This is a genomic window from Streptomyces sp. NPDC006140, assembly GCF_040628815.1.
Taxonomy (GTDB): Bacteria; Actinomycetota; Actinomycetes; order Streptomycetales; family Streptomycetaceae; genus Streptomyces.
In genome coordinates this window covers 56,616-114,286 of sequence record NZ_JBEXTS010000017.1, presented here as the reverse complement: position 1 = coordinate 114,286, position 57,671 = coordinate 56,616, and the positions used below count along the sequence as shown (strand labels likewise).

The following is a 57,671-nucleotide window of genomic DNA, read 5'->3' as shown; positions in this document are numbered from 1 at the left end:
CGAACGCCGGGTTCAGCAGGCCCACGATGTTGACCGTGTTGCCGCAGAGGTTGATCGGCACGTGGACCGGGACCTGCAGGACGTTGCCCGACAGGACGCCCGGCGACCCGACGGCCTTGCCCTGGGCGCCCGCGTCGGCCAGGGCCAGACCGGCTCCGCTGACCACCACGGCACCCGTGCCGAGCGCGACACCGGCTGCCTTCGCGATGCGAGACATCACGTTCTCCTTCTGACTCGGTGAGCACGGCGGCAGGAGGCGCGCCGCACTCCCCGTTCAACGCGCCCGTTCACCGAGGGTCACGGCGATCATGGCCGGATCACCCGTCCTGGAGGCGGTCGGCGGAGCCGGTCAGGGGAGCCGTCGTACCGGAGCGCCGTCGAGGAAGGCGCGGATGTCCTCCACGACCTGCCCGTAGTAGGTCGCGTAATTGGCGCGGGAGACGTAACCGAGGTGCGGGGTGGCGAGGAGGCGGGGAGCCGTGCGCATCGGGTGCCCGGCGGGCAGGGGCTCGATGTCGAAGACGTCCACGCCGGCGCCGGCGATACGGCCCGCGTGCAGGGCGTCGAGCAGGGCGTCCTGGTCGACGATCTCCGCGCGCGAGGTGTTGACCAGGTAGGCGGTGGGCTTGAGCAGGGCGAGTTCCGCGGGCCCGAGCAGGCCGCGGGTGCGATCGCTGAGCGCGAGGTGGATGGAGACGAAGTCGCTGTCGGCGAGCAGCTGCTCCTTGGAATCGGCGAGTTCCACGCCGACCTCCTCTGCCCGCTCCCGGGTGAGGTTCTGGCTCCAGGCGCCGACCCGCATGCCGAAGGCGAGGCCGACCTGGGCGACCCGGCTGCCGATCTTCCCCAGACCGAGGAGCCCGAGACGACGGCCGTGCAGGTCGGCGCCGACCGTGCTCTGCCAGGGGCCGCCGGCGCGCAGGGCGGTGTTCTCCTCGACGATGCCGCGGGCGAGGCCGAGCAGCAGCGCCCAGGTCAGTTCGACCGGCGGGGTGGGGGAGCTGGCCGTGCCGCAGACCGTCACGCCGTGCGCCTCGGCGGCCGCGTAGTCGATGACCGAGTTGCGCATGCCGGAGGCGACGAGCAGTTTCAGCCGGGGCAGCCGGGCGATCAGCGAGCCGGGGAACGGCACGCGCTCGCGCAGGGTCACCACGATGTCGAAGTCGGCGAGGGCGGCGGCCAGGGCGTCCTCGCCGTCGAAGTGCCGGTCGAACGAGACGACCTCCACGTCGTCCGCGACCACCGACCAGTCGGCGACCTCGGTCGCCACCTTCTGAAAGTCGTTCAGCACAGCACAGCGCAGCCGCACGTCGTTCCCCTCTCACGGACCGAGCCTCGGGACACCGACTCTACGACGGGCTTCCGAATCCCCCGCGGGCTGCCTACCGTGGCTGTCACCGGGCAAGGAAGCACCAGCGCAGGGGGGCGCAGTGGAGGCTGAGCTTGCGGCACTGGCCGCGTCCGGGGCCACGACCCTGGTCGGGCTCATGGTGTCGGACAGCTGGACAGCGGCGCGGGACCGCGTGGCGCGGTTCTTCGCGCGGCGCGGTGACGACGGCGCTGTGGAGGAGGAACTGCAGTCCGCGCAGGCTGAGTTGGCGGCGGCCCGGGACGCGCGGGACGACGACGCCGCGGCCGGTGTCGAGGCGGAGTGGCGGACCCGGCTGCGGCGTGCGCTGGAAGCCGACCCCCGGGCCGCCGAGGAACTCAGGTCGCTGCTCGCGGAGCTGGAGCCGCGGGAGGGCGGGGAGCCGTCGGTCTCGGTGCACAACAGCATCAGCGGCGGCGTGCAGCACGGGCCGGTCGTGCAGGGGCAGAGCTTCTCCGGGCTGACGTTCCACAGCTCCGGTACGGCTTCGCACGAACGAGACTGAAAACGTCAACTCACCTTTACCGCATGGGCGTTCCTTTATCAAACGCGCACGCGTGTCCCTCCGGTCTCGGCTACGGTTCGATGCGCCGATGACGGGTGATGATCACCCGCACACTTCCCATCCGAACCAACAGCCCCCGAGGAACGAGTGAAGACGTCAGCGCGGCTTTTGTTCGCATCCGTCCATGTCCTGAGCGTCACCTACGGAGTGCTGGTCGTGTCCCGCTGGATGTGGTGACACCAGCACCCGGAGCAGATTCTCCGCATCCCTGACGGCGCCGAGGCGCCGGTAGAGAGCCACCGCCCGCTCGCCGTACGCGCGGGCCTTCCGGGCGCCGCGCGGGTGCAGGGCCGCCGTCCGGGCGAGGCCCGCCAGCGCGTGGGCGCGGCCCAGCGGGAAGTCGGTGCTCCCGGCCGCCTCGAGCGCGCGCTCGTACCCCCGGCGCGCGATGTCGAGGCGGCCCGACTCCCGTTGCACGTCCGCCGCGCCGATCAGCGCGCGCAGCTTCTCGTACGGGTTGTCGATGCTGGTGGCGACCTGTTCCGCCAGGGTGAAGTGCCGCAGCGCCTCGCCCCCGCGGCCCGACCGGGCGTGGGCCATCCCCATGCTGATCAGCACGTCGGCCTCGCCCAGGGCGTCGCCGCCGGCCCGGTGGGCGGCCAGGGCCCGCTGGTAGCAGGCCAGTGCCCGGTCCGTCCGCCCGGCCGCCTGGTGGACGGCGCCGAGATTGGTGTCGAGGATCGCGAGCTCCTGCCGGCCGCCGTGCTGCCGCATCAGGGCCAGCGACCGTTCGTAGCAGTCGCGGGCGTCGTCGTAGCGGCCCTGGAGGTAGTGGAGTTCGCCGCGGTTGTTGAGCGCCTGGGCCAGGCCGTAGGGGTCGGGCAGCGCCTCGTAGATGCCCTGCATGAGCTGGACCCGGTGGAGGGCCTCCTCGTACTGCCCCGCGTAGTGCAGCGCGGCCCCCTGCACATTGAGGCAGTCGGCCTCTCCCGAGCGGTCGCCGACCTCCCGGTACAGCGCCAGTGACTGTTCGAGGACGCGCAGGGCCGTCCCGCCGTGCCCGGCGGCGAGATGGGCGCGGCCCGACTGGAGGAGCGCGTCGGCCCGGCCGCCGGTGTCGCCCAAGTCCTCGTAGAGCGACAGGGCCTCGGTCGCGCAGCGCAGGGCCTCGGCGTGGTTCAGCTGCGCCAGCAGGTCCGCGCGGTCGGTCAGGGTGCGGGCGAGGGCGGCGCGGTCGCCCTGGGCGCGCAGGACGGGGACGGCCGCGTCGAAGAGCTCCGCCGCCACGTCCCACGTCCCCCACAGCTTGAGGGACCTCGCCAGGACACTCGGGAACAGCGCCGCGTACTCGGGATGCCCCGCCGCGGCCGTCCGCGCGGCCGCGAGGAGGTTGGCGCGCTCCACCGTGAGCCACACGGACGCCTCGTCCACACTGGAGAAGTCCGGTGCGTAGGGGGATTCCCGGTCCGGGCCCAGCCGCATCGCGCGGCGGTGGGGACGGGCCAGGCGGTCGGTGCGGTGGGCCGTGGTGAGGTGGTAGGAGAGGAGACGGCCGACCGCCGCGTGCCGGACCTCCTCCGGATCGGTGCGCGAGCCGAGCCCCGCGCTGAAGGCCCGGGTCAGGTCGTGCAGCCGGTAGCGGCCGCGGACCGGCTCCTCCAGGAGGCCGGCGTCCAGCAGCTCCTCGACGCAGCGCTCCAGCAGCTCCGTCCGTCTGCCGTAGGCCGGACCGGCCAGCGCGGCCGCCGCCGGGAGGGTGATGTCGGAGCCGGTGTGCAGGGCGAGGCGGCGCAGCAACCGCTGGGCGGGGCCGCTGAGTTCGTCGTACGAGAGCTGGAAGACCGCCGTGATCAGGCCGTCGAACTCCGTCAGCGGATCGGTCGCGTGGATCAGCCGGTCGAGCAGGTCCTGGACGGCCCACGCCTCCCGGTAGCGCAACCGGCTCGCCAGCAGTTGCACGGCCAGGGGGTGGCCGCCGCACGCCTCGACGACCTGCTCCAGGGCTTCCGGCTCCGCGGACACGCGGGAGGCACCGACGATCCGGGTGAACAGCGCGGCCGCCTCCGCCCGGGACAGCGCCTCCACCCGCAGGGACGAGGCGCCCTCGAGACGGGCCAGCCGGCTCCGGGTGGTCACGATGGCACGACAGGCCGGATTCCCCGGCAGCAGGGGCTCGACCTGGCCGGCGTCCCGGGCGTTGTCGAGCACCACGAGCGCGCGGTGCCGCGCCATCCACTCCCGCCACCTCGCCGCCCGCTCGGCCTCAGTGGCCGGCAGCTCACCGGACCAGCCCGCCGAGTGCAGCAGGACGGCCAGCGCCTCCGCCGGGTCGAGCGGCCGCTCGCTGCTGTACCCCCGCAGGTCCACGTAGAACCGGCCGTCCGGATACGACGGGCCCAGGAGGTGCCCCGCGTGCACGGCCAGCGCCGTCTTGCCGATGCCCGGCATGCCGTGGACGACCGTGACCGGCAGGGCGTTCACCGCGCCGTCGTCGGCGTCCGAGGCGTCGAGCAGGATGCGCAGTTCGGCGGCCCGGCCGGTGAAGTCCCGCGTGTCCCGGGGCAGGCAGTTGCGCGACTGCGACTGCGACTGCGACTGCGGCTGTGGCTGTGGCTGTGGCCGGGGTGGCGCCGCGACGGGGGCGGGCCGGGTGGTCAGCAGGGTGTGGTCCTGTTCGAGCATGCGGAGGTGGAGCTCCTGGAGCTCCGCGCCCGGCTCGATGCCCTGGCTCTCGTGCAGCTTCTCGCGGGTGTGCCGGAAGACGGCGAGCGCCTCGTCGTGGCGCCCCGAGCGGTACAGCGCCAGCATCAGCGAGCCGACCACCTGCTGCGCGAAGGGGTTCTGCGACGCGAGCTCCTGAAGCTCGCCGACGAGGTCCGCGTGCCGGCCCAACTCCAGTTCCAGGGCGATCCGTTCCTCGCGGACCCGGCGGTGCTCCTCGGTCAGCCGGGCCCGCGCCGACAGCGCCCAGGCGTTGCCCGCGAACTCGGTCAGCGGCTCGCCGCGCCACAGCGCCTCGGCGGTGCGCAGCAGCCCGATCGCCAGCTCCTGGTCACCCCGCGCCGCCGCGGCCGCCGCGTCCGTCCGCAGCCGCTGGAAGCGCAGCAGGTCGATGTCCTCCGGGTCGGCCCGCAGCTGGTACAGCCGGGGTGACGGGCGGACCACCTGGGCCAGGTCGTCACCCACGGTCCTGCGTAATCGGCTGCGCAGCCGGGACAGGTAACTGTGCAGGGTCTCCGTGGCGGTGGGCGGCGGATCGCCGTTCCACACCCGGTCCATCAGCGTGTCCACGGAGACCGGCTCGCCCCGGGCGTGCACCAACGCCGCCAGCAGGCAGCGCTCCTTCACGGATCCCAGCTCGTACTGCTGCGGACCCTGCCACAGTTCGAGAGGTCCCAGAGCAAGAAGTTCCACCATCACCCCCGCCGGGTGTGCTTCTTCCTGCCGTGTCGGCAGTGCCCGCCTGTTTGTGCGGCACCCGATCCACTGTTCTGCGGGGTGCCCCGGGGGAGACAGGGGCGCACTGGAGCGCGACGGGGCGCACGGAACCGGTGCACTGCACGGGTCCACAGGAGTGCAACATTCCTGCAAGCCGAGCATCCAACCCCCGGGGCACGCCTCTGTCATCGATCGCGCGGGGCCGCGGTCGTGAAGGCATGCACGAGAATCCGGGGGACAACAACGATGAGTGTGACAGTGCCCGAACCCCACTGGCGTCACGTGCCGGTGCGGCTGGACGTCGAGCGCTGGGCCACCCGACGGACCCGCAGGCGCGTCCTGGTCGTGGTGCACACGGTGATATCCGGCCAGCGGCTGCTCGACGCGATACGCCTGCTGGAAGGCGACATCAGGGTGCAGACCATCTTCACCCAGGCACCCGACGTCTTCGGCAACGGCGTGTCCGAGTTCCTGGAACAGCTGGGCGGCCTGGTGATGCCATGGAGCCAGGCCGTGCAGACCGGCTTCGACCTGGCGCTGGCCGCCAGCCACGGCAGCCTCCACGAACTGCAGAGTCCTGTGATCGTGCTGCCGCACGGGGCGGGACACAACAAGATCACCCCCGCCGGGCGCCCCGGCCGTCCGGCGGCGCAGCGCGGGGTGTACGGACTGAGCAGGCAGCGTCTGGTCCGGGACGGCGCGGTGGTGCCCGAGGTGATCGTCCTCGCCCACCACGAGGAGCTGACCAGGCTCGGGCGTGAGTGTCCCGAGGCCCTGCCCGCAGCGGAGGTGGTGGGCGACCCCTGCTTCGACCGCATCGCCGCCAGCCTGCCGTCCCGGGCGCTGTACCGGGACGCCCTGGGCGCGAAGGCCGGGCAGCGGCTGGTCCTGGTCTGCTCCACCTGGGGCCCGGACTCGCTCCTGGGACAGGGGTGGGAGGTACTGGAGCGACTGGTCGGAGAGCTGCCACGGGAGGAGTTCCGCGTCGTCGCCCTGCTGCACCCGCACGTGTGGAACGCACACGGCGACTGGCAGGTCCGCGCCTGGCTCGCCGGGCTGGCCCGCTCGGGCCTGACCCTGGTCAGCCCGTACGGTGACTGGACCGGGGCGGTCGTCGCCGCCGACTACATCGTGGGCGACCACGGTTCGGTGTCGCTGTACGGCGCGATGACCGGCGTGCCCGTCCTGATGGCGGGACGGGCCGACGCCGAGGTGGACCCGGGCTCGCCGCTGGCCGAGCTGATGTCCTTCGCGCCGCGCCTGCGCGAGAACCGTTCCCTGCGCGCCCAGCTCAAGCGCAGCTCGGCGGCCTGGCGTGCCCAGCGCTACGAGCGGGTCGCGGCCCGTATCTCCTCGGAACCGGGCCAGTTCTCCCGCAAGATGCGCGCGCTGCTCTACCGCAAGCTGCGCCTGCGGGCCCCCAGCGCACGGACGACGACGGAACCGGCCCGGCTCCCGCTCACGGTGCACTACGACGAACCGGGCAGCGTGGCCACGCCATGACGCTGCTCGCCGTGGTGTCCCGGACCGCGCTGACCCCGGGCAGGGTGTCAGGCGGTCGCGGCCCGGTGCACCGGGTCCGCACGGTGCTGCTGCGCCCGGGCTCATGTGCTCCGGCCGTCGAGGAGCACGTCAGCGTCCGGCTTCCGGCGGGCGAAGGCTGGTCACGGCTAGGGGACGTGCTGCTCGAGCCCGGCACGGGAGCGACGAGGGCGGCGGAAACGGCGGTGGCCCATCCGGGGGCCCTGGTGGTGGCGGTGCACGACGGCTCCCACTGCTGGATGCGGCTCGGCGCCGGCGGCCCGGCCGCCCTGGCCTTCGAGGCCGCGGGGCCGGGAGATCCCGGGGAACTGTGGGAAACCCTTGCCTCGTTGGCCCATGCCTGGCTGGTGGCCGGGCTGCCCGCCGAGTTGTTCGGACCGTCGATGCCGTACGCCTGGCGGGCTCAGGACCCGGGCTCGCGGGGGTCCAACGGCTGGAGCCGGTGCGGGGTGGTGCCGGCCTTGGCTTCGGCCACGGCCTTGGTCTCGGCCACGGTCTTCGTCTCGGCCACGGCCACGGCCTTGATCTCGGTCGATCGTGTCCGGTCGAGAGAGGTGTCGGCTCAGCTCCCCGACCCGCCGGGGTCCAACCGTCGCAGTCGGTGGCGGGCGGTCTCGGCTTCGGGTGATCCCGACCGGCCCGCGGAGGCGTAGAGCTCCAGCGCCTCTCGGTACCGCTGCTGGGCGGTATCGGTGTGCCCGCGCCGTTCGGAGACCTCCGCCAGGCCTCCGACGGCGTGGGCCATCTCGTAGTGCGCGGCCATGCCGCGCAGCGTCGACAGGGCGGACGACAGGTGCTCCTCGGCCTGGTCGAGCCGGTCCACGGCGAGGTGGGCGCGGCCCAGGACCCTGGTCGCGCGGGCGGCGTTGTAGAGGTCGCCCGCGTCGCGCAGCGAGGTGTGAGCGGCACGGGCGTGGCGGACCGCCTCCTCGGCGTCGCCCGTGGTGAGCGCGACATCGGCGAGGTTCAGCCGGGCCAGCGCGCCGGCGCGGCGGTCTCCGCGCGACGGCAGCTCCGCCGCGGCCCGCCGGAAGAGCGCGGCGGCTTCGTCGGGACGCCCGAGCCGCTGCAGGGCGAGGCCCCGGTAGTTGAGGGTGCGGGCGTGCCCGAGCCGGTCGTCGCGCTCCAGGAAGAGCCGCGCCGCGCGTTCGAACATCGCCAGGGCCCGGTCGTGGTCGCCGGAACCGAGCCGTCCCACGCCGCCGGAGGTGAGCATCCGGCACTCCGCCGCCGCGTCCCCCAACTCCACGGCGGCCGCCAGCCCTTCCTCATGCGCGGCGTGCCAGTCGTCGTAGAACTTGCGGCGCAGGAAGAGCGGCCACAGGGCGTCGGCCAGCTGCCAGCCGACGGTCGGGAACCCCGCGGGACGCGCCTGCCGTATCACGGCCATCAGATTGCGCAGCTCCCGTTCGAGCCAGTCCAGGGCCGCCTCGGCGTCGTCCCCGACGTCGGCGACGACCACCGGGCCGGCACCGTAGTCCCGGGCCATGGTGCGGTGCTGGGGGTCGATGATCTCCTCGGCTCTCGTGGCGCTCGCGAGATAGTGGTCGGCGATCCGGCGCACGGCCCGCTCCCGCTCCTGCGGCGACTCGTCCGCCACCGCCTTCCCGGCGGCGTGCAGCCGTACCAGGTCGTGGAAGCGGTGGCGCTCTTCACCACGGTCGAGGAGCAGGCTGGCGTCGTGCAGCTTCTCCAGCAGTTCCGTCGCCTCATGTTCCGTGGCGTCCGGTTCCGTCGCCTCCCCCTCGGGGGTGAGCACGGCCGCCGCCACCGCGCTGCCGAACTCCGGGCCGGGATGCAGCCCGAGCAGCCGGTACAGCCGGGCGGCCCGAGGGGGCAGCGTCCGGTACGACAGGTCCAGTGTGGCCCGCACATCGTGGTCGCCGTCGATGGCCAGCACCTCCAGCCGGTCACGCTCCTCGGTCAGCGCGCGCACCATCGTGGTGATACGGCGTTCCGGCCGGGCCGCGAGCCGGGCGCCGGCGACCCGGACGGCCAGCGGCAGCCCGGCGCACAACTCGACCAGGAGACGAGCGGCATCGGGCTGGGCCGCGACCCGGTCGTCGGGCAGGGTGTCGGCGAGCAGTTCCATCGCCGCGTCCGGGCCGAGCGGCTCCAGATGGACGGGGTAGCAGCCGTCGACCGTCAGCCCCGGCATCCGCCCGCGGCTGGTCACCGCGGTGACACTCCGGCCCGCCGGCAGCAGCGGCCGTACCTGGGCCGCCGTCGCGGCGTCGTCGAGCAGCACGACCAGGCGCCGCTCGGCGGTCAAGGACCGGTACAGCGCCGTCCGTTCGGCGAGCGTGACGGGTACGTCCTGCGCGGAGACGCCCAGGGCCCGCAGGAAGCGCCCGAGCACCTCGTCCGGGAGGACGCCGCCGGCGGGGTCCTGGGCGCCGAGGTCCGCGTACAGCTGGCCGTCCGGGAACTGCGGGCGCAGGGCGTGCAGCCACCGCAGCGCGAGCGTGGTCTTCCCGATCCCGCCCAGTCCGCTCACGGCGGCCAGCGCGGGGCGTTCCTCCCGCATCGCGCGCGTGCGGTGCTGCTCCAGCGCCTCCAGCTCCGATAATCGGTCGATCACGCGGACGGCGGGCGGCAGCTGCCAGGGAGTCCGGATGACGGCTCTCGGCTCGGCCCCGAAGTGGATACCGCCGTGCACCGCCCCCGCCTGGATGGTCGCGCCGTGCACCGTGCCGCTCAGTTCGTTCTGGACTCTGAGCTCGTGACTCCGCACTTGGGCCCCCCACCGCGTGTAAGTACCGACCGCTCGGATAGATCCTTTCCGTACATGCGATCGATATCCATGGGGTGGGGAAATGGTGCGGCTGGCGGCTAGTGGTGGGCGGCTGGCGGTGGGCGGCCGAAGGGCCTCAGGCGCCGGTCCGTCCGTCGACGAGCTCGCGCACGATGTCGAGGTGGCCGTTGTGCCTGGAGATCTCCTCGATGAGGTGGAGGATCACCCAGCGAAGGTCCACATGGCGGCCGTCGCGGATGGGGCGCTTGGCCTTCGACTCCAAGTCGTGTTCGGACAGCAGGCGACGATAGCGGTCGCTCTGCTCCTCGTATTCGGTGAGAAGCCGGGGCAACGGGATGTCGACCGCTGTGCGCATCTCGGGGTCGGGGTCGTCGTCGGTCGCCTGCGTGAGCGGACCCGCGGGTTCCTCTCCCAGGAACATCACTTCGACCCAGTGGTGCTCGACCCACCGCAGATGGCTGATCAGCCCGCACAGGGTCATCAGCGGTGAGTTCGGAAGCGGGGCGCTGCGGGCGTCCTCCGCGGACACGCCCTCGCACTTCGCTCGCGCCGTGTCGCGGGCGTAGTCCAGGAAAGTGATCAGCTGCGTGCGTTCGTCCCAGGCGGGAGGCGTATCGGTTCGTCGTGTCATCACGGGGAGTTTCTCCCAGGGCGGGTGGGCGGTCGAGCGATTAATCCCTGCGGAGGGCGAACTACTCACCCAGCCCCACGACGCACCACCCTCGCCTCGCCGCCTCGGTCAGCACGAGCCCCCACTGCGTCAGCAGGTCCACGAACGCGTCGAAGTCACGGACCCACCCGTCGGGGACCGCGGCATGCTCGGTGAAGGGCCCTCGCATCCCGTCGAGGTGGGGCAGCACTCGATCCCAGGTCGCGGCCAGTTCCCGCACGCTCTCTCGCGACAGCGCGAGCAGCACGCCGTAGGAGCCGCCCTCACCGAAGAACCCCGTGTCATAGCACTGCGCCTCGCCGTCCAGCCCACCCCATATGAGCCCGCTCAGCAATGCATCAAGTTCGGTCCGCAGCAAGGGGTCCACATGGTCGCGGACGCGTTCCCACCGGTGCCCGGCCCAGAAGTGCGCTTTGAACGAGCCGAGAGTGTGCAGGAAGTCGTACTCGGCGAAGACAGCACTGTTGGGTCCCTGCGGCCAGAGCCACCCGCCCTCGTCCATCGGCGCGTCGTGATCCCACAGCCCTGTCTCATCGGCGTACCAGGCATCCCTCAGCCGCGACACCCGCTCCCGCGACGGCACCTGCGCCAGCCAGGAAGGGTCGGCGATCAGCACCGTGATGTCGAGTCCCATGACGGTGACGGTACCGAGCGCGCGGACGGTATGCCGCAGTGCGGTCGATCACCAAAAAGCCCTCCCCAAAGGGAGGGCGGAGACTTGCGCCCCCGGCAGGACTCGAACCTGCGGCCAAGCGCTTAGAAGGCGCCTGCTCTATCCACTGAGCTACGGGGGCCGGGTGTGGTGGCCTCTGTCGTGGTGCCCTGGTGTGGGCTGATCCGTGACGTTGCCGGGGACAAGGATAGGGCTCCCGCGTCCTTGTCCCTGTTGCTTCGCCTCCGTGGCTCGATGTGGAGGTTCGGTGAAGCGGTCCTGATAATCGCAGGCAGGTACGAATCGTGCACCGCTTTTGGCGTCTGACGCATCGGGTGTTGTGCACTCGTTATGCCTGGAGTGTGCCCGTGTCCCAGACGTCCCTTCCGTCCCTTGTGTTCTGTCGGCGCGCAGACATGCTCATATGCTTCAGAATTCCCCTAAAATTGGGCATTCTTCGCATGTGGTGACCTTGGACGTACGGCCTCAGCTGCTCGACGCACTCTCCGCCCTGCGCGACCGTGTCGCCGCCGCACGCTTCCCGCTGCCCCTGGCGGGGGCCCCACGCGCGCGTGCCAACCGCGACGAACTGCTCGCGCAGCTCGACGACTACTTGGTGCCCCGGTTGCGGGAGCCCGAAGCGCCGCTTCTGGCCGTCGTGGGCGGCTCGACCGGAGCCGGGAAATCGACGCTCGTGAACTCCCTCGTCGGGCGGCGGGTCAGCGAGGCGGGCGTGCTGCGGCCGACGACACGGACGCCCGTGCTCGTCTGCCACCCGGAGGATCACCACTGGTTCAGCGGGATGAGGGTGCTGCCCGACCTCACCCGCGTGTGGGTCCCCCAGCAGGACGCCACCGACGACCTGCTGCTCCCCGGCGAGAACCCCGCGCGCGTGCTGCGCGTCGAGACCGCCGAGACGCTGCCGCCCGGCCTCGCCCTGCTCGACGCGCCCGACATCGACTCCCTGGTCGCCGACAACCGCGTCCTGGCCGCCGAACTCATCTGCGCCGCCGACATCTGGGTCATGGTCACCACCGCCGCCCGCTACGCCGACGCCGTCCCCTGGCACATGCTGCGCACCGCCAAGGAGTACGACGTCACCCTCGTCACCGTCCTCGACCGGGTGCCCCACCAGGTGGTCAACGAGGTGTCACGGCAGTACGGGGCCCTGCTCACCAAGGCGGGGCTCGGCGAGGTGCCGCGCTTCACCGTGCCGGAACTCCCCGAGTCGGCCTGGGGCGGCGGACTCCTGCCCGCCACCGCCGTGGCCCAGCTGCGCACCTGGCTCGTCCACCAGGCCCAGGACCCGGAGGCCCGGCAGCACGTCCTGGCCCGCACCGCGTACGGCGTCCTCGACTCCCTCAAGTCCCGGATGCCCGAGCTGGCCGGCGCCGCCGCCGCGCAGTACGCCGCTGCGCTGCGGCTCACCGCCGCCGTCGAGGGGGCGTACGACAGCGAGCACACGCGCGTGCGGGGCCGGTTGCAGTCCGGGGCCGTGCTCGCCGGGGACGCGCTCAAGCGGTGGCGCGCCTTCCCCCTGGACTGCACCGCCGGAGAACTGCTCGACGCGCTCGTGGAGAGCCTCAGCGCCCTGCTGCTGTGCGCCGTCACCGCAGCCGACGAACGCGTCGACGACGCCTGGCGGCGCGAACCGGCGGCGGCCGCACCGGAGCTCGCCGCGCGCGATTCCACGCCGGACAGCGCCGAGCACCGGATCGGGCTCGCCGTACGGCGCTGGCGGCGCGAGCTCGAGGAGTACGCCGAGGACGAGGTGCGCGAACTCGACCGGGCCCTCGCGCCCGACCCGGAGCTGGTCGCCGCTCTCGTCGCCACCTCCCTGCTGGGCGGCCGCCGGGGGCGGATGGCCGGGGAGAGCCTCGCCGAGCGGATCGGCGCACACGGGGCGCTGCGGCTGCGCGACCGGGCCGGACGGCTGCTCACCGAGCACGTGGACCGGGTCCTGCACGCCGAACGCGAGCGCCGGCTCGCCCCGCTCGACGCGCTCGACGTCCACCCGGAGCCCCAGGCCGAACTCATCGCCGCGCTGTCCGTACTGCAGAAGGAGAGGTGACCGGTGACCGCCGTCACTGACCAGGACCACACCGAGCACGCCGACCAGCCGGACGACGCGCACCAGCCGAACGACGCGGGCCAGGGGGACGACGCGGGCCGGGCGGAATCCGCACGCGGCTCCGGACGGGCTTCCGCAGGGGGCTCCGGACAGGCTTCCGCAGGGGCTTCTGCGGCCGAGGCTTCCCCCGACACCTCCGCGCGCGGGCGTTCCCAGGAGCGCGCCGAGCACGACGGCACCCACGCGCGCGGGAGGGACGGTCGTACGGACTCCGGCGGAGCCTGGGACGACGGGCTCATCGCGCGGCGGGTCGACGAGACCACCGGGGGAGAGCGGTACCACGCCTCGGACAGCCGGTCCGCCGCCCCGGCCGCGGTGACCCCGCTGGTGTACGACGGGGTGCTGCGCTCCCGGCTGGAGGCGCTGCGCGAACTCGTCGGGCTCTCCCGCACCCGGCTCGACAGCCGGACGCTCGCGGGCGCCGGCCGGGTGCTCGACGAGGCGTCCGCGCGCCGCAGGCTCTCCGGGCAGCACACCGTCGTCGCTATCGCGGGCGCCACCGGCAGCGGCAAGTCGCAGCTGTTCAACGCGCTCGCCGGGGTGACCATCTCGGAGACCGGAGTGCGCCGCCCCACCACCGCGGCGCCCATCGCGTGCAGCTGGAGCGACGGGGCGGCGAGCCTCATCGAACGGCTCGGCATCCCGCCCCGGCTGCGCCGCCGTCCGCTGCCGACCGGGGACGCGGATTCCCAGCTGCGCGGGCTCGTCCTGATCGACCTGCCGGACCACGACTCCGCGGCCGTGCAGCACCGCGAGCACGTCGACCGCATCCTGGGGCTCGTGGACGCCGTCATCTGGGTCGTCGACCCGGAGAAGTACGCCGACGCCGTCCTCCACGAGCGCTATCTGCGGCCCATGGCGGCCCACGCGGAGGTCATGTTCGTCGTCCTCAACCAGATCGACCGGCTGCCCGGGGAGGCCGCCGAGCAGGTCCTCGACGACCTGCGACGGCTCCTCGACGAGGACGGCATCGCCCTCGGGGAGTACGGCGAACCGGGGACGACCGTGCTCGCGCTGTCCGCGCTCACCGGGGACGGCGTCGGGGAACTGCGTGAGGCGCTCGGCCAGTTCGTCGCGGAGCGCGGGGCACCGGCCCGCCGTATCTCGGCCGACGTGGACATCGCGGCGGCGCGGCTGTGGCCCGTCTACGCCACGCAGCGGCGGACCGGCCTCAGCGAGCAGGCCCGGGAGGAGTTCTCGGACCGGCTCGCGGACGCGGTGGGCGCCACGGCGGCGGGCGAGGCGGCCGAACGCGCCTGGCTGCGCAACGCCAACCGCGCCTGCGGCACGCCCTGGCTGCGGCTGTGGCGCTGGTACCAGGACCGCGGCGAGCCCACCACGGGGCGGTTGCCCTCGCGTACACAGGCCGACGAGGAGGCCACCGCCCGGCAGCGGGTCGAGCAGGCCGTGCGGACGGTGGCCGACCGGGCCTCGGCCGGGCTGCCCGCGCCGTGGGCCCAGGCGGTGCGCGAGGCGGCCGTGCGCGGCTCGCAGGGGCTGCCCGAGGCGCTGGACGAGCTGTCCGTGCGCGCGGGCGTGCCGGCCGGGCGGCCGCCCCGGCCCGGGTGGTGGCCGGTGGCCGTGCTGTCACAGGCTTCCATGACGATCCTGCAGTTCCTGGGCGGGCTGTGGCTGCTGGGCCAGATCGTCGGCGTCATGGCGCCGAACCTGGGGGTGCCGGTGCTGCTGATGGTGATCGGCATCGTCGGCGGCCCGCTCATCGAGTGGAGCTGCCGGATGGCGGCCCGGGGCCCGGCCCGGCGCTACGGACTGGAGGCGGAACGCCGGCTGCGGGAGGCGGCGGCCGGGTGCGGGAGGGCGCGGGTGCTGGATCCGGTGGCGGCGGAGCTGCTGCGGTACCGGGAGGTGCGGGAGCAGTACGGGAGGGTGGTGGGGGCGTAGCTCCAAGGGGCGCCGAAGGTGGTGACGGACCGCCGGCGCCCCTCGCTGTCACCCGTTCCGGTGACGGCGTTGTCCACAGGCAGGCGGTGGTCCACAGCGCTCAGCGGGCCCGGCCCGGCGGCGGCAGTCTGGCAGACACAGCCGTACGGGACGGGCCCGTACGTGTGTCGGACCGGTGTCGGACTCCGGGCGAGGGAGGGGTTCGCGATGAACGAGACGATGGTCTGCGCGGTCGGTCGCGTGGCGACGCAGCCGGTGTACCGGGAGATGGCGTCCGGCCCGTCGGCGAGGTTCCGGCTGGCGGTCACCGCGCGCTACTGGGACCGCGAGAAGAGCACCTGGACGGACGGGCACACCAACTTCTTCACGGTCTGGGCCAACCGCCAGCTGGCCACGAACACGGCGGCGTCGCTGACGGTGGGTGAGCCCGTGATCGTGCAGGGCAGGCTGAAGGTGCGCACCGACGTGCGCGAGGGGCAGAACTGGACCTCGGCGGACATCGACGCGGTCGCCATCGGCCACGACCTCGCCTGGGGCACCTCGGCCTTCCGGCGCGCCGGCAAGCCGGAGACGGTGGCGTCGCCGCAGCAGCCGGAGCCCAACTGGGAGACCCCGCCCGAGGGTTCCGGGTCGGCCACCGACGTGCCTCCTCAACAGCAGGTGGGGGCACCGGCGTTGACGTGACGTCAATCACCGTCGATCACCATCCACCGGCTGCCCGAACTGCGGCTTATCGGCGAGTGCGCACCGTACGGCCAGCGGTGACTTGCCGATAAGCCCTGCTCACAAGGGGTCTTGGCGATAACGATTCCGAGTCGGATCACTCCTCCGGCCGTCTCACCGGCGAGCACGGCTCGCCGCGTCCCTAGGATGCCGGACATGGCTCTCGGGGCTCTTGGGGCCTGTGAGGCTTCTGATTCTGCTGGTGGGACCGTCCCCCCACGTCAACGGGTCCTGCTCGAAGGGGAATTTGGTGTTTGCTTCGTTCTCTGAGCTGTTCGTCCGCAGGCGAGGGGCAGCCCGCCTCGCCGCCGCGACGGTGGTGTCCGGGCTCGTCACCGCGGGCGGTCTGGCCGGTGCCGGCCAGGCGTCGGCCGCCGACGGGACGACGCAGAGCCAGGGCGGAGCGACCGCGACGATAGCCGGGCTCAAGACGTTCGGGACCGCGGTGATCCACGGCGGCACCGGCGACCAGCACGTGTCGGCGGGCCTGTTCGAGATGTCCGTCGAGGGCGGCGGCACGCTGCAGACGTACTGCGTCGACCTGCACAACCCCACCCAGCGGGACGCCGAGTACCACGAGACGCCCTGGAGCGGCACGTCCCTGGGCACCAACAAGGACGCCGGCAAGATCCGCTGGATCCTGCAGAACTCCTACCCGCAGGTGAACGACCTCACGGCGCTCGCCCGCAAGGCGGGCGTCCGCGGCGCCCTGACCGAGCAGGACGCGGCGTCCGGTACACAGGTGGCGATCTGGCGATACTCGGACGACGTGGCCGTCGACGCGCTCGACCCGCAGGCCGAGCAACTCGCGGACTACCTGGAGAAGAGCGCCCGGAACCTGCCCGAGCCCCGGGCCTCGCTCACGCTCGAACCGTCCGCGGTCTCCGGCCGCCCGGGTGAGCGGCTCGGCCCGGTGACGGTGCGCACCAACGGCGGCAGCGCGACGGTCACCCCGCCCGCCGACGCCGCCACGAGCGGGGTCCGGATCGTCGACAAGCAGGGCAAGGCCGTCACCTCCACGTCCGACGGCGGGCAGGTGTTCTTCGAGGTGCCCGAGGACGCGGCGGCCGGCACGGCCGAGCTGACCGTGCAGGCATCCACCACCGTGCCGGTCGGCCGCGCCTTCGCCTCCGAGAGCCGGAGCCAGACGCAGATCCTGGCCGGGTCCAGCGAGTCGACGGTGTCGGCGACGGCCGAGGCGACCTGGCTGAAGCAGGGCCCGGTCCCTGCCCTGACGGCGGCGAAGAACTGCGCCGAGGGCGGTGTCGACATCATCGCCTCCAACAAGGGCGACGAGCCGTTCACCTTCGAGCTCGCCGGCCTCGAGCACACCATCGCCGCTGGCGAGACCCGCACGGTGACGGTCCCGCTCCAGGAGGACCAGGCCTACGACTTCACCATCCACGGCCCCGGGAGGTTCGAGAAGCGCTTCACCGGCATGCTGGACTGCCGGATCCAGGGCAGCGGGACGGGCACCGCCACGCAGACCCTGAGCGAGCCGAGCCCGGCCGCGCTGGGCGGCACGGCCTCGGACACCAACCTCGCCGAAACCGGCAGCTCCGGTGTCACGCCGCTGATCGCCGGCATCGCCATCGGCCTGGTCCTGATCGGCGGGGCGACCCTGGTCGTGCTGCGGCGCCGGGAGGCGACGGCGGGGGACTGACCGGCGACTTCGGGGACCGGTCCCGGCAGGCTCCACTTACCCTGCGCCCATGACCCAGGTCGAGCCGGGCATGACGCGCAGACAGGTGAGACGCCTGCTGGGAAGCCCCACGGAAGCTGTCGACGACAGGCAGTACCTCGGCCGGTACGCGACAAGATCCTCCCTGGACCTGCGGATCTGGTGCCGCCGGAGCCGGTCCGAGGCCTGGGTGTACGCGGACACCCCGCGCGCGGGGCTCGCGACGTTCATTCATTTCAGACGGGGGCGAGTGGAGAAGGTTCTCACCGGCCCCCTGCCGGGCCGCGGGGAACCCGTCGACGGCACCGGCTGAGGCCGCTGCCGGCGCCGCTGTCGGCGGTGTGTCAGTGGTGGTGGCCGTGCCGCCCGAGGGTTTCCACGGGGGTCGCGCCGGGGCGGGTCCACTGCGGCACGGGGCGGCTGGTCGGGCCCCAGGTGGCGTTGCCGTCCGCGTCCGAGCGCCAGGACCAGCACGGGCTGCCGCCCTCGGGCCAGCCCTCGGGCTTGTCCTCCCACGCCTCGCCGCGCCCGTAGGGCGTCATGTCGAGCAGGCCGAGGGAGCCGTTGACCCGCTCGTTGCCGCGGCCCGTCGTGGAGTAGGTGAGGAACACGCGGTCGCCGTCGCGCAGGAAGCAGGTGAGGTACCCCATGGCGCCGCCGACGGGTGCGTCCACGCCGCGCACCGAGTACCAGGGCTGGGTGTAGCCCATGAACTCGACGTAGGCGGCCACCTCGTCCCACGGGCCCGTGGTCAGGACGGCGAAGGAGACGCCGCGGGCGTTGAGGTAGACGGCGTCCTTCAGGTGCCAGGCCGTGGTGGTGCAGCCCTCGCACTGCCCCTGGTGCGGCGCGCCGTCGTACCACATGTGCTGGTAGACGACGAGCTCGTCACGGCCCTGGAACAGGTCCAGGAACGGGACCGGGCCGTCGGGGCCGACGACCTCGACCGTCCCGTCGAACTCCACCATCGGCAGCCGGCGGCGGGCCGCGGCGAGGGCGTCGCCCTCCCGGGTGTGGGCCTTCTCGCGGGCCAGCAGCTCGTCGCGGGCGGCCTGCCAGGTGGCCAGGTCGACCACGGGCGGGCGGCCGGGCAGCGCGGTGGTCGGGTCGTCCGGTGGGGTGGTCGGATCGTCCGGTGGGGTGGTCGGATCGTCCGGCGTGGTCGTCATGGTGTCCTCCGTGGTTCTCGTGCCGGGCAGCCTCGTACGGCATGCCACGACGCTCACCGGAACAGACTCCGGGCCGGGCCGGAACTCATCGCGGCGAGAGGAGAGTGCCGAGCGTTGCCGTCCGCCGGCCGGCGGAGCAAGCTGGAGAAAGGCACGCGACTCGCGAGGTGGGGCAGATGGGCCGCCTTGTTCATCCGGGAATCCTGTCGCTGCTGGTGACGGCAGTGATAGGGGTGACCGGTTGTCAGGGCACCGACTCGACGCCCACGCAGAACCCGGCCACGGTGACGAACACCATCACTGTGGCGCCCACAACGCCGACGCCCACTCCACCTCCCACCCCGACGCCAGAGCCGACGGAAACGCCGCCGAGCCCCGAGCGGTCGACGCCGCCGGTGCCCGAGCGGTCGACGCCGCCGGCGCCCGCGTCCCCTCGCCCGGCCGAGTCACCGACGGCCGACAGCGCGTCGTCCGTGGTCCGCGACTATTTCGCCGCGATCAACGCTCGGGACTACCGGCGGGCATGGGATCTCGGAGGCAAGAACCTCTCCGGCTCCTACGAGGCCTTCGTGGACGGGTTCGCCACCACCGCCCACGACACGGTGCACATCCTCCGCGCGGACGGCGGCACCGTCTCGGTCACGCTGGAGGCCACACAGACCGACGGCACGCTGCGGCTTTTCGAAGGCACCTACACGGTGCGCGGCGGCACGATCGTGGGGGCCGACATACGAGAGGTGACCGAGCCGGACCCGCCACCCGACGAAGCCTCCCCCTACTACGAGAACTGCGACGCGGCACGAGCCGCCGGCGACGCACCCCTGTTCACGGGCGACCCCGGCTACGCGCCCCATCTCGACCGGGACGGCGACGGAGAGGCCTGCGAACCGTATCCACCGTGAGTCCCCGACTCAGAGGGCGAGGACGGAGCGCCCCCGGTCCGCGCGGTCGCACCCCCGGACGGCTCGCTTCCCTTCGCGCGCGGATGCGCGGCGTCGTCCTGTCCCCGCTCGATCATGCCGAGCGCCACCCCGGCGATGATGATCACGCCGCCCGTCACCTGGGCGAGCCGGATCGACTCCCCGTTGATCACGACGGCGCCGATGACGCCGAAGACCGGTACCAGGTTGAGGATGTTGACCGCGACGCTCGACGCCATCCGGCGCAGGCCGTAGTTGTAGAGCAGGAAGCCGCCGACCGAGCACGCCACGGCCAGGTAGACCAGCAGCGATGAGGCGGTCGCGCCCGGCATCCGCCAGTCGTCGGCCTCCAGCAGGGACGCGAGCAGGAAGCCGGCCGCGCCCGCCAGGGTCTGGTAGTAGGTGACGCTCACGGCGTCCTGGCCGGCGCTCGCGCGCTTGCCGAGCACGTTGTAGCCGGCCCAGGCCAGCCCGCCGAGCAGCAGCAGGATGTCCCCCAGCCAGCGCGAACTGCCGCCGACCTCGGCCCCGTTGCGTACGACGAGGAAGGCGCCGACGGTGGCCAGCAGCACGCCCGTCACACGCGGCAGCGGCATCCGGGTGCGGAAGACGACCAGTTCCACCAGCATCGTCATCAGCGGGTACGTGGCCACGATCAGCGACGCGTCGGATGCCGTGGACAGGTCGACGCCGACGTTCTCAAGGATGAAGTACACGGTGATGCCGAGGAACCCGCTCAGGTAGAGCTGCTGCCGCTGCCGGGAGTCCGGACGGGCCGGGCGGTGCCTGCTCAGCCGTACCATCACGCCCAGGAGTAACGCCGCGAGGGTGAACCTGATGGCGCCGATACTGAGCGGGCCGACGTCCTCCAGCACCTGCTTGGTCACCGCGTACGAACTGCTCCAGAACAGCGCGGCCGCCATGACCGCACACACCGCCCACACCGTGGGTCCTCGATTGCGCATAACAAGTCGCCCTCTCCGCTACTCACTGCGCCCACCGCGACGTGACCGAACAAACATCGGTCGACTAGGCTGGAGGCTAACAAGATCATCGAATCTGATGCGAAGAGTCCGAATTACCTTCGGAATCCGGTGGAGTGAGGCAAGCTTGGACGAACTAGATTCGGCGTTGGTGCGGATGCTCCAGGAGGACGGTCGGCGCACCAACCGGGACATGGCCCAGGAACTCGGTATCGCCCCGTCCACCTGTCTGGAGCGAATCCGGTCGCTGCGCAAGAGCGGTGTCCTGACGGGATTTCACGCGGAGGCAGACCTCGCGGCGATCGGCCGCGGGCTGCAGGCGGTGATCGCCGTACGGGTCCGCCCGCCGACACGTGCTGTGATCGAGACCTTCCAGACCTTCTTGGAGGGGATGCCGGAGGTCATCTCGATCTTCGTCCTCACCGGGAACGACGACTTCCTCGTGCACGTCGCCGTCCGGGACACCGACCATCTGCACGCGGTGGTCCTGGAGAAACTGGCGAAGCGCCCGGAACTGGCCGACGTACGGACATCGGTGGTCTACGGGCACATGCGCAAGAAGGTCATCGATCCGGCCTAGGTTCTGTCTCTTTGGTCAGCGTCGGGTCCAGATGAGGATGCCCGCGAGGTGGAGTGCGGCCTGGTAGGCGATCGCGAGCTTGTCGGTTCGTGTAGCCAGGCCGCGCCACTGCTTGAGGCGGTTGATGCACCGCTCAACGCTGTTCCGCTGCTTGTATGCCTCGCTGTCGAAGCCGGGCGGACGGCCACCGAGCCGGCCTCGCCTCAGGCGGTGGCCGACTTGGTCGGACGGCTGCGGGATGACCGCACGGATGCCCCGGCGCCGCAGGTGGCTGCGGATGGCACGTGAGGAATACGCGCGGTCGGCCAGAACGGCCAGCGGCCGGGTCCGTGGCCTGCCCGGGCCCCTGCGGGGCACGCCGATGCGGGACATCACCGTCTCGAAGGCGGGTGCATCACCTGCCTGGCCTGCGGTGACGGTGAAGGCGAGGGGCCGTGCGCGGCCGTCTGCGGCCAGGTGGACCTTGGTGCTCAGTCCGCCGCGAGAGCGTCCGAGCGCGTGATCGACGGGCTCGCCGCAGTGGGCCGCCCCCTTTTGAGTGCTCCGGCAGCGTGCTGGTGGGCCCGGACGACCGTGGAGTCCACCGACACCGTCCAGTCGATGTCATCGTCGGCGTCCGCCGCAGCCAGGACGGCGGCGAGGATCATCTCCCAGGTGCCGTCAACGGCCCATCTGATCAGCCGCTTATGAGCGGTCTGGAAGGAGCCGAGCTCGTCGGGAAGGTCCCGCCAGGGCGAGTTGGTGCGGTACTTCCACGCAATGGCCTCGAGCGTGCGGCGGTGGTCGGCCCACCGCCGTCCGCGAACCGGATCGGCCGGCATCAGCGGCTCGATCCGGTCCCACATCGCATCACTGATCACTAATCGGACAGACACATCCGATCAACTGAACAACCCATCAAAGAGACACGCGCTAGTCCGCCCACCAGTGTGCTGGGGGCGTGAGGCATGGATCTTGGTGATCGCAGGCTCTCGTCTGCAGGCCGACCGACACGCCGCCGTAGACCAAGCCCCAGACGACCAGCAAGATGGCGCCGCCGACCGTCGTCCGGCCCAGCAGCAGGAAGAGCGGCATCGCAGCCCCGAGGGACACGGCGATGATCAGCACGCTCCGGTGCACCCCGCGCGCCAGCGCCGCGCCAGCGACGAAGTTGCCGATCATGCCTGCCATGCCGAACCCGAACAGCAGCGGGCCGACGAATCGTTCGTCGATGCCCGACAGCTACTGAAGTGCCGGACTCGTGAAGGTGCAGGCCGAAAAATGGCCGAACGCGATGAGGGTCGTCGCGATGATGCCGATGCGCGCGCCCGGGTTGCGGAACTGCTCAGCGGGTACTGACGACTTGGGTGATCAGCAGCCAGCAGCGCGGTAGAACTTTCCCTACTTCATCAAGGCCCGCGCACGGCGCGCGCCCGCGCCGCCTCTGCGGCACGGCTGCCTCCTGCCTTCGCCCCGGCTGGCCGCGCTCGGCGGCTGCGGGTATGCAGGGGGGAGACACCCTCTGTGGCTGGGGCGGTCGGCTCTACGGCTTTAGGCAGCCACTTCGGGGCGAGCCTCCAAGAACATGGCCCCAACGTCGTGCTGCAACGGGCAGGCCTACAGACTGCCCGACTCGCCGGAAGCCTACGGGGCCATGATCACCCGCCCCCAAAGCAGCTCCGTAAGTTGTTCGGTGGTCCGGGAGGGCCGGATGTGGCTTCAAAGCAGCTTGCCGACCGTGGCTCGGCTGGAGTGGCCGTCCGGTCCTCCGGGGCGCCCTGGTCGCTGATTGAAATGCGCGGAATGGGTCGCTGTTTACGGAGCTGACGACGGGGTGTCCTACGGGCCGACGGAACGAACTCGGCTGCGGGAGGGACGCGTGAACAAACAGCGGGCCCGGATATGGGTCGGTATCGACGCGGGCAAGGGCCATCACTGGGCCGCAGTGGTCGACGAGACCGGCGCGGCCCTGTGGTCGAAGAAGATCGAAAACGACGAGTCGGCGATCCTGACCGCGCTCGGCGAGATCTTGGACCTGGCCGACGAGGTGCACTGGGCGGTGGACATCTCCAGCAGGTCCTCCGCCTTGCTGTTGGCGCTGCTGGCAGCCCACGGCCAAAGGGCTGTTTACGTGCCCGGCCGCACCGTCAACCGCATGACCGGCGCATACCGGGGCGAGGCCAAAACCGATACCCGCGACGCCTATGTCATCGCCGAAACCGCCCGCCACCGCCGGGACTTCACCCTGCTCGACATGCCCGCGCAGCTGGCCGCCGACCTCGCACTCCTCACCGCGCACCGCACCGACCTGATCACTGACCGTGTGCGGACGGTCAACCGGCTCCGCGACGTGCTCACCGGCATGTTCCCCGCCCTGGAGCGAGCCTTCGACTACTCAGCCCGCAAAGGCGCACTGGTGCTGCTGACCGGATACCAGACCCCGGCCGCCCTCCGCCGACGCGGCCTGGCCCGCCTGACCGCCTGGCTGACCAATCGAGGAGTCCGCAACCCGGAGAGCGTGGCCACCGCGGCCTTGGAAGCGGCCCAGGCCCAGCAGACCGCACTACCCGGCGAGGACACCGCCGCACAGATCGTCGCCGACCTGGCCACACAGATCCTGGACCTGGACGACCGACTGCGACGACTCGACCGGCAGATCCGCGACACCTTCCGCACTCACCCACAGGCCGAGATCATCGAGTCCCTGCCCGGCATGGGGCCCATCCTCGGAGCCGAATTCGTCGTCGCCGCAGGAGACCTGACCTCCTACACCGACGCCGGCCACCTCGCGTCAGCCGCCGGACTCGTCCCCGTCCCACGCGATTCCGGCCGCCGCACCGGCAACCTGCACTGCCCCAAGCGCTACAGCCGCCGCCTGCGCAGAGTCTTCTACCTCTCCGCGCAGACCAGCATCGTCCGCGACGGCCCGAACCGGGACTACTTCTACCTCAAGAAACGCGGCGAAGGCTGTAAACACGTCCAGGCCACCCCCACTACTGGCGAGCGCCCACGGCCTCGACTCGGTCACTTGAAACTCCACCGACCTCGTGGCTTTGTCCTGGGCTTCGCGCTGCCCGGCTCGTAGCTACTCAGCGCGCCTCTGGTTGCGGCTAGACCTGCGGTGCAGGACAAGCGAGGCGCCGGCACCACCCACGACGGCGAAGACGGCGCCGCCGTAGTTGTCCTGAACGAGGACGCCAGCGGCAATCACGGTGCCGATGACGAGAGGTAAGCCAGTGGTCATGCTGTTCTTCTTCACGAGAGCCTCTCCTCAGAAGTGTCTGCGGTGGAAAGCACTACGGAGATGGACAGGTCGTCCATACCGGTGCACGCGGCATGATCTCAGGTTCGCCGATGCCGGACCAGGCTGATCACGTTCGACGATGCGGCTGGTGTGCTGATCAGCCAGACAGAGCGGAACTCCTCGTAGGCGAACTGAGGGACCCGGGGCCTGCCAGGGGTTCGGCGACCCTGGCCCCTGACGTGCCTGGTCAGATGGCTTGCGGCGGGGAACAACGGGGAGCGTCGGCGAACCATGCGACTCAGGGCCAGGTCAGAGGATGATCCGCCGCCTGGCCCTGATCGTGTCCACGGCCTCCGATCAGCCCCCGTGGCTTGACTCAGTCATTGAAACTCCAGCCCAAAGCCGCTCCGCCGCCCTGTGGCGCACGTGTCAGCGGTAGATCGCGAGAATATCCAGTGTCAGAGCTGGGCCGACCAATGTGGTGTCGTCCGACTGTTCTTGTCGAGCAGCTTCCCTGCGCTGCTTTCGGCTCATCAAGGATGCACCAGGAATCGCTAGGAGGGAGTGTGTTTCGCCGTGCTTCAACCGCTTGGCAACCTTCCCCAGGATGAAAACCTCGCCTTCAATCGCGTCTCGAACGTAATCCTTGTTCAGCTTGCCTGTGATTTGAGGGCCGCCGTCTTCCTGGTCGCCAACGATGACCACGTCTGACTTCATCGCTTTGCCGAAATCGCTGAAAGCCTTCGTCTCCTTCTTTCCAGGAAGCCCTTCGAGATCCTGCCCCAGCATGGGAGCCATTGCTCGAAATGCCTCAATCATGTTCACCATGTCATCCAACTGATCTGGCTGACTAAGCATGCGAATGAAGGGGGGAATCTCCACTTCGCACTGCACCTGCACGATGTCTGCTACATTGACGCTTTCGAATTCTTCCCCCAGGTCCTCGATGTCACGGTATCGCCACTGAGCAGACGCTACGTCGAGTGCAGTGACCAGGCGGATGAAGCGCTGGCTGGCCGTTTCGCGGACTACTCGCTCTTCCTCGGAGGTGGACTCACCGTCTGCTGGTTGTCCGAGCCCGGCGGACGTGACTTGCCCTCCACTTGACAAGCGCCGCGTCTTTGCTTCATCGGAGAGTCCTTGCTCTACTACGGAGAGATACTCACCTAGTCCTTTCTCGTCCAAGTAGAGGAAGCGAGGGAGGGACGGAATGGGCATTTGCAATCCAATCCAAATATCGATGGTGGGCCTGGATCAAGCTGGGTTTGAATTATCTGCGGATCTCAATCCTTCGAGGGTGGCGGCGGCTTTAGCGCGGTCACCATCGGCGATCTCTGCGGGCTCATTACTGTAGGCAATGTAAGCCGTAGGACTGACCATGTTCCCTAGCTGGATAGGGAAAACCAGGAGATCGCCCCAGTGCTTCTTGTGGCCGAGTTTGCACTGGACTGCGGCCTGATATTCTCGGAGCTCCGGAATGAAGTTCGGAAATGGCGTGCTGAATTCCGCAAACACCTGTACGGCGGACCGGCCTGCCACAACGAAGACGCTGGGAAGCCGGGGGTCGTCATCCTTCTCGGGTCGGATCCGATCGCGAGTGGTGCTCCAGGGAAGAGTGACTGTGCCTTTCGTTGTGCCTGGAAGGGTCAACCGCAAATTCTGCACGATAATTGGCTTCGGGCCGGTGTTGAAGAGAATCAGAGGGATCCGGATAAGCGTCTTACTGCTTGTCGTAGCAGCGGCGAAGGAGTGAGGAGTGTAGGACTTAAGGGCCCCTTGGCGAGCGTTAAGCCACCAGAAGGAAGCGATGGTAAACAGGAGGGCACAGGCTGCTACCACGGCGGCAGCCGGAAGGGCTCCTGCGCTGTTCGTGTTCGTTGCTGCTAGCACGATCGGATTATGGCAGCCAGTCCGGGCATATGCGGCAGTTTCAAAATTTCTGGGCGAACTATCGGAGGCAGCATCGCGGCAGCGAAGCACCCTGGGCCGTCCCTAGGCCGTGCGAGGCCGACCAACGTTGACAGACGGCACCCACGGGTGACCGCCCCCACCCCGCTCCGGCCTGGGTACCCGCAGTTGATCTGCCACACTGGAATGATTTTGCCTGCACCCGGAGAACTAGCGTCGTGAGTCGGGACGCCCGGAACGGCTGCCCGCCCACGCGGCCGGCTGCCACTCAATCTCTCGTTCCTTGGACAGGGGATTTCCTTCTGCTGACCTCCTGCTGCTCCGGTTCGTCGCCGACCGGCATGCTCAGCTTGAGGTCACGCAGACCCGCAACGCGTGCTCGGGTTGCCTGGCCGGTGTCGTACGTAAGCACCGTCACTTCGCGCCCCGACAAGGGCTTGACCGCCAGCGCCCTGTCCACAATCTCGTCATCGTTGATTGGCAGCCGCACATGACCCGGCGGATCGAACAAGAGCTGCACGGTCACTTCGCCACGTCGCAGCCCGGTGGTTCGCAGTTCCTCGGCGTCAGCCTCACGGAGCAGGGCCTGCTCCGTGCTCTTCTGGAAGAGTCGATCCAGAACAGCAAGTGTGTACCGTGCCCGCCATCGCGCCTGCGGGGCCTTGCTCTCCTTGAGTTGGTCGAGTTCATCGATCACGACCATCGGCACCATGAGGTGTACGAACGCCCCGCGCGTACCTAGCAGACCAGAAAAGTCCGTGTCTTCCAGCTTGTCTGGATGATGGATGTAGAAGCTGCTGTCAGCCACCACAGGAAGCCCGCGGAGCTGCCACTGCTGCAACTCCTGCCCGAGCGTCTGAGTAGCAGCCGTGAATGCCGTCGTCCGCTGCCGGAGTTCGGCACTCACCAGTTGGTTCACGAGGCGCTGAGTCGTCCCGACGGTAAAACTGTCCAGTCCGGCGAGCAACTGGTCGTGCCGCTTGGTAAGAACAAGCCGGTCAAGGTCAGCGCTGCTGATGAGAGCCTCCAGTCGATCAACGGCATACGCCGCCCAATCTAGGTAGGCCAAGAGCCGTTCGTAGTACTCGTGCGGACCGCTGGTGTGGAGGTTCGAGACCTTCTGGCACACCTCGCTGAGCGTCTTGTACAGGTGCTTCCGGTCAACGCCGGGCAGTGGACTCACAAGCATCCCCGTACTGTGGCAGCTTACGGATACTGCCCGCACGTGAAAGTGTCGTACTCCTGATGCTGAACGGCGCCAAAGCAGTACCGCGGCCCGAGCCAAGGGCCAGGTCAGTCTCTGGTTGGCAACGGCTCGTGACGGTGCCAGATCAGGTACCGGTCCTCGCGGCGCAGCTCCGCTGACCCCCACTCAATGCGCATGACACCCTTCTCCATGGAGCAGGCGTAAGCGACGAGGACGAGCTGCACGTCGTCGGGAAGCAGCTCCAGGTCTGGATGCACTTCGGAGTCGTCAAGTTCTCCCCAGTCCAGGTCGAATGCCTGCTGCCTGGGAGGTGGGCCGTGGCGGCGGATCAGGTCAGCTCGGAAGCCTGTGGCCCGACGGAGACGAGCGGCCGTGACAGGCACGTCTTTCTTGGCGTAGCGGAGGGGGTAGATCAGGTGGCCGCGGACGAGCATCAGCGTTCGCCCTTGCAGACGCACAGCTTCCCCAAGCCCGGAGATGCCGGCGGCCAGTTCTTCGTATTGCACCGCGTAGAGGCCATGTCCGTAGGCCTCGAGCGTCTGAGTGTGAACGCCCTCGTGCCCGGTCCGGGCGCGGTCATGAGCCCGTAGGAGGCAAGCCGGGATGATGTCGGCCAGCTCACCGGCTATGTCCCCGAAGGTCTCACGTGCCCATTGACTGGCTGAACCCACGACGTACCGCCCCTCCCTGATGGTCCTGCGGCACAGCACCGAGCAGCATCCACCTCAACCGTGCTGCGCCCGGGCGAGTCACACAAGGTCGCAACCAGCGCACGAAGGGAGCGCACACCGCCTGAACAGGGTTCACCGCACGTACGCTCGCCTTCCAACCACAGCAGACATTCGCCCGGCCCGATCGCTAGCGGTGACGGCAATCCTGACGGCAACGACGGCGAACGGCAGCGACCCCCAGCAGCCCACCACGGTGCCGGTGTAGGCCGATCGGGTCCAATCACCAAGGCTTGCGCGCATCTTCTAAGCGCTTGGCCTCAGGTTCGAGTCCTGCCGGGGGCGCAATTCTCCGCCCTCCCGTTCGGGAGGGCTTTTTGCTAGTCAGGGTCCATGCAACGACATGGTGAAGCCCCGGACGCCCTCCTGATCTTGTCGAGCCCCCGCGGTACTGGCGAGATTCGGATCTGGCGGCCCGGATCTGATCTATGTTAACAACATGACAAGGAGTCACCTTCCCCTCGTTGCAACGCTTCTGGCTTGCCTCACGCTATCCGCTTGCTCCGCAGACAAGACGCCGCCGGCCCCCGCTGGGGCGCCATCAGCGAGCGGAACCGGCAAAGCAAGGCCGTCCAAGGACAACACCGACCTGCCGCTGACCAAGCAGCTCAGCCGGGGGGAACTCACACAGGCGATTCCCGACGCTGAGGACCTGGTGCCCGGCTACCTTCCCGGCAGTCTCCACAAGCGCATGCCGGGCGAGCCCGACGACTGTGCTCCGCTGGACACCCCAGCGCCGGCCGGTTGGCAGCGAGCGGGTAGCGGCGACTACGACTATCAGGGGTCGACCGACTCGCGAGGCATTGATCTAGACGTCTGCCAGTTCGACAATGTCGCGCATGCGAAGGCGGCGTACGACCAGTGGCCGGATACGGATGAAACGGCCCCCCTCGAGATCGGTCGAGTCGGAGAGGAGTCGGTCTTCCTGGCGCACAGCGGATCGAGTGGCACGGTCTACGGCTACAGCAGGTCCGGTACCGTCATCGCCCGAGTCACAGTGGAGGACGCGGGCGCGGATCCCACAGACGCCCATGACGTGCTGGCTGCCACTATCAAACGACTCCAGCAGGTCCAGGCAGGCCAGCGGGCCACGGCGACGGCGCCCGAGATCGCCGCAATGGAACAGACCCAGCGCTAGTGGCCCCTTGGTACTGTGATCAACACGTAGCGTAAATCACTGGGGGATAGCCGTAATGCGAACGGTCGCAATCACTGCCTGTTTACTCACGGTGCTTTTCACCACGTCGGCGTGCTCGGCAAGTAGAAGTGAGTCAGGGCCAGCGTCTAGCGCCTCGCCCAGCGGTACCACCACTACCAAGAACGTGGATCCTTCCGGGCGTACAGTGGGAGATACCGTCACCCTCAGTGACACAGACGGTGAGCCCCTCCAGGTCACGCTCACCGGAGTTGCCTACCGGGACGCTCTTGCCAAGGACAAGACTGCCAGCGTGCAGGGCAAGTATGCCGTCGCTCTCGCTTTCACGATGAAGTCGGCGTCCGGTGGCACACTCGGTGAACAGACCGGCAACATGATCAAGTGGCAGGGTGACGGAGCCCAGGTCGAGGAGTGGGATTACACAAACGCTCCATGGCAAGGGTGTATTGACGACTACTTCATTTATGCCGACCTAGAGCCGGGCAAGGCGTACAAGGCGATCACGGATATCAATCCACCCTCCAAGGGCGGCACTGTAATCATCACTGACGAGTGGGGCGGAGTTGCCCGCTGGAACCTTCCCGAGGCGGACACCGGGAAGGGCACAGAACCGGCTACGAAGTTCACCACTCAGGATTGTCGCTGAGCTCGTCTGTGAGCAGGGTGCAATTCGAGGTCGCCAGATGGTTGCTGGCTTCTGGGAAGGCGTCGTTGGCGGGGCTTGTTTCGCCTTGATGACGGGTGCAGCAGTGCCGGGCTGAGTCCGGCGTTCGAGTGGCGGGCTGACATCCACCACTGACATCAACAGTGGCGGATGTCAGCGGTCCTGCATAGCTGCCCGGAGACGATGTAACCGCCTGGCTTCGGGTGTGAGCCGCGGATGGATCGAACTCCTGAAGCGGGTGTCGCAGGCACGACCAGGGACTAGAGGACCTGACGTCGGCCGGCCAAATCTGCGCGCATCACGTCGCGCAGGCACTGTTGGCTATCCCTTACCGCTCGCCCAGCCGTCGCGTATGCGTCAGTGCCGAGTAGATCTCCGCGCCCCACGCAATCGCGTAAGTCGCGCATGGCAATCATTGATGCCCATACTTGCTCCACCACCGGTGCCGGAGCACTGATCACAAGCTGTGCCCTCAAGGAGTACAGAGCGTCGGCCCCGAAGGCATCGTGGGCCGCTTCCAGGAGAGCGTCTTGGCCTGGCCTTTTCACCCGTGCAGCAAGCTGGTGTAGGCGCTCGCCAGCTCCGTGGAGCGTTGACAAGTACTCGCCGTACAACTGACGGCGGACATTCCGATCTTGCGCGGCCAACTGTTGCTGCCACTGCCCGCGTTGCGCCAAGAGCGTGCTACCTGCGCCGATGACGGCCCCTAACAACGCCGAAGCTGGAGACATCCAATCCACCTGACGACTGTGGCAGGTGCCAGCTTGGACGTCCATGAGGCAAACAGACGGGGAGCTGCCGCGGCCATACGCCTCGTCACCCGAGAGCAGAGGCTCGTGCCAGACCCGTGCCAGATCCTGCGGGGAACCACGGGGAACACGGGAAACCAGATCAGTGATCAACGGGACGCCGAACTCGCTCCACCACAGGTCAGCACTGCAACGCCCTGAAGATCACCTCAGCTTCCCAAGCTGAGGGTACTCGTCGCGTTGCAGCACCCTTGTCCCTGGGGCGAGAACGTCTTGAGCCTCACTCGGGGTTTGAAGCTTACGCAGACCGCCAAGATGGGAAACATGGGGAGCTGGGGAGACCTAGCGGGGCAGACAGCCAGTGCGCTCATAGGGACGTTGGCCGGTGGAGGCATCGCGGTGTACGTGGCGCGGTGGCAAACCGCGAGGACTGTCGCATCACAACTTCAGCTCGCGGCAGCCCAAGAAGCTGCCAACAGCGCCTTAGCACGTCGGCAATGGGTGCAGCAGCGCTCCGCAGAGGCTGCACAGCGGCTCTTAGAACGCCTCGCAGAGCTTCACGTGTGGCTGCCGTCGCTGCCGGACCTTGGGCAAGACGCGCCGCGGTTGAGCCCGCAGGCTCGTGAGAGATGTGCAGTGGCCGTCGAGTCGGTCCGACGGGGCATGCAAACCGACCTTCTCTCCATAGGAGACGACCGTGTCCGCGCCCGCTACAGGACACTCGTGCGATTGTGCTTCGATATCGGGTACCGAGGCATCGGTCAGAGCCATCGCGAGCGCCAGATTCGCGACGTACGCGGATACCTGCGCTATGTCCAGTTCACGCTTGAGGCCGTGATCGACGCTAGTCCCTTGCCTGATGACTATGTGGCGCCAGTGCTTGAGCGCAGTGACGGCACTCCCTGGTTGCCTCCGGTGCTGCCCTGGCACTGGCAGGACCCAGCAGACGGCAGCTGAAGAAGAATTTTGAAGGCCTCACGCTGTTCCGCTGACATCCAACGTTGACATCAACGCCCTCAGACGGCGACAACACTTAGGGGCCAGTCGTAGCACCGGTACATGAGACAGACCCCGACCAGGCCAAGGCGGATCGAACTCCCAATGCGGTGCTCACGCACGAGCGCCCTCCCGGGCCGTCCTCAGACCGTGGAAGGGCGCTCAGTGATGGCCAACGTCGACAACTGCCGACAGCTCAGCAGCAGGTCAGAGCGGTGATCGATTAGGCGGCCACAGGCCACGGCCACCGGTGATCAGTTGTGGCTGTGCAGCAGCTAAGTGCCGCTCAGGGGCGTGCACGCGCGACGGGGCCTCGTCCTCGGCTGGTCGCTACTCGCAGCACGTCCCGCAAAGCGCTGGTCAACTTGGCGGCGAGAAGATGGAGCTCCTCTAGGTCTTCGGTCTCGTCGTCGAGTACCTGGCTTGAGTGCTCCAACAGTTGGGACGCCATCCCGAGTTGGAAGGCCTCGATGTGGTCCGCCAGGCGGGACACGTAGCCGCCTTGGTCATCGGTGCTCAGATAGCACGGTTTGCCGTCCGGTCCCGCCCACGGGAAAAGTCTGAGTTCGTCCTGTGTTGTCATCCCTGCGTGCGCCTCTCGGTGATCTCGACGTTCGGAGCCGGCGTGCCAGTGGATGCGGAGGCGCTCACAGCCCTACTCCCGGGCCCGGACTGCCCCGGTGCCGAGTGGCACACGCATTCGCACGCCTCGTAGATCAAGGGCAGGTCGACCGGCGCTGATTCCGGAGACGACTCCGCGCAGGCGAGGTGCGTGCCGATCTGGCAAGCGGTCGAGCGGTACGAGGTGGCCGAGGCGTCCGGGCTAAGAGTCTGCCGCTGCGAGGGCATCAGTGGACCCCCAGGAGTGTCGTCCAGGCGTCGGTCGGCATCTGCTGAGCGATGACGACCATCGGGTGCCGTCGTGCGCGTTCTTCGTGCGCCAGAATGTAGGGACGGACGAGTGCGGTGTCCTCGCCCCTGAGCGGCTGCCAGTGACTCGCCCTGTCGAGGGCCTGGCCCGGGACGGCCGTCGGTTCGTCAGCGAATGCAGAGGAGGCGGGGGCAGGTGTCGGCCGGGACGGCCGTAAGGGGCGGCGGTGCCTGCCCTTGGGGAAGTACCGCTCTCTGGTGAGCGAGACGGCACGGCGGATACGGTTGAGCACGCTGGTCAGCTCCTATCGCTGATGGCTCGGTCCCCCGACATCGCCCGTCGTGGGGACCGCTTTGCGTACGACCGCCCAGAGAGTGCGGCCATTCAGGCTGGTGGCGAGAAGCCCGAATTGATCGGCCTCAGCCACCGCTTCGAGGACCTCCCGCCATAAGTCGGCGGTGAGTGATTCCGGTACCTCGGCCACGACCGATGTGTGCCGGTCGTGCTCCTCCACGCGCGCGGGAAGCCCGAGGTCAGACAGCCGGGCAGCGATGGCTGCCGCGCGAACTCCCGAAGCGGGCACAGGGCAGCCTCCGTCACCGGCGATCACTTTCAGTGAAGCTAGTTAACTAGATAGAGCTAGTGGACTAGATTTTCCATATGTCTGAGCAGCCGCCCTACCTCCGCATCGCCGACGAACTCCGGCGGCGCATCGCGGAGCACGTGTGGGAGCCGGGGGACCGGCTGCCCTCCCGCGCCCAGATCGGCCAGGAGTACGGCGTGGGCGAGAACGTTGTTCGCCGGGCGCAGGAGCTGCTCATCTCCCAGGGTGTGCTGGAAGGACGCGCCGGATCAGGGACCTACGTCGCCGAGCCCCGGCAGCGAGTGCGGGTCGTTCGGTCGTCCGCGCGCGAGCACCCCGAGGAATCGCCCTTCCGTGCGGACATGAAGGCCCTGGGCAAGCAAGGCGACTGGGAGAGCAGGACCGACGCCAAGGTGCCGGCCCCGGCCGACATCGCTACGCGGCTGGGCATCGCCGAGGGCGACCTGTGCGTCAGGACGGCGTACGAGTTCCTGGCCGACGGCAGGCCGGTGCAGCTCTCGACGAGTTGGGAGCCGTACGACCTCACCGCTGGCACGCTCATCGTTCTCCCCGAGGGTGGTCCGCACGCCGGGGCGGGAGTCGTGAACCGCATGGCCGCGATCGGTGTCACCGTCAGCCACGCCGTGGAACAGCCGGAGCCGCGCCAGGCGACCGCCGAGGAGGCCTCTCTTCTGGGCATCCAGAAGGCCGCACTCGTCACGCACATCCGGCGGACGTACTACAGCGACCAGGGGCGGCCCGTCGAGACAGCGGACATCGTCGTGCCCGCCGCTCACTGCGAGATCGTCTACGAGATCCCGATCAACCGGTAGGTACGATCCCTGCGATCACGCGGTCAGTGGAGCAACCCCCGATGTGGGTTGCCGAGTGATCATTGCTGGGCCGTCCCTGGGCCGTGCGAGGGCGCCCGAGGCCGACCAACGGCGATCGACAGTGACAGCCGAGCCGGAGCCGCCCACCACGAACCCCCAGGTCACAGCCCCCCACGCATACGCGTTTCCACCCAGGGGTGGCGGTACGGCAAGATGGGGTGTATCTGCCCACTGCCAGTTTCAAGCTGCCGGACGGTTTCTCTTGGCTGAGTTCATTTACACCATGCGCAAGGCGCGCAAAGCGCACGGCGACAAGGTGATCCTCGACGACGTGACGACGAGCTTCCTGCCGGGGGCGAAGATCGGCGTCGTCGGCCCGAACGGCGCCGGCAAGTCGACGATCCTGAAGATCATGGCCGGCATCGAGCAGCCGTCCAACGGTGACGCCTTCCTCACCCCCGGTTACACGGTCGGCATCCTGCTCCAGGAGCCGCCGCTGAACGAGGAGAAGACCGTCCTGGAGAACGTCCAGGAGGGTGTCGCCGAGATCAAGGGCAAGCTCGACCGGTTCAACGAGATCGCCGAGCAGATGGCGACCGACTACTCCGACGAGCTCATGGACGAGATGGGCAAGCTCCAGGAGCAGCTCGACCACGCCAACGCCTGGGACCTCGACGCGCAGCTGGAGCAGGCCATGGACGCCCTGGGCTGCCCGCCCGGCGACTGGGCCGTCACCAACCTCTCCGGTGGTGAGCGCCGCCGCGTCGCGCTGTGCAAGCTGCTGCTGGAGCAGCCCGACCTGCTGCTGCTCGACGAGCCCACCAACCACCTCGACGCCGAGTCGGTGAACTGGCTGGAGCAGCACCTGGCCAAGTACCCGGGCACCGTCGTCGCGGTCACCCACGACCGGTACTTCCTCGACAACGTCGCCCAGTGGATCTGCGAGGTCGACCGCGGTCGCCTCTACCCCTACGAGGGCAACTACTCCAAGTACCTGGAGACCAAGGCCGCCCGCCTCAAGGTCGAGGGGCAGAAGGACGCCAAGCGGCAGAAGAGGCTGAAGGAGGAGCTCGAATGGGTTCGCTCCAACGCCAAGGGGCGGCAGGCCAAGTCCAAGGCGCGTCTGGCCCGCTACGAGGAGATGGCCGCCGAGGCCGACAAGATGCGGAAGCTGGACTTCGAGGAGATCCAGATCCCGCCGGGCCCCCGCCTGGGCAACGTCGTCGTCGAGGTCAACAACCTCACCAAGGGCTTCGGCGACAAGCTGCTCATCGACGACCTCTCCTTCACGCTGCCGCGCAACGGCATCGTCGGCATCATCGGCCCGAACGGCGCCGGCAAGACCACCCTGTTCAAGATGATCCAGGGCATCGAGGAGCCGGACTCCGGCTCCATCAAGGTCGGCGACACGGTCAAGATCTCGTACGTGGACCAGAGCCGCGAGAACATCGACCCCAAGAAGACCCTGTGGGCCGTCGTCTCCGACGAGCTGGACTACATCAACGTGGGGCAGGTCGAGATGCCCTCCCGCGCGTACGTCTCCGCCTTCGGGTTCAAGGGGCCGGACCAGCAGAAGCCGGCCGGCGTGCTCTCCGGCGGTGAGCGCAACCGGCTGAACCTCGCGCTCACCCTCAAGCAGGGCGGCAACCTGCTGCTCCTCGACGAGCCGACCAACGACCTCGACGTCGAGACGCTCTCCAGCCTGGAGAACGCGCTGCTGGAGTTCCCCGGCTGCGCCGTCGTGGTCTCCCACGACCGGTGGTTCCTGGACCGCATCGCCACGCACATCCTCGCCTACGAGGGCGAGTCCAAGTGGTTCTGGTTCGAGGGCAACTTCGAGTCGTACGAGAAGAACAAGGTCGAGCGGCTCGGCCCGGACGCCTCCCGTCCGCACCGCGCCACCTACAAGAAGCTGACCCGGGGCTGATCTTGCGGCACATCTACCGCTGCCCGCTGCGCTGGGCGGACATGGACGCGTACGGCCACGTCAACAACGTGGTGTTCCTCCGCTACCTGGAGGAGGCCCGTATCGACTTCCTGTTCCGCCCGGAGAAGGACTTCAAGCAGGGGTCCGTGGTGGCTCGCCATGAGATCGACTACAAGCGGCAGCTCGTCCACCGGCACCACCCGGTCGACATCGAGCTGTGGGTCACGGAGATCAGGGCCGCGTCCTTCACCCTCACCTACGAGGTGAAGGACGACGACGTCGTCTACGTCCGGGCCTCGACGGTGATAGTGCCGTTCGACTTCGAGGCCCAGCGCCCGCGCCGGATCACCGCGGAGGAACGCGAGTTCCTCCAGGAGTACACGGACGACGACGAGGGGGAGGCCGTCGCCGCATGACGGTGCTCCACCTCGCCGACGAGGGGGAGGCGGCGGATCTCGCGGCCTTCCTCTCCCGGCTGCTCCACTACGACCGTGGAGCCGCGGTGCGCCTCCAGGCCGCGGGCACCGCGCTCGCCGTCTTCGGGCGGCCGCCGTCCTTCGAAGTGCTGGCCATCCGCGCCGTACGGCTGGCGAAGCCGTACGAGAACGGGCTCGACGTCACGCTGGACGTGACCGTGTCCGCCGGTGAGCTGCTGGAATCGGTGGACGAGGCGGGCGCCACGGCCGTCGTGCCGGGTGCCGTCACCGGGCCGCCGTGGGCGGGCGTGCTGCCGCCGCGCGGCGGCTGGCGGCCCGAGCCGGGGCTGCCCGCGCCGGACGCCCTGCGCTCCCTGGTGGCCGCCGCGGTCGCCGAGTTCCGCGCCCGCACGCAGGAGTTGCCCGAGGAGCGGCGCACCCGGGCCGAGCTGGACCGGATCGGGCGGGACATCTGGTCCCGCACGGTCGGCGACACCCGGCTGCCCGTCCGGGCCGTGCACGCCGCGCAGTCGCTCGGCTTCCTGCGGCCCGGAGCGCCACCGGCCCTGTTCTCGTCGGGCGCCTGGCTCCGGCTGCGCACACCGTACGGGTCGGTCGCCGTACGGCGGGCCGGGCTCGGGGCGCTGGACGTCAGCGTCCGCTGACCGGCGCCACGCCCCCGTGCGTCAGCCCGGGGTGTTCACCATCGACGCCGCCGCGTACGTCAGGTAGTTCCACAGCGTGTGCTCGTGCTCCTCGGACAGCCCGAGCTCCTCGACGGCGACCCGCATGTGCTTCAGCCAGGCGTCGTGCGCCGCGCGGTCGACCGTGAAGGGCGCGTGCCGCATCCGCAGGCGGGGATGGCCGCGGTTGTCGCTGTACGTCGTGGGGCCGCCCCAGTACTGGATGAGGAAGAGCGTCAGCCGCTCCTCGGCCGGGCCCAGGTCCTCCTCGGGATACATGGGCCGCAGCAGCGGATCCTCCGCGACTCCCTCGTAGAAACGGTGGACGAGCCGACGGAAGGTCTCCTCCCCGCCGACCTGCTCGTAGAAGGTCTGCTCCTGAAGCGTGCCGCGCCGAATCTCTTTCACGCCCTCCATGCTCTCAGACACGGGGACATAGGACTCAAGGCCTAGGACCGGCCCCCGTGCCCTTAGTGTGGGGGTATGGGCGGGCATGCTCCCGACAGGGAAGCCGACACGGAAGCCGGCAGGGAACTGGACGGTCTCGCCGCCTCCGCGCGGGCGGCGCTGGTGCGCCGGATCGACGCGAGTGGTGCCTGGGCCGCCGACCCGGTGTGGCGGGAGGCGTTCGCCGCGGTCCCGCGCCACCTCTTCGTGCCGTACTACTACGTCGGCGTCGCCGGCGGCTACGAACGCCGCTGGGGCGAGAGCCCCGAGCGGGAGGCGCGGGAGCGGTGGGTGCGCGGCGCCTACGAGGACACCCCGCTGGCGACCCGGCTGCGCGACGGCGAGCTGCTGTCCTCCAGCAGCCAGCCGTCGCTGATGGCGGACATGCTGGCCGCGCTGGATGTGCGGGACGGGCACTCCGTGCTGGAGATCGGCGCCGGGACCGGGTACAACGCCGCCCTGCTGGCCCACCGGCTGGGCGACGACCGGGTCACCACCGTCGACCTCGACCCGGAGATCACCGAGTCGGCCCGCCGGCACCTGGCCGCGGCCGGGTACCACCCGGTCGTCGTCACCGGCGACGGCGCCCGGGGCGTGCCCGAGCGCGCCCCGTTCGACCGGATCATCGCCACCTGCGCCCTCGGCACCGTGCCGCGCGCCTGGCTCGCGCAGAGCCGCCCCGGTGGCCGGATCCTCATCCCGCTCGCCACCGGCCTGGTCGTCCTGACGGTGAGCGACGCCGAGCACGCCGAGGGGCGCTTCCTGCACACGCCCGCCTACTTCGTGCCGCTGCGGGGCGCGAGCCGGCCCGGGGGCGAGCCGGTCCAGCTGGGCGGGGTGCCGCGCCGGGCCAGGGAGGACGACCTGTTCCGCTTCCTGCTGGCCCTGACCCGCGGCAGCCTCGACCCGCAGGAGGCCCTCGCGCTGTGGGAGCAGGAGGGCAGGCCGCAGCGCGAGCGCTACGGCATCACGGTCAGCGGCGAGCGGGAGTGGGCCTGGCTGGACGACCCGGAGGGGCCGTACGCCTGGCCCCTCCCGTCCTGACGAGGCTCCTGACCGGGCTGACCGGACCGGGACGACCGGGCTGACCGGGCTGACCGGACCGGGCCGACCGGGCTCGCTCAGCCGCGGCGGATCGTGATCGTCGTCCAGGCGCCCACGTGCACCCGGTCGCCGTCCTGCAGCGGCACGGGCACGAACGGCTGGATCGGCTCCTCCGAGCCGTTGACCGTCGTGCCGTTCGTCGAGTTCTGGTCGACGACCGCCCAGCTGCCGTCCGGCTGCTGGACCAGCACCGCGTGCTGGTGCGAGACGCCCGGGTCCTCCGGCGGCACCGACAGGTCGATGTCGGGGGTGTCGCCGGTGGAGTGCCGGCGGCGGCCGATCGTGATCTGGTTGCCGGTGAGCGTGCGCTGCTGCTCGGGCGAGTACGCGGGCAGGTTCAGGCCCGCGGCCTCGGGGCCGGAGCGCTGCATCATCGCCATGAAGTACTCGCGGTCCGGGCCGATGGTCGCGGTCCACGTCGCCGGTCCCTGGGGCGCCTGGGGCTGCTGCGGGAAGCCGCCGGGGCCGGGCGGGGCCTGGGTCGCGCCGGGCTGCGGGTAGCCGTAGCCGCCCTGGCCGGGGCCGCCAGGACCAGGACCGCCCGGGCCGCCGTGGCCGCCCGGGCCGGGGGACGACGGCGGGGGGATCACCCAGTCGTCGTCACCGCCGCCGAAGGACGGGCCGCCCTGCTGCGGAGGCCGCCGGGTCTCCTGCGGGAAACCGGGCGGGGCGGGCGGGCCGGACTGCTGGAAGGCATGCGGACCGCCGCCGGGCCCACCGGGGCCGTTCGGCCCGCCGGGGCCGTTGGGACCGCCGGGGCCGGGCGGGCCCTGGGGCGGGCCGGGCTGCGGGTAGCCGTAGCCGCCCTGGCCGGGGCCGCCGGGACCACCCGGGCCGCCGGGACCACCCGGGCGACCGAAACCGCCGGGGCCACCGGGACCGCCGGGGCCACCAGGACCAGCGGGGCCGGGGCCACCAGGACCAGCGGAACCACCCGGGCCGGGGCCGCCGGGCCGGGCCGAGGGGTCGCCGCCGAAGGGCGGGATCGGCTCGGCCGGGCGGTTCATCTGCGAGGGGCGCGAACTCTGGTAGTCGTATCCGTCACCGCCGCCGTACGACGGGCCTCCGGGGCCGGGCTGGCCCGGCGGCTGGAAACGCCCGCCCGGCCCGGGCGGGGGCGGGGCGGCGGGGGTGTACGAGGTCGCCGTGTTCGTCAGGAAGTTCCACCGGCACTCCTCGCAGAACGGGGCGCCGCCCTCACGGGGCGTACGGCACTGCGGGCAGAGCTCCGGCTCGGCGTTCGGCACGGCGGACAGGTGCGGCGGGCGCCCACCCGGGCCGCCGGGAGGGCCACCGGGGCCGCCCGGACCGGCGGGGGGCGGGAAGCCGTAGCCGCCGCCGGGCGGGGGCGGCGGGGGAGGAGGCGGAGGCACGGCACCCGCCATGCGGTGACCGCAGACCTCGCACCAGTCGTCGGAACCCGACTGGTGTCCGTTCGGGCAGGTCGGCATGTCGGCGCGTCCCTCCTTCGTTCCTTCTAGGCCACTGCTCTAGGTCACTTCTTCACGCGAACAGTCTTGGTGGACCGGGTCTCGAGCGTCATCTCGTCGGCCTCCTCGACCTTCGCCTTCAGTCGCACAGTACCGGTCGCGGCATCGACCACGTCCACCACCTTCGCAAGCAGTTTCGCAGTATCGGCGTTCCCCGACGCACTCGCGAGCTGAACGGCCCTGCCCAGTTTGGCCGTTGCTCCATCCATATCTCCCGACTTACGAAGATCCAGACCTTGTTGGATGACTTGTGCCAGTTCGGCCTGGCCGGTGTAGTGGGCGACCTGAGGGTTGATCGACGTCGAGGCGACCATGTCGTCCGTCCACACGGCCCGCACCAGACCCTGCGCCCCGAGGTTCTGGACGCTGCCGTCGGGCTGCGGAATGACCAGCGAGATCCGGGCCGCCAGCATCTCCTGGCCGATGTTCGCGGCCGGGACCTCCACGCAGACGTGGTAGTCACGGGACTCGTCGCCCCAGGAACCCAGGGGGTAGTCGCCGGCCCGGGGGCCCGCCTCGGTGCGCCGGTCGGTCAGTTCCTCGACCGTGGGCGCGACCTGCTTGACGAACTTCACCGTCGTGTCGACCGGGGTCCACAGCCGCAGCGAGACGTCCGCGACCTCCTTGCCCATCGCCGTCTCCATCATCCGCGTGAAGTCGGCGGCGAGCCCGGCCGGATCGGCGACGATGTCGGCCGTGCCGAGCAGGGCGGAGGCGATCCCTGTGACTTCTTTCACTTCCCAGTCGGTGCCCACACCGCGCGCGTCGCACGTGAAGCGCCCGGCGCACGCGTCGAGCGCGGCCTTCAGGTCCTGGGGCGACTCGTGCTCGTTGCGGCCGTCGGTGAGCAGGATGCCGTGCCGGATGGCGACGTCCGCGGAGGACAGCAGGCGGTCGGCCAGTTTCAGCCAGGTGCCGATGGCCGTGCCGCCGCCCGCGCTGAGCGAGCGCAGGGCCCGCTTGGCCTGGTCGCGGGTGGTGGCGTCGGCGACCGCGAGGCGTCCGCCGCCGGGGTAGACCTCCTTCGCCTCGTGCGTCCCGCCGATCACGGCGAAGTGGACGCCGTCGCGCAGGGTGTCGATCGCCGCCGCCGTGGCGTCCCGGGCGTTGCGCATCTTGGTCGGCGGGTAGTCCATCGACCCCGAGCAGTCGACCATGAGCGCCACGGCCGCGGACGGGCCCTGGCCGGGCGAGTAGAGGTGGGGCGCCGCGACCGCGCTGCCGATCGTGCCGCCGCCGGTCGCCGTCACCGTGACGATGGCGTTGACCTCGCCGGCGCCCTCCGGAAGGTACTCGTTCTGGTACACGTCCACCGAGAACTGGGGCACGTTCGACTTCGAGAAATTGGCCATGGCTGCTTCGATCCCCCTCCAAAGCCCCCACCGCGGCGGGGTGCTGACGGTTGGGCGGACCGGTCCCCTCCGGTCCGCCGAGGCGCCCCCGTACGTGGCCTCAGGCCGATCCTGCCCCCTGGGGCACGGCCGGGAACGGCACGAGCGCCACTGTTACGTTGTCGTGGCCCCCGCCGTCCAGGGCGTGGCCGACGAGCACGCGGGCGCTGTGCAGCGGGTGCGCGGCGGCGTCGAGCGGAACGACCCGGGCCATGTCCTCCGCCGCCTCGGCGTAGTTCCACAGGCCGTCCGTGCAGACGACCACCACGCCCGGCCGGTCCGGCTTGAACGCGGCGGTGTGCGGCTCCAGTTCGTAGGCGTCCGCGCCGAGCCAGCCGGTGATCGCGTGGGCACGCTCGTCGGCGTAGGCCTCGGCCTCGTTCATCAGGCCCGCGGCGACCATCTGCGCGGCCCAGGAGTCGTCCTCGGTGAGCCGGGCCGGGGGAGCGCTCCGGTCGACCGGGACCCAGTAGGCGCGGCTGTCGCCGACCCAGCCGACGATCAGCAGGCCCGACGTCACCACGGCGCCGACGATCGTGCACGCCGGGGCGTTCTGGTGCGGGGCGTGCTCGCGGGCCGTGGCGGGCTCCTCGGCGAGCGAGTTGACGGCGCGCGAGGCGGCGACGATCGCGTCGTGCATCGCCTGCTGCGGGTGGGCCCCGCGCGGCAGGGCGGCCAGCAGGGTCTCGCTCGCCGCCCTGGCCGCCGCCGCGGAGGCGTCGTCGGGGCGGGTCGCCGAGGAGACGCCGTCGCAGACGATGGCCACCGAGGCGGGGGAGCCGTCGGGCAGCGCGGTGGTGCCGAGGGCGAACGCGTCCTCGTTGCGGTGGTGGCGCAGGCCGCGGTCGCTGACCGCGGCCACCGGGCCGGACTCCTGCTCCATGTGGTCCCGTTCGCGCGGCTGGGCGTGGCCGCAGTTCTCGCAGTAGCCGTCGTCGTCCACGCGGCCGGCTCGGCAGGCCACGCAGACCTTGCCGCCGGCGCCCGCGGCCCGGGCCGCCGGCTCGGCGGACACCCGTGGGTCCGGTGCCTGGAGGGGGTACTCGTCGGGCTGGGTCCGGTACACCTCGGCCGGCCCCGCGTACCCGTCGGGCTGCGGCGGCCGGTCGAACCGCACACCCGCGGCCGGGGCCGGCGGGGCGGCCGGCGGCGGGGGCGTGCCCGGCGGCAGGGAGGAGCCGCCCGGGGTGCCCGGGCCGTCCGGCCCGGGGGCGGGCCAGGGCGCGCCGGCGGGGGGCGCCGCCGGGGGCTCGGGATACGCACCGGCCGGAGCGCCCTGGACGGGCACCGAGCCGTTCATGGTGATGGTCGGGTTGTCCTGAGGCCGTGCCGGCACGGCGGACAGGTCGTATCCGCACGCGCCGCAGAAACGGTCACCCGACTCGAGGGGTTCCTCGCAACTCGGGCAGGCGGACAACTGGGGCATCTGCGACATCAACTACACCCACGTCCGGGGGCGGTAACGATTGGCACGTTCCACCAGGTCGATCCTCTCCTCGCCGCCCCGCGCCAGCCGGGCCAGCGTGCGGTACGAACGCTCCAGGCCGAAGCGCAGGCCCCGTTCGTCCAGGCCGCTGCCGAGCAGCGTCCGTCCTCCGGCGGCGGGAGGGGCGGAACCCTGGCCCCCGGAGAGTACCCAGTCCAGCGCGCAGCCGAGGACTTCGGCCGACAACTGCTCCCGGCGCGCCGGATCCAGACCGTACGCCTCCAGCGCCTCGACCTGCGCCGCGGCGGCCGTCAGGTCCTCCAGGAACGGCACGTCGGACGCCGTCGCCGTGCGCTGCCGCAGCCGCGCGCGGACGGCCGCCACCCGGGCGGCCGTGTAGTGGATGGAGGACTCCGGGACCGACTCCAGCGTCCGTACGGCACCGCGCCGGTCCCCGGTCGCCAACTGCACGCGGGCCAGCCCGAAGGCGGCGCTCACATAGCTCGGGTCCGTCGACCACACCAGCCGGTAGTACTCGGCGGCGTTGTCGAGCTGGCCCAGCACCTCCGCGCACAGACCCAGCGCCAGCTTGGGCGCGATCTCACCCGGGAACGCGTCGTAGATCGCGTCGAAGGCGAGGGCGGCGCCCTCGTCGTCGCCGGTCACCAGCGCGGCCACGCCCCGGTACCAGACCACCCGCCAGTCGTCGGGCCGCTCGCCCTCCAGCCTGGCCAGGGCCTCCAGCGCGGCGGCCGGATCACCCGTCTCCAGCCAGGCCCGGAGCTGCCGCAGCCGCGTCTCGATCGACGGGCTCGGAGCCGCCGCGAGAGCACCGAGCAGCTCGGCCGGCGCGGAGGTCATCAGGCCCGCCAGGAAACCGGCGTTGGGGTCGGTCGGGTCGACCCGGGGCACGGGCAGGGCCAGGGCGGCGGCACCGGTGTCGACCGGTTTGACGAGGCCCTGGGCGGTGCCGGGGCGCTGCGGCTGAGCCGGGACGGCGGGCAGCGCGGGGGCGCCGCGCCGGGTGCGGACCGCCCGCGCGCCCAGCCGCGACACCTCACCGTCGAGCTTCGGGAACAGCTCGGTGTCCGTGACCCGCAGCTCCGGGCCGAACAGCGTGGACAGGGCCGGCCGGGCACGGCCCGTCTGCAGGGAGACGACCTCCCGCAGGACGCCCGTGAGCTGCTCGGTCATCTCCTGCGCGGAGGCGAACCGGCGGGCCGGGTCGGGGTCCGTGGCGCGGACCAGGAGGCGGTAGAACGACTCGTACTGCCGGAAGACCTCGATGTGGTCCGGGTCGGGCAGGGAGTCCGCGTAGACGTTCGTGTAGCCCTGGAAGTCGAAGGTCAGGACGGCGAGGGTGCGGGCGACGGTGTACAGGTCGCTCGCCACCGACGGGCCGGCCTCGGCCACCTCCGGCGCCTGGTAGCCGACCGTGCCGTAGATGGCCGACTCCTCGTCGTCCATCCTGCGCACCGCGCCCATGTCGATCAGCTTCAGCTGGTCCTCGGTCTGGATCGCGTTGTCGACCTTGAAGTCGCAGTACAGCAGGTTCCGGCTGTGCAGGTGGCCGAGTGCCTCCAGCGCCTCGATGCCGTACGCGCAGGCCTGCTCCACCGGCAGCGGGTCGCGCCGGCCCTCCGGGGTGCGGCGGGCGTTGGCGATCTCCTTGAGGGACTTGCCGCCGACGTACTCCATGACGATGTAGCCGTCGAGCGAGCCCGTGCGCTGGTCCAGGTGCTCCACGAAGTTGTAGATCCGCACGATGTTGGCGTGCTCGATCTCCGCCAGGAAGCGCCGCTCGGAGATCGCCGCGGCCATCGCGTCCTGGTCGCCCGTGTCCAGCAGGCCCTTGAGGACCACCCAGCGGTCCGAGACCGCCCGGTCGACGGCGAGGTAGATCCAGCCGAGACCGCCGTGCGCGAGGCAGCCGACCACCTCGTACTGGCCGTGCACCACGTCCCCGGCCTTCAGCTTCGGCACGAACGAGTACGGGTGCCCGCACTTGGTGCAGAAACCCTCCGTACGGCCCGGCCGGTCGCCGCGCGCCCGGCCCACCGGGGCGCCGCAGTCCGAGCGCGAGCAGAACCGCTTCCGCTCGGGCACCTCGGGGTGGTCCAGGACCATCGCGCGCGGGTCGGGCCGCGGGATCGGCGGGACCTGGACCAGCCCGGCACCCAGCCGTCCCCGGGACGAGGAACCGGCGGCGGAACCGGAGCTGCGCACCGACACCGAGCGGCCCGTCGACTTGCCCGACAGGGAGCGCGAGAGGCGTCCCGACACCGAGCGGCGCGACTTCGACGACTGCGACGACGTACGGGAACTGCGGCTGCCGGAGCGGGAGCTGCCGCTGCCCCCCGAGCCGCCCTTGCCGCCGGCGGTGATGCCGGTGGGGGGTGACCCGACCATGCCTCCCCCGGAGGGGGGACCCCCAGGCGCGACGACCGGGGCGAGGCCGCAGGTGTCGCAGTACAGTTCGCCGCCGCCCACGTCCTCGTAGCTGCCGCCGCAGGTGGGGCGTTGACATGTGCGTGCCTCACTCATGGACTCCCCCTCCGGTCGTCCTCCACGACGCCCTGGTCCGGCACCCGCGGGCCGCCGAGCACTTCCGCGACCGCCTGCTGGTAGCGCAGCACCGCCTGCTCGGCCGCGCGCAGATCGCAGGGGGCGCTCCACAGCATGCGGCGCGCCTTCTCGTAGCGCTCCACCAGCAGCGTGTCCTCCGCGAAGCCGTGCCGGGCGACCTTCGCCTTGTACGCGTCGAGCCGGCCGCGCAGCTCGGCGCGGACCGCCAGCGGCGCGGTGACCGCGGTCAACGACTCGCGGGCGCGCAGCAGTTCGTCCTCCGCCTTCTGCTCCAGCGACTCCAGCAGCGGGGACAGCCGGTGCCACTGCGCCTGCCGGCGGTACTCCGCGGCCGCCGCCAGCTGCTCCTGCAGCGCGGTCGGCGGACCGCTGACGACCGGCACCTCCGTCGCGGCGATCTTCGCGAGGACCTCGCCGCGGGCGGTGCGCGCCTCGGCGAGCGTGCGGTCCGCGCGGCTGAGGATGTCGCGCAGCTTGACGATCCGCTTCTCGGCGTCCTGACGCACCGTCAGCACCGCGTCGATCTCCCGGCGCACGTCCTCCAGGCCGCGCGCCTCACGGTCGTACACCGTCGTGTCCGGCCGGCCGCCGCCCGGCGCCGAACTGCCCTCGGCCGGGACCCAGTACGCCAGCGGGTCCGACACGACCTCCGCGCGCAGCTTCGTCAGCGTGCGCGTGATGCGTTCCAGGTCGTCGCCCGCCGGGTGCTCGCCGGGGCGGACGCCGACCGAGTGCGCGAGCCGGCGGGTGCGCTGGAGTTCGGCCGCCAGCAGGTCGATCCGGGCCGGCAGCGCCGACCAGACCGCGTCGGCGGCGACCACCATGTCCAGGCTCGTCGCGTACAGCTCGTTCATCCGGTCGACGAGCGTGGCGAGCGAGTAGCGTTCGCTGAGCTTGTTCGCGGTGCCGTTCAGGGTCGGGGCGTTGGCCGTCGCGGTGGCGCTGCCCGCGACCGTGACGGACTCGCCGCTCAGCAGTTCCGTCAGCTCCACCAGGTCCTCGCGGCTGGACCAGCGGCGGCGGGCCCGGATCTCGCGGGCCGTGCGCAGCGCGTCCGTGTACGCGTCGAAGTACGTCCACAGCAGCGTGATCGACGCCTCCGTCGACGTCCAGCGCTCCCGGGTGACGCCGGTGAGCTCGGCGCCCTCCAGGAGCCTGCGGCCCGCGTGGTCCTGCAGGGCGAGGAGCGAGGTCTCTATCGCCTCGTGCTCCGCGCCGAGCCGCGCCAGCGCACGGTCCACCTCGTCCCGGTCCATCACCGGCCCGGTGGATCCCGTGACGCCCATCGATCACCTCTCGCTGCGGTAGTGCCGGTCGGGGGGTCGGTCCAGTGGTCAGGTCGTGCGGAGGTACTGCGGTGCCGGGGGTTCCGACTTCTTCGCATCCTTGCCCAGTGTTGCCGACAGCCATTTGTCGTACGACGCCTGCCAGCCGTTCGCCGCGTCCCTGCGGTAGTCCACCAGGATCTGGTTGACCCGGCGTACCAGATCGTCGGCGTCCTTCTTCATCGCCACGCCGTAGTACTCGGCAGTGAAGGCGTCACCCTTGAGCTGGACCGTCGGATCCTGTGCCGCCTGGCTCGCGGCGAGCGCGCCGTCGGTCACCACCGCGTCGACCTCGCCGAGCTGGAGCCGCACCAGGCAGTCGAGTTGGTTCGGGACGGTCGTGGAGATGTCGGTGGTGGAGGGGAGTTCGCCGTCCTTCTGGTCCTCCTCCAGCGTCGAGTACGCCGTGGAGCCCGCCGCCGTGCAGATCCTGCGGTGCGCGAGCGTGTCGTCGTAGCCCTTGACGGGTGAGAACTTGGGGGCCAGGACCTGCTGGCCCGTCTTGAAGTAGGGCGCGGAGAAGGCGACGTCCTTGATGCGCTCGCAGTTGATCGTCATCGTGCGGACGACCATGTCCACCCGGCCGTCCTTGATCGCCGGGATGCGCTGGTCGGTCGGGATCGCCTTGAACTGGACGGCGTCCGGGTCGCCGAGGATGTCCTCGGCGATGCGGTGGACCAGGTCGATGTCGAAGCCCTCGAGCTCCGCGGTCCTGCCGCTGTTGGGGTTGCGGTAGCCCCAGCGGTAGCTGTTCTGGTCGACGCCGACGATCAGCTTGCGCTTCTCGCCCTTGCGGTTCTTGATCGCCTTGATGGTGTCGCCGTCCGCGGCGGACGGGGTGAGGGTCTGCTTCTCCGGGGAGCGGCAGTCCTCCTCCGCCTGGGTCCGGGTGGCCTGGCCGGTGTGGGTGGCCGGGGCGGCGGAGCGGCCGTCCGCGGTGACGGCGGTTCGGGGGAGGCACAGGGCGATCAACGCCACCAGGGCGCAGACGACTGCCATCGCGGTCACTCCGCCCCAGCCCCTGAGTGTGCTGCGCATCGTCGTGCCTCCTCTCGTCCTCGGCCCGTTCATCGGTACTCCGACAGCCTGCGGCCGATGCCCAGGACCGCGCCCGCGGCGCCCAGGACCGCGAGGACGGCCGCGCCTGCCGCGAGGCCCGTCAGGGCGTCCCTGCCGTCATCGGCCGCGCGCTTGAACTCGGCTTCCTCGTGCACGAGGGCCGTGTGCAGGTTCTTGTCGACGCTGTCGAAGCACTCGCCGGTCGCGCCCTTGGGGCCGATGACCATGTCCAGTGCCTGCTGGTAGTTGCCGTGCTCGTCCTGTTCGCGGGCCGCGGAGTGGCGCTTCTGCCACTCCTTCATGTTGCCGACGGCGGCGGTGACCGGCTGTTCGCCGGAGGTGTCGTCGGCGAGCTTCCCGGCTGCCGCCAGGTGCCGGGCGAGGGCCTTGATGTCCGTGCCGAAGTCGTAGTCGTAGGCGTCGTACGTGTCGGCGCCGACCTTCTTCGTCTCGGCGCCGCGGGCCACCAGCGTCAGGTTCTCGTTGCCCCGGGCCTTGAGGGAGGCGATGCGGGCGTCGTGCAGGACGTTCAGGGAGCGGACGCCGTGGTCGTAGGAGTCGTTCAGGCCCGCGCGGGCGACGCTGTGGCCGACGACCAGCCACAGCAGGACGACGGTCGCCGTCGCCGTGGCGGCGACCAGGCCGTGGTTCAGGACCCTGTTCGTCCGCTGGTACGTGCGACGCTGGGCCCAGGCGAGGGCGGCGAGGGCGGCGATGCCGAGGGCGATGGCCGCCCAGGGGTAGGGCGTGGCGTCCGCGTAGTCCGCCCGGAGGCGCTGGTTCTCCTTCTTGTACAGGTCCTCCGCCGCCGGGAGCATCTGCTGCTGCATCTTCTCGTTGGCGTAGCGGAGGTAGGCGCCGCCGACGGGGAAGCCCTGGCGGTTGTAGGTGCGGGCGCGTTCGACCAGGCCCTTGTACTCCGGGAGGAGCCGGTTGAGCTCGGCGATCGTCGCGGTGGACGGGGAGTCCGGGTCGGCGTTGGCGGCGGCGTTGACGAGTTTCTCGGCGGCCGTGCGAATGTCTTTCTCGTAGCGGTCGCGGGTGGCGGCCGTCTCCTGGCCGCCGGCGAGGAAGCCGCTGGAGGCGGCGGTGTTGGCGTCCGCGAGGGAGCGGTAGATGTCGGCCGCGTCGGAGCTGAGGGGCTGGCTGCTGGTGAGGACGTCGTCGGCGGCGGCCGCGCGGGTGGTCATCTGCCAGGCGGTGACGGTGCCGAAGGCGATGACGAGGAGGGCCAGGAGGGCGCCGATGATGCGGAGGCGGCCGGGTTCGGTGGTGGCCGCGGCGCGGAGTTGGTCGAGGCCCTCGGCGAAGGCGGTGCGGCGGGGGGTGGGGGGTGGAGTGGTGCCGGTGCCGGTGCCGGTGCCGGTGCCGGTGTTGGGGTTGGTGCTGGTGGGTGGGGCGGCCGGGGGTGCCGGCTGTGCCGGGACGGCCGGGAGGGTGGGCAGGTTGGGGCCCGGTGGTGGTGTGCTGCTCTTCGGCGGGTATGTCACTGTGACCTCCCCCATGGTCATCCGTCGCCGCAAGTATCGCTGCCGGGACTGACATCCGCACCGGCCTTGCCTCGATCTTGATTGGATCGCAGCGTGAAGCAACACCGCTTGTATGTACACGTCGGGGGAGGGGGTTCGGTTCCCGTGGGGGTGTGCGTCGCGTCCCGTGGGGGTGCGCGTCTTCGCCTGATCGCCGTGGGGGGGGTAGGGGCCGCGCCGGGGGGTGTCCGTCCTCGGAACGGCGCGATGGGGTTGCGTACCGACTAACCGTTCGTTGACGCGCCAACCGCTGCGGGCGGACACCCCCCGACACGTCCCCTTCCGTGATCCGGCGTGTGCGGGTGCGTGGGGGCGGGCCGCTCGTGTCGGTAAGGGACGCCGGGTGTCGTCTCACATCTCGAAGTGCCTCCGCAATCGTTCCTGTGCTCCCTTTCCGGACCCCACCCTGTCCAGTCCCAGCAATGCCGCCCCGAGGACCGGGCTCGCCGTCACCACCTGGGGTACCGCCTTGGGTGCCCGGATCGTGAGCAAGTGTTCGATGTGGTCGTTGAGTTGTGGGTGGCGAGCTGCCAGGACACCGCCGCCCAGAAGGACGGGGGTCTCCTCGGTCAGGAGGCCCAGGCGGGTCAGGGCCACCACCGCCATGGAGACGACCTCTTCGGCCTGGCGTTCCACGATCGTGCGGGCGATCGGGTCGCCGTCGGCGGCCGTGGTGAACAGGACCGGAGTCAGTTCGTGGCGTCGGGGCGGTGGGATGTGCCCCAGGTGCAGGGCCTCGAGGAGGGCGTACATGGAGGGCAGGCCGAAGTGGGCGGGGAGGGTGTGGGCGAGGGCGGTGGGGGCGCCGCGGCCGTCCTCCGCGCGGGCGGCGTGCCACAGGGCCTCCTCGGACAGGCCCCAGCCGCCGCCCCAGTCGCCGGAGACCCTGCCGAGTGCGGGGAAGCGGGCGGTGCGGCCGTCGGGGCGCAGGCCCACGCAGTTGATGCCCGCGCCGCAGACGACCGCGACACCCCGGGGTTCGGTGACACCGGCGCGGAGGATCGCGAAGGTGTCGTTGCGGACCGTCACCGTCGTGCCCCAGTGGTGCGACCTCAGGGCCGCCGCCAACTGGTCCTCCTCGGCGGGGAAGTCGGCGTTGGCCAGGCAGGCCGAGACGTGGGTGACCGAGGGCGTTCCGGCGGTGGTGAGGGCCTGGGCGACCGGTTCGGCGAGGGTTCGCATCGCCGTGTCGAGGCCCACGGCCGGTGGGCGGAAGCCGCCCCCGCGTGCCGTGGCCAGGACTTCTCCGTCCGCCGTCACGATCGCGACGTCCGTCTTGCTGTTGCCCGCGTCGATCGCGAGGACACGTGCGGTCAGGCCCACGCGAGGTGCTCCCGGTTGTGTGCGACGAGCCGGTCGGTGAGCGTCTCGGCGTACTCGTACTGGCCGATGAGGGGGTGGGCGAGCAGGGCGCGGAAGACGCGGTCCCGGCCGCCGTGCAGGGCGGCTTCGAGGGCGAGGTGCTCGTAGGCCGTGACGTTGGCCATCAGGCCCGCGTAGAGGGGGTCCACGGGGCGGACGGGGAGGGGGGAGGCGCCCTTCGCGCTCACCGCCGCCTGGACCTCGATCACCGCGTCGTCGGGGAGGAAGGGGAGCGTGCCGTTGTTGTGCGTGTTCACCACCTGGTAGGGCGTGCCCGTGTTGCCCAGCAGGGACGCCGCCAGGTCCACGGCCGCCTCGGAGTAGTAGGCGCCGCCCCGCTCGGCGAGCAGGTCCGGCTTCTCGTCCAGGGCAGGGTTCGCGTACATCTCCAGCAGACGCCGTTCCATGTCGGCGACTTCGGCCGCCCGGGACGGTTTCGTCCTGAGGTCTCGTACGACTTCGTCGTGCGCGTAGTAGTAGCGCAGGTAGTAGGAGGGGATCGTCCCCAGCGTGTCGAGCAGGGGGCGGGGGAGGCGGAGGTCGGTCGCGATCGTGTCGCCGTGGGCGGTCAGCAGCTTCGGCAGGACGTCCTCGCCCTCCGGGCCGCCCAGGCGGACCGCCGTCTCCCAGGTGAGGTGGTTGAGGCCCACGTGGTCCAGGTGGAGGTCGGTGGGCGCGACGTCCAGCAGGCGGGCGAACGTGCGTTGCAGGCCGATCGCCACGTTGCACAGGCCGATCGCCTTGTGGCCCGCCTGGAGCAGGGCGCGGGTCACGATGCCGACCGGGTTGGTGAAGTCGATGATCCAGGCACGGGGGTTGGTGCGGCGGACGCGGTCCGCGATGTCCAGGACGACCGGGACCGTGCGCAGCGCCTTCGCCAGGCCGCCGGCGCCGGTGGTCTCCTGGCCCACGCAGCCGCACTCCAGGGGCCAGGTCTCGTCCTGTTGGCGGGCCGCCTGGCCGCCTACGCGGAGTTGCAGCAGGACCGCGTCCGCGCCGTCCACCGCCTCGTCCAGGTCGGTGGTGGTGGTGATCCGGCCGGGGTGGTCCTGGCGGGCGAGGATGCGGCGGGCGAGGCCGCCCACCAGGGCCAGACGGTCCTCGGCGGGGTCCATGAGGACCAGTTCCCCGACGGGCAGGGTGTCCCTCAAGCGGGCGAAGCCGTCCACGAGTTCGGGGGTGTAGGTCGAACCTCCGCCGACCACGGTGAGTTTCATACGTCTGACCCTTTACTCCGGTGAGCGTGACACCCTCTGCAAACGCCTTCTGGGCGAAGAAGAACACGAGGATCACGGGGGCCATCACCAGGACGGTGGCGGCCATGGTGAGGTTCCAGTCGGTGTGGTGGGCGCCCTCGAAGGACTCCAGGCGCCCGGGTTCTCGGAGGCGTCGGGGATCGTGGTGAGGAACTGGCGCAGCAGGAAGGTGGAGAACATCATCATCGAACCCGCACACCTGGCGGTGGGACAACTACCGAAGGGTCTTCGACCCCCCTGGCTTCCTGACCTGGTGGCGGATCACCCTGTGCTATGCGTTCCTGGGCACGGTGCTCACCGTGGTCTCCTCGATCCCGGTGGCCTACGCCCTGGCCAGGATCCGCTTCCGCGGCCGCGATCCCGCCCTGATGCTGGGCGAGGGCGAAAGCCGCTTTTCTGGATATTCCTGGCATGGCAGAGCTCCCTGAGGCACGGGGGAAGAGGGGGAATGCCGGAAGGGGGGTGGAGTCAGCGGGAGGTGTCGAAGACCTCGTCGCGCGTGGTCGCGAGCGCGCTCTCCAGCGCGCCGCGCAGCACGGGGTGTTCACGGACGTCACCCACGACCAGGCGCGGGCGGGACGCGGCCAGCTCCTCCAGCTCGGCCTGGACGAGGGCGCGCAGCGCCTCGCCGCCCGAGGCGAGGACCGCGCCGCTCAGGACGAGCAGCTCGGGGTCGAGGACCGAGACGAGGGAGGCCAGACCGGTGGCGAGCCGGGTCGCGTAGGTCTCGAGGAGGCGGCGGTGGGCGTCGTCGTCGCTCTGTGCCGCCCGGGCCAGCAGGTGGGCGGCGGCCTCGGCGTACGGGCCCGCGGGGATGTCCTCGATGCCCAGTTCGCGGGCCAGGCGCGGAACGGCCTGAGCACCGGCCAGCTCCTGGTAGCCGCCGCTGTTGGCCTTGGTGACCTGGCGGACCAGGGGCGTGCCCGGCACGGGCAGGAAGCCGACCTCGCCGGCGCCGCCGGTCCAGCCGCGGTGCAGCCGGCCGCCGAGGACCAGGGCGGCGCCCAGGCCCTCCTGGTTCCACAGCAGCACGAAGTCCGCGTGGCCCCGGGCCGCGCCGAGGCGCTGTTCGGCGAGCGCGACGAGGTTGACGTCGTTCTCGTACTCGAAGGGCATCGGCAGGGCGGCGGCGAGCTCGTCCAGGAGGGTGGGGGAGTGCCAGCCGGGCAGGTGGGAGGCGTAGCGCAGGCGGCCCGTGGTGGGGTCGAAGGCGCCGGGGGTGCCGATGACCAGGCGGTGGACGTCGTCCCGGGCGAGGCCCGCCGCCTTCACCGCGCCGTCCAGGGCGTCGGTGACCTGCTGGACGACCGGGGTGCCGGTGCGCCTGCCGGGGGTCGGCAGTTCGAAGCGGCCGACCGTGCGGCCGGTGATGTCGGCGACCGCGGCCAGGATCCGCTCGGGGGTGACGTCGAGTCCGGCGGCGTGACCGGCCGCCGGGTTGACCTCGTACAGCTGGGCGTTCGGGCCGGGCCGGCCTTCGGTGGTGCCGGTGGCCAGGACGAGCCCGGCCGCCTCCAGGCGGGCCAGGAGCTGGGACGCGGTGGGCTTGGACAGGCCGGTGAGCTTGCCGATGCGGGTGCGGGAGAGCCGGCCGTGTTCCAGGAGCAGGTCGAGGGCGGCCCGGTCGTTCATGGCGCGCAGGACGCGCGGGGTGCCCGGCGTGCCGGCGGTTCCTGCCATGCGTGTCCACACCTGCCTTTCGGCTGCTCAGCTTCTCAGTGACCGGGGACGGAAGTCCATCGCACCGAAGTCCCCTCGCGTACTGTTAGGAAAGTTTCCTATCGGTGGAGAGGAAGGTAAGCCCGTTGCCGTGCGGGCGTCAAGGGAGGACGGCCCGTCGTCCTCCGGGCACGCGCAGAGGGCGGCACCCGGGTCTGCCGGGTGCCGCCCTCTTCGGGTCGCTCTTCGCTTCGGGGCCGCTACTTCGTGGTGCTCGTCGGCGCGGGGGGCGCGAGCGGGGACGCCGCCGCCGACTGCGGGGACGCCGTGTTCGCGTACGCCGACGGGGCCGCCATCCCCGCCGTGGGGTCGTCGGGCGTCTCCTCCGCCGGGGCCGTGGCGCCGCCGACGATCCTGATGTCCGCCGCGTCGAAGGCCCGCTTGACGCGCCAGCGCAGCTCGCGCTCCACGGTCAGGGACTTGCCCGGCATCGTCTTGGCCGAGAGCCGCACGACCATCGAGTCCAGCAGGACGCTGTCCAGGCCCAGCACTTCGATCGGGCCCCACAGCAGCTCGTTCCAGGGCTCCTCGGCGCCCATCTTCCCGGCGACCTCGTCGAGCGTGGCCTTGACCTTGTCCAGGTCCTCGGAGGCGGCGACCGTGACGTCGACGTTGGCCGTCGCCCAGCCCTGCGAGAGGTTGCCGATGCGCTTGACCTCGCCGTTGCGGACGTACCAGATCTCGCCGTTGTCGCCGCGCAGCTTGGTCACGCGCAGGCCCACCTCGATCACCTCGCCGGAGGCGACGCCCGCGTCGATCGTGTCGCCGACGCCGTACTGGTCCTCCAGGATCATGAAGACGCCGGAGAGGAAGTCCGTGACCAGGTTGCGGGCGCCGAAACCGATCGCCACGCCCGCGACACCGGCGGACGCCAGCAGCGGGGCCAGGTTGATGTTGAACGCGGAGAGGATCATCAGGGCGGCGGTGCCCATGATGAGGAAGCTGGCCACCGAGCGCAGCACCGAGCCGATCGCCTGCGAGCGCTGACGGCGGCGCTCGACGTTGACCAGCAGGCCGCCCAGCGGACTTCCGTCCGAGCTCTGCGCGGTGCGGCTCATCCGGTCTATGAGCTTGGTGATCGCCCGCCGTACCGCGACCCTCAGCACGGCCGCTATGACCAGGACCAGCAGGACCTGCAATCCGATCGCGAGCCACGTCGACCAGTTCTGCTCGACCCAGCCGGCGGCGTTCGTCGCGCTCTCCTGCGCGTCCTGGAGCGAGGGCACTCTCGGGGTCTGCGTATCCGACGGGGTCGGCGACGGCGACGGTGACGGGCCGGCGGCGAGCAGGACGGCGTCCGCAACGGACAAGGACACGGCAGGTACCTCCAGGTGCAGCGGTCTGCCCCGGTGCGGTGGTCCTGGGGGGTCAAGGTCACGGTTGGGTCACCGAAGGGGCAGAACCACCACACTAACGGGGCATTGTGTGTGCTCCCTCGGAATGTGTGAAGGAGAGACCGTGCTCACCTGGGCTTGAACAGGCCATGGTCCGGGGGATGAATCAGATGTGGTCGAAAACACTCCCAGCCCGTTACGGGGACATGGTGGCGCTTCCACCAGGCATGAGGGGAGACTGGCTACGAATCGTCCCGGCGCGAGCCACGCGCCGCCGGCGTCCAAGGAGGCATCCGTGCCGCATGTCCTGGTCCTCAACGCGTCGTACGAGCCGCTAGGCGTCGTACCGCTCCGCCGCGCGCTCGTCCTCGTCCTCGAGAACAAGGCCGTCTGCCTCGAGGAGTCCGGCGCCTATCTGCACAGCGCGACCGTCACAGTCCCCGCACCCAGCGTGGTCCGGCTCAAGCGATTCGTCCGGGTTCCCTATCGGGGGCCCGTTCCTCTGACCCGCCGGGCGCTGTTCGCCCGCGACGGGGGCCGGTGCATGTACTGCGGTGGCGTCGCAACCAGCGTCGACCACGTCATCCCGCGCAGCCGCGGGGGAAAGCACGTCTGGGACAACGTCGTGGCGTCCTGCCGCCGCTGCAACCACGTGAAGGCCGACCGCCACCTCTTCGAGATCGGCTGGCGGCTGCGCCACAAACCCGCCCCGCCCACCGGCCTGGCCTGGCGCATCATCGGGACCGGCCATAGGGACCCGCGCTGGCTGCCGTACTTGCAGCCGTACGGCGCGGACGACGCCTTGGCCCGGATCGACGGCATTTCCGCCTGACGACGATCCGGGCCTTCGTCTTCCCGCCTGCCCTCCGGCAGTGTCGCGCAGGGCGGCCGACCGGCCCGGGGAACCCCCGTTCCCCCGGGCCGGCCCGTCATGCGGAGCGCGCTCAGGCGTACCGCAGCTCCCCGGGGCGCACCGAGCGGCGCAGCAGGGGCAGCGCGGTGGCGGCGGCCAGCAGGCAGGCGGCGTAGACCACCACGGGGACCAGGAGCGCCACCCATGGTGTGGGCCAATGCCCGCCATCGGCGAGCCTGGCGTATCCGGTGCCGAGTGCCGCGCCCCCGGCGCCCGCGAGCAGCACCGCCGGTGCCAGCGGCAGCGCGGTCTCCAGCAGCAGCGCCCGGCCGAGCACCGCGTGCGGCACCCCGGCGGCGGCCTGTGCGGCCAGGCCGCGGCGGCGGGTGGCCAGGGACTCGGCGGTGCCGACGGCGAGACCGGACAGGGTGATGAGGAGACCGACCGCGATGGCGGTGGCCGTCAGGTCGAGGCCGGTGGTGTAGTAGGACGTGCTCTCGCTCAGCTGCCTGTCCGAGTTCACCACGTTCAGGAGCACCTGCCGGACGCCCGTGAAGACGGCTCCCACGATGGTCACCAGCAGCACCGCCGCATGCGTACGGGCCGCCGCCCACGGGTCGTCGCGCAGCCGTTCCGCCGCGATCAGCGTCGCCGCCGACCGGGCCCGGGGCGCCAGCAGCCGCCCCGTGAGCCCCGCCGTGACCCCGGCGAGCCACACCGCGCCCGCGCCCACCGCGATGATCAAGCCGAACACCAGCAGCGGCGTCCGCCAGTGATCCGTGCCCGGCCGGCCGGGGGAGGTGGAGGTGCTGAGCACGGCGCCGAGCGCCAGGGCCGCCACCAGCAGCATCGCGCCCAGGAACAGCAGCCCCGGGCCCCGTCCGCTGCGCGGCCGCACCCGGCGCACCCAGCCGAGGGGCGAGGCCACCACACGGCGCAGGGCCAGCGCGCCCGTCGCCGCGCCCAGCACCGGCACCCCGACGGAGACCGCCGCGACGCCCGCCCAGGCGAGGACGGTCGGCTCGCCCCACAGGCGCAGCAGGAGCACCACCGAGCAGACGGTGGCGACCGCCGAGCCCAGCAGGCAGGCCAGCCCGGTCTCCAGTGCCGCGATCCGCCGCACCTGCCAGGGCGTCGCCCCGGCCAGCCGCAGCCCGGCCAGCCGCCGGTCGCGGTGCACGGCGCCGATGCGGGTGCACTGGCCGAGGAAGCCCAGCACCGGGATGAGCAGGAGCAGCAGGCTGACGATCACACCGGAGCGTGTACCGGGCTCGTCCAGCAGGCCGTGGCCCACGGGCACCTGGTGACCGCCCCGCAGGGAGGCCAGTACGACGGCCCCGAGCGCGAAGCCGGTCGCGAGCGCCGCGCCGGTCACGGTGAGCGCGATCCGCCACCACTCCCGGCGGTCGGAGCCGCGGATCAGCTCCAGGGCGAGACGGAGGTCGGATCTCATGCGGTCACCTCCAGCCCGGCCACGGTCCCGTCGCTGAGCCGCACCTCGCGGTCCGCGTACGCCGCCACCTGCGCGTCGTGGGTGATCAGCAGGACCGCCGCGCCCGCCTCGCGGGCCGTGTGCACCAGGGCCGTCATGACCTGCTCGCTCGCCAGGGAGTCCAGCGCGCCCGTCGGCTCGTCGGCGAAGACGACCCGCGGGCCGGTGACCAGGGCCCGGGCCAGTGCGGCCCGCTGGGCCTGGCCGCCGCTCATCTCGCCCGGCCGCAGGTCCTGCTGGCCGCGCACCCCGAACCGCTCCAGCCACTCGCCGGCCCGCTCCCGGGCCCCGGCCCGGTCGGTGCCGGCCAGCAGCAGCGGCAGGGCGACGTTGT

48 protein-coding genes, 1 tRNA gene and 2 pseudogenes (2 of these 51 cut by a window edge) are annotated in these 57,671 nt (G+C 70.9%); 20 read left to right on the top strand and 31 right to left on the bottom strand.

What is annotated here, in order from left to right:
* Positions 1-217, bottom strand: partial view of a chaplin gene (locus ABZ386_RS34320; protein WP_351346507.1) — the 5' portion only. 65 nt of this gene lie to the left of the window's left edge; 217 of the gene's 282 nt are visible here — the first part of the coding sequence; its start codon is at positions 215-217; the stop codon falls past the left edge of the window.
* A 132-nt stretch (positions 218-349) separates the two neighbouring features.
* Entirely contained in the window at positions 350-1,309 is a 960-nt protein-coding gene (locus ABZ386_RS34315; protein ID WP_358967487.1) for a D-2-hydroxyacid dehydrogenase family protein, read from the bottom strand.
* 121 nt (positions 1,310-1,430) lie between these two features.
* Between ABZ386_RS34315 and ABZ386_RS34310 the strand changes: the two genes are divergently transcribed.
* Positions 1,431-1,874: a hypothetical protein gene (locus ABZ386_RS34310; protein ID WP_356617780.1), complete on the top strand. Its 444-nt coding sequence runs from the start codon at positions 1,431-1,433 to the stop codon at positions 1,872-1,874.
* Between the two features lie 156 nt (positions 1,875-2,030).
* Here ABZ386_RS34310 and ABZ386_RS34305 read toward each other — a convergent pair whose 3' ends face one another.
* Positions 2,031-5,291: a BTAD domain-containing putative transcriptional regulator gene (locus tag ABZ386_RS34305; protein ID WP_351346501.1), complete on the bottom strand. Its 3,261-nt coding sequence runs from the start codon at positions 5,289-5,291 to the stop codon at positions 2,031-2,033.
* Between the two features lie 267 nt (positions 5,292-5,558).
* On the opposite strand from ABZ386_RS34305, the gene ABZ386_RS34300 reads away from it, so the two are divergent.
* Positions 5,559-6,815, top strand: coding sequence for a hypothetical protein (locus ABZ386_RS34300; RefSeq protein ID WP_351346499.1), 1,257 nt, complete (start codon positions 5,559-5,561; stop codon positions 6,813-6,815).
* 601 nt (positions 6,816-7,416) lie between these two features.
* On the opposite strand, the gene ABZ386_RS34295 is transcribed toward ABZ386_RS34300, so the two are convergent.
* The 4 genes from ABZ386_RS34295 to ABZ386_RS34280 all read right to left on the bottom strand — a co-directional run bounded on the left by ABZ386_RS34295 (position 7,417) and on the right by ABZ386_RS34280 (position 11,073).
* Positions 7,417-9,588 (bottom strand): tetratricopeptide repeat protein, encoded by a 2,172-nt coding sequence (locus tag ABZ386_RS34295; protein ID WP_358967484.1) that lies wholly within the window; start codon positions 9,586-9,588, stop codon positions 7,417-7,419.
* Positions 9,589-9,724: 136 nt separating this feature from the next.
* The gene (locus ABZ386_RS34290) at positions 9,725-10,240 is read right to left on the bottom strand and encodes a DinB family protein (RefSeq protein ID WP_351346495.1); all 516 of its coding nucleotides are present in this window, start codon (positions 10,238-10,240) and stop codon (positions 9,725-9,727) included.
* A gap of 61 nt (positions 10,241-10,301) precedes the next feature.
* Entirely contained in the window at positions 10,302-10,913 is a 612-nt protein-coding gene (locus tag ABZ386_RS34285; RefSeq protein WP_351346493.1) for a hypothetical protein, read from the bottom strand.
* A gap of 87 nt (positions 10,914-11,000) precedes the next feature.
* Positions 11,001-11,073: transfer RNA gene (locus ABZ386_RS34280), tRNA-Arg, on the bottom strand.
* Positions 11,074-11,394: 321 nt separating this feature from the next.
* Here ABZ386_RS34280 and ABZ386_RS34275 point away from each other — a divergent pair.
* From ABZ386_RS34275 to bamE, 5 genes are all read left to right on the top strand, one after another.
* On the top strand, positions 11,395-13,002 hold the full coding sequence (locus tag ABZ386_RS34275) for a dynamin family protein (RefSeq protein ID WP_358967481.1): 1,608 nt from the start codon (positions 11,395-11,397) through the stop codon (positions 13,000-13,002).
* A 3-nt stretch (positions 13,003-13,005) separates the two neighbouring features.
* A complete protein-coding gene (locus ABZ386_RS34270; RefSeq protein ID WP_351346489.1) occupies positions 13,006-14,964 on the top strand; it encodes a YfjP family GTPase in 1,959 nt (652 codons plus the stop codon).
* A gap of 207 nt (positions 14,965-15,171) precedes the next feature.
* A complete protein-coding gene (locus ABZ386_RS34265; RefSeq protein ID WP_351346487.1) occupies positions 15,172-15,648 on the top strand; it encodes a single-stranded DNA-binding protein in 477 nt (158 codons plus the stop codon).
* Between the two features lie 289 nt (positions 15,649-15,937).
* Positions 15,938-17,350, top strand: a complete 1,413-nt coding sequence (locus ABZ386_RS34260) for a Cys-Gln thioester bond-forming surface protein (RefSeq protein WP_351346485.1) — start codon at positions 15,938-15,940, stop codon at positions 17,348-17,350.
* Between the two features lie 49 nt (positions 17,351-17,399).
* Positions 17,400-17,681, top strand: a complete 282-nt coding sequence (bamE, locus tag ABZ386_RS34255; protein ID WP_358967478.1) for an outer membrane protein assembly factor BamE — start codon at positions 17,400-17,402, stop codon at positions 17,679-17,681.
* 31 nt (positions 17,682-17,712) lie between these two features.
* On the opposite strand, the gene ABZ386_RS34250 is transcribed toward bamE, so the two are convergent.
* Complete coding sequence (locus ABZ386_RS34250) at positions 17,713-18,537, bottom strand: DUF899 domain-containing protein (protein WP_356617857.1); 825 nt, start codon at positions 18,535-18,537, stop codon at positions 17,713-17,715.
* A 473-nt stretch (positions 18,538-19,010) separates the two neighbouring features.
* Between ABZ386_RS34250 and ABZ386_RS34245 the strand changes: the two genes are divergently transcribed.
* Positions 19,011-19,439, top strand: coding sequence for an excalibur calcium-binding domain-containing protein (locus ABZ386_RS34245; protein ID WP_355719835.1), 429 nt, complete (start codon positions 19,011-19,013; stop codon positions 19,437-19,439).
* Here the strand turns inward: ABZ386_RS34245 and ABZ386_RS34240 are convergent.
* Positions 19,379-20,422 (bottom strand): DMT family transporter, encoded by a 1,044-nt coding sequence (locus ABZ386_RS34240; protein WP_358967474.1) that lies wholly within the window; start codon positions 20,420-20,422, stop codon positions 19,379-19,381. The genes ABZ386_RS34245 and ABZ386_RS34240 overlap by 61 nt on opposite strands.
* Before the next feature lie 145 nt (positions 20,423-20,567).
* Between ABZ386_RS34240 and ABZ386_RS34235 the strand changes: the two genes are divergently transcribed.
* Positions 20,568-21,020, top strand: a complete 453-nt coding sequence (locus tag ABZ386_RS34235) for an Lrp/AsnC family transcriptional regulator (RefSeq protein WP_114252619.1) — start codon at positions 20,568-20,570, stop codon at positions 21,018-21,020.
* Between the two features lie 15 nt (positions 21,021-21,035).
* Here the strand turns inward: ABZ386_RS34235 and ABZ386_RS34230 are convergent.
* Positions 21,036-21,865, bottom strand: a protein-coding gene (locus ABZ386_RS34230) for an IS5 family transposase (RefSeq protein ID WP_358967550.1) whose coding sequence is annotated in 2 segments (ribosomal slippage) — positions 21,036-21,527 and positions 21,530-21,865 — 828 coding nt in all. Because the reading frame shifts where the segments join, the coding sequence is not laid out codon by codon here.
* A gap of 109 nt (positions 21,866-21,974) precedes the next feature.
* Here ABZ386_RS34230 and ABZ386_RS34225 point away from each other — a divergent pair.
* Together ABZ386_RS34225 and ABZ386_RS34220 are read left to right on the top strand one after the other, a co-directional pair.
* Positions 21,975-22,358: a hypothetical protein gene (locus tag ABZ386_RS34225; protein ID WP_358967473.1), complete on the top strand. Its 384-nt coding sequence runs from the start codon at positions 21,975-21,977 to the stop codon at positions 22,356-22,358.
* 520 nt (positions 22,359-22,878) lie between these two features.
* Positions 22,879-23,985: pseudogene (locus tag ABZ386_RS34220) on the top strand (IS110 family transposase); the annotation flags it as partial.
* Between the two features lie 99 nt (positions 23,986-24,084).
* On the opposite strand, the gene ABZ386_RS34215 reads toward ABZ386_RS34220, so the two are convergent.
* From ABZ386_RS34215 to ABZ386_RS34195, 5 genes are all read right to left on the bottom strand, one after another.
* Positions 24,085-24,258: a hypothetical protein gene (locus tag ABZ386_RS34215; RefSeq protein ID WP_358967470.1), complete on the bottom strand. Its 174-nt coding sequence runs from the start codon at positions 24,256-24,258 to the stop codon at positions 24,085-24,087.
* A 414-nt stretch (positions 24,259-24,672) separates the two neighbouring features.
* Positions 24,673-25,461 (bottom strand): hypothetical protein, encoded by a 789-nt coding sequence (locus ABZ386_RS34210; protein ID WP_358967468.1) that lies wholly within the window; start codon positions 25,459-25,461, stop codon positions 24,673-24,675.
* Between the two features lie 36 nt (positions 25,462-25,497).
* A complete protein-coding gene (locus tag ABZ386_RS34205) occupies positions 25,498-26,133 on the bottom strand; it encodes a hypothetical protein (protein ID WP_358967465.1) in 636 nt (211 codons plus the stop codon).
* A 286-nt stretch (positions 26,134-26,419) separates the two neighbouring features.
* The gene (locus ABZ386_RS34200) at positions 26,420-27,340 is read right to left on the bottom strand and encodes a PIN domain-containing protein (RefSeq protein WP_358841226.1); all 921 of its coding nucleotides are present in this window, start codon (positions 27,338-27,340) and stop codon (positions 26,420-26,422) included.
* A 104-nt stretch (positions 27,341-27,444) separates the two neighbouring features.
* Positions 27,445-28,029, bottom strand: a complete 585-nt coding sequence (locus tag ABZ386_RS34195) for a hypothetical protein (RefSeq protein ID WP_358967462.1) — start codon at positions 28,027-28,029, stop codon at positions 27,445-27,447.
* 496 nt (positions 28,030-28,525) lie between these two features.
* Between ABZ386_RS34195 and ABZ386_RS34190 the strand changes: the two genes are divergently transcribed.
* Together ABZ386_RS34190 and ABZ386_RS34185 are read left to right on the top strand one after the other, a co-directional pair.
* Entirely contained in the window at positions 28,526-29,224 is a 699-nt protein-coding gene (locus ABZ386_RS34190) for a hypothetical protein (RefSeq protein WP_358967459.1), read from the top strand.
* Positions 29,225-29,534: 310 nt separating this feature from the next.
* Positions 29,535-29,888 carry a hypothetical protein gene (locus ABZ386_RS34185; protein WP_358967457.1) on the top strand — a complete coding sequence of 118 codons (354 nt, stop codon included), beginning with the start codon at positions 29,535-29,537 and terminating at the stop codon, positions 29,886-29,888.
* Between the two features lie 2,049 nt (positions 29,889-31,937).
* On the opposite strand, the gene ABZ386_RS34180 is transcribed toward ABZ386_RS34185, so the two are convergent.
* Together ABZ386_RS34180 and ABZ386_RS34175 are read right to left on the bottom strand one after the other, a co-directional pair.
* Positions 31,938-32,234 carry a hypothetical protein gene (locus ABZ386_RS34180; protein ID WP_358967455.1) on the bottom strand — a complete coding sequence of 99 codons (297 nt, stop codon included), beginning with the start codon at positions 32,232-32,234 and terminating at the stop codon, positions 31,938-31,940.
* Between the two features lie 592 nt (positions 32,235-32,826).
* Positions 32,827-33,105 (bottom strand): hypothetical protein, encoded by a 279-nt coding sequence (locus ABZ386_RS34175; protein WP_358967548.1) that lies wholly within the window; start codon positions 33,103-33,105, stop codon positions 32,827-32,829.
* Positions 33,106-33,182: 77 nt separating this feature from the next.
* On the opposite strand from ABZ386_RS34175, the gene ABZ386_RS34170 reads away from it, so the two are divergent.
* The 4 genes from ABZ386_RS34170 (at position 33,183) to ABZ386_RS34155 (ending at position 36,946) form a co-directional block, all read left to right on the top strand.
* Entirely contained in the window at positions 33,183-33,938 is a 756-nt protein-coding gene (locus ABZ386_RS34170) for a GntR family transcriptional regulator (protein ID WP_358967453.1), read from the top strand.
* A 262-nt stretch (positions 33,939-34,200) separates the two neighbouring features.
* Positions 34,201-35,865 carry an energy-dependent translational throttle protein EttA gene (ettA, locus tag ABZ386_RS34165; RefSeq protein WP_037765916.1) on the top strand — a complete coding sequence of 555 codons (1,665 nt, stop codon included), beginning with the start codon at positions 34,201-34,203 and terminating at the stop codon, positions 35,863-35,865.
* Positions 35,866-35,867: 2 nt separating this feature from the next.
* Complete coding sequence (locus tag ABZ386_RS34160; protein WP_031120823.1) at positions 35,868-36,281, top strand: thioesterase family protein; 414 nt, start codon at positions 35,868-35,870, stop codon at positions 36,279-36,281.
* Positions 36,278-36,946: a hypothetical protein gene (locus ABZ386_RS34155; RefSeq protein ID WP_356499285.1), complete on the top strand. Its 669-nt coding sequence runs from the start codon at positions 36,278-36,280 to the stop codon at positions 36,944-36,946. The genes ABZ386_RS34160 and ABZ386_RS34155 overlap by 4 nt, the downstream gene beginning before the upstream one ends.
* Positions 36,947-36,967: 21 nt before the next feature.
* Here the strand turns inward: ABZ386_RS34155 and ABZ386_RS34150 are convergent, their stop codons facing one another.
* Positions 36,968-37,381, bottom strand: a complete 414-nt coding sequence (locus tag ABZ386_RS34150) for a globin (protein ID WP_037765910.1) — start codon at positions 37,379-37,381, stop codon at positions 36,968-36,970.
* Between the two features lie 66 nt (positions 37,382-37,447).
* Here ABZ386_RS34150 and ABZ386_RS34145 point away from each other — a divergent pair, with 66 nt between their 5' ends.
* Positions 37,448-38,455 (top strand): methyltransferase domain-containing protein, encoded by a 1,008-nt coding sequence (locus tag ABZ386_RS34145; RefSeq protein WP_356617861.1) that lies wholly within the window; start codon positions 37,448-37,450, stop codon positions 38,453-38,455.
* A 77-nt stretch (positions 38,456-38,532) separates the two neighbouring features.
* Here the strand turns inward: ABZ386_RS34145 and ABZ386_RS34140 are convergent, their stop codons facing one another.
* The 9 genes from ABZ386_RS34140 to ABZ386_RS34100 all read right to left on the bottom strand — a co-directional run bounded on the left by ABZ386_RS34140 (position 38,533) and on the right by ABZ386_RS34100 (position 51,900).
* Complete coding sequence (locus tag ABZ386_RS34140; RefSeq protein ID WP_358967450.1) at positions 38,533-39,966, bottom strand: FHA domain-containing protein; 1,434 nt, start codon at positions 39,964-39,966, stop codon at positions 38,533-38,535.
* A gap of 44 nt (positions 39,967-40,010) precedes the next feature.
* On the bottom strand, positions 40,011-41,357 hold the full coding sequence (locus ABZ386_RS34135) for a VWA domain-containing protein (protein WP_351346449.1): 1,347 nt from the start codon (positions 41,355-41,357) through the stop codon (positions 40,011-40,013).
* Between the two features lie 100 nt (positions 41,358-41,457).
* Positions 41,458-42,831: a PP2C family serine/threonine-protein phosphatase gene (locus tag ABZ386_RS34130; protein WP_358967447.1), complete on the bottom strand. Its 1,374-nt coding sequence runs from the start codon at positions 42,829-42,831 to the stop codon at positions 41,458-41,460.
* Between the two features lie 3 nt (positions 42,832-42,834).
* The gene (locus ABZ386_RS34125; RefSeq protein WP_356671316.1) at positions 42,835-45,366 is read right to left on the bottom strand and encodes a tetratricopeptide repeat protein; all 2,532 of its coding nucleotides are present in this window, start codon (positions 45,364-45,366) and stop codon (positions 42,835-42,837) included.
* A complete protein-coding gene (locus tag ABZ386_RS34120; RefSeq protein WP_358967444.1) occupies positions 45,363-46,694 on the bottom strand; it encodes a hypothetical protein in 1,332 nt (443 codons plus the stop codon). The genes ABZ386_RS34125 and ABZ386_RS34120 overlap by 4 nt, the downstream gene beginning before the upstream one ends.
* A gap of 48 nt (positions 46,695-46,742) precedes the next feature.
* Complete coding sequence (locus ABZ386_RS34115) at positions 46,743-47,771, bottom strand: glutamate ABC transporter substrate-binding protein (protein WP_355718671.1); 1,029 nt, start codon at positions 47,769-47,771, stop codon at positions 46,743-46,745.
* Positions 47,772-47,800: 29 nt separating this feature from the next.
* A complete protein-coding gene (locus tag ABZ386_RS34110; protein WP_356499293.1) occupies positions 47,801-49,282 on the bottom strand; it encodes a hypothetical protein in 1,482 nt (493 codons plus the stop codon).
* Positions 49,283-49,672: 390 nt separating this feature from the next.
* A complete protein-coding gene (locus tag ABZ386_RS34105; protein WP_358967440.1) occupies positions 49,673-50,644 on the bottom strand; it encodes a BadF/BadG/BcrA/BcrD ATPase family protein in 972 nt (323 codons plus the stop codon).
* A complete protein-coding gene (locus ABZ386_RS34100) occupies positions 50,635-51,900 on the bottom strand; it encodes a 6-phospho-beta-glucosidase (protein ID WP_351346435.1) in 1,266 nt (421 codons plus the stop codon). The genes ABZ386_RS34105 and ABZ386_RS34100 overlap by 10 nt, the downstream gene beginning before the upstream one ends.
* 230 nt (positions 51,901-52,130) lie before the next feature.
* On the opposite strand from ABZ386_RS34100, the pseudogene ABZ386_RS34095 reads away from it, so the two are divergent.
* A pseudogene (locus ABZ386_RS34095) lies at positions 52,131-52,313 on the top strand (carbohydrate ABC transporter permease); the annotation flags it as partial.
* 94 nt (positions 52,314-52,407) lie between these two features.
* On the opposite strand, the gene ABZ386_RS34090 reads toward ABZ386_RS34095, so the two are convergent.
* Both ABZ386_RS34090 and ABZ386_RS34085 read right to left on the bottom strand, forming a co-directional pair.
* Positions 52,408-53,619 carry an ROK family transcriptional regulator gene (locus tag ABZ386_RS34090; protein ID WP_358967438.1) on the bottom strand — a complete coding sequence of 404 codons (1,212 nt, stop codon included), beginning with the start codon at positions 53,617-53,619 and terminating at the stop codon, positions 52,408-52,410.
* Between the two features lie 239 nt (positions 53,620-53,858).
* A complete protein-coding gene (locus tag ABZ386_RS34085; RefSeq protein ID WP_351346429.1) occupies positions 53,859-54,974 on the bottom strand; it encodes a mechanosensitive ion channel family protein in 1,116 nt (371 codons plus the stop codon).
* A gap of 313 nt (positions 54,975-55,287) precedes the next feature.
* On the opposite strand from ABZ386_RS34085, the gene ABZ386_RS34080 reads away from it, so the two are divergent.
* Positions 55,288-55,824 carry an HNH endonuclease gene (locus ABZ386_RS34080; protein ID WP_019760491.1) on the top strand — a complete coding sequence of 179 codons (537 nt, stop codon included), beginning with the start codon at positions 55,288-55,290 and terminating at the stop codon, positions 55,822-55,824.
* A gap of 112 nt (positions 55,825-55,936) precedes the next feature.
* Here the strand turns inward: ABZ386_RS34080 and ABZ386_RS34075 are convergent, their stop codons facing one another.
* Both ABZ386_RS34075 and ABZ386_RS34070 read right to left on the bottom strand, forming a co-directional pair.
* On the bottom strand, positions 55,937-57,298 hold the full coding sequence (locus tag ABZ386_RS34075; protein ID WP_358967435.1) for an FtsX-like permease family protein: 1,362 nt from the start codon (positions 57,296-57,298) through the stop codon (positions 55,937-55,939).
* Positions 57,295-57,671 carry the 3' portion of an ABC transporter ATP-binding protein gene (locus ABZ386_RS34070; protein ID WP_351346424.1) on the bottom strand. It continues 310 nt past the right edge of the window, so 377 of the gene's 687 nt are visible here — the last part of the coding sequence; its start codon lies beyond the right edge, outside the window; the stop codon is at positions 57,295-57,297. Before ABZ386_RS34070 ends, ABZ386_RS34075 begins: the two co-directional genes overlap by 4 nt.

Bases quoted from the DNA above. Each gene is read 5' to 3' on its own strand.
- ABZ386_RS34305 (WP_351346501.1), bottom strand. From the start codon at position 5,291: ATGGTGGAACTTCTTGCTCTGGGACCTCTCGAACTGTGGCAGGGTCCG.
- ABZ386_RS34300 (WP_351346499.1), top strand. From the start codon at position 5,559: ATGAGTGTGACAGTGCCCGAACCCCACTGGCGTCACGTGCCGGTGCGG.
- ABZ386_RS34290 (WP_351346495.1), bottom strand. From the start codon at position 10,240: ATGACACGACGAACCGATACGCCTCCCGCCTGGGACGAACGCACGCAG.
- ABZ386_RS34285 (WP_351346493.1), bottom strand. From the start codon at position 10,913: ATGGGACTCGACATCACGGTGCTGATCGCCGACCCTTCCTGGCTGGCG.
- ABZ386_RS34265 (WP_351346487.1), top strand. From the start codon at position 15,172: ATGAACGAGACGATGGTCTGCGCGGTCGGTCGCGTGGCGACGCAGCCG.
- bamE (WP_358967478.1), top strand. From the start codon at position 17,400: ATGACCCAGGTCGAGCCGGGCATGACGCGCAGACAGGTGAGACGCCTG.
- ABZ386_RS34250 (WP_356617857.1), bottom strand. From the start codon at position 18,537: ATGACGACCACGCCGGACGATCCGACCACCCCACCGGACGATCCGACC.
- ABZ386_RS34240 (WP_358967474.1), bottom strand. From the start codon at position 20,422: ATGCGCAATCGAGGACCCACGGTGTGGGCGGTGTGTGCGGTCATGGCG.
- ABZ386_RS34210 (WP_358967468.1), bottom strand. From the start codon at position 25,461: ATGCCCATTCCGTCCCTCCCTCGCTTCCTCTACTTGGACGAGAAAGGA.
- ABZ386_RS34200 (WP_358841226.1), bottom strand. From the start codon at position 27,340: ATGCTTGTGAGTCCACTGCCCGGCGTTGACCGGAAGCACCTGTACAAG.
- ABZ386_RS34190 (WP_358967459.1), top strand. From the start codon at position 28,526: ATGACAAGGAGTCACCTTCCCCTCGTTGCAACGCTTCTGGCTTGCCTC.
- ABZ386_RS34180 (WP_358967455.1), bottom strand. From the start codon at position 32,234: ATGACAACACAGGACGAACTCAGACTTTTCCCGTGGGCGGGACCGGAC.
- ABZ386_RS34170 (WP_358967453.1), top strand. From the start codon at position 33,183: ATGTCTGAGCAGCCGCCCTACCTCCGCATCGCCGACGAACTCCGGCGG.
- ABZ386_RS34155 (WP_356499285.1), top strand. From the start codon at position 36,278: ATGACGGTGCTCCACCTCGCCGACGAGGGGGAGGCGGCGGATCTCGCG.
- ABZ386_RS34150 (WP_037765910.1), bottom strand. From the start codon at position 37,381: ATGGAGGGCGTGAAAGAGATTCGGCGCGGCACGCTTCAGGAGCAGACC.
- ABZ386_RS34145 (WP_356617861.1), top strand. From the start codon at position 37,448: ATGGGCGGGCATGCTCCCGACAGGGAAGCCGACACGGAAGCCGGCAGG.
- ABZ386_RS34140 (WP_358967450.1), bottom strand. From the start codon at position 39,966: ATGCCGACCTGCCCGAACGGACACCAGTCGGGTTCCGACGACTGGTGC.
- ABZ386_RS34135 (WP_351346449.1), bottom strand. From the start codon at position 41,357: ATGGCCAATTTCTCGAAGTCGAACGTGCCCCAGTTCTCGGTGGACGTG.
- ABZ386_RS34130 (WP_358967447.1), bottom strand. From the start codon at position 42,831: ATGTCGCAGATGCCCCAGTTGTCCGCCTGCCCGAGTTGCGAGGAACCC.
- ABZ386_RS34125 (WP_356671316.1), bottom strand. From the start codon at position 45,366: ATGAGTGAGGCACGCACATGTCAACGCCCCACCTGCGGCGGCAGCTAC.
- ABZ386_RS34120 (WP_358967444.1), bottom strand. From the start codon at position 46,694: ATGGGCGTCACGGGATCCACCGGGCCGGTGATGGACCGGGACGAGGTG.
- ABZ386_RS34115 (WP_355718671.1), bottom strand. From the start codon at position 47,771: ATGCGCAGCACACTCAGGGGCTGGGGCGGAGTGACCGCGATGGCAGTC.
- ABZ386_RS34100 (WP_351346435.1), bottom strand. From the start codon at position 51,900: ATGAAACTCACCGTGGTCGGCGGAGGTTCGACCTACACCCCCGAACTC.
- ABZ386_RS34090 (WP_358967438.1), bottom strand. From the start codon at position 53,619: ATGGCAGGAACCGCCGGCACGCCGGGCACCCCGCGCGTCCTGCGCGCC.
- ABZ386_RS34075 (WP_358967435.1), bottom strand. From the start codon at position 57,298: ATGAGATCCGACCTCCGTCTCGCCCTGGAGCTGATCCGCGGCTCCGAC.